Raw genomic sequence first — 57671 nt, forward strand, 5'->3', positions numbered from 1 at the left:
TGGCGCTGCCAAGCCTGTTTAACGGCCAGTGGATCGTCGGCCACAGCGACAGCTTCTCCGCGACGATCACCACCATGCAACTGGTGATCTGGGTGGTGACCTTTATCGCCATGCTGGCCCTGACGCTGTTCATTCGCTACTCGCGGATGGGGCGCGCCTGCCGCGCCTGTGCCGAAGACCTGAAAATGGCGAGCCTGCTCGGGATTAACACCGACCGCGTCATTGCCCTGACTTTTGTCATTGGCGCAGCGATGGCGGCGGTGGCGGGCGTGCTGCTCGGCCAGTTCTACGGCGTGATTAACCCCTACATCGGCTTTATGGCCGGGATGAAGGCCTTCACCGCCGCCGTGCTTGGCGGTATCGGCAGTATCCCTGGCGCAATGATCGGCGGCCTGATCCTGGGTATTGCCGAGGCGCTCTCTTCTGCCTATCTCAGCACCGAATATAAGGACGTTGTTTCCTTCGCGCTGCTGATTCTGGTGCTGTTAGTGATGCCGACCGGCATTCTGGGCCGCCCGGAGGTGGAAAAAGTATGAAACCGATGCAAATTGCAATGGCGCTGCTGTCTGCCGTGATGTTCTTCATTCTGGCGGGCGTCTTTATGGGCGTGCAGCTGGAGCTGGACGGCACCAAGCTGGTAGTCGATACCGCCGCCGATATTCGCTGGCAGTGGATCTTTATCGGCACCGCGGTGGTCTTTTTCTTCCAGCTGCTGCGGCCGCTGTTCCAGAAAGCGGTTAAGAACGTCTCCGGGCCGAAGTTTATTATGCCGGCGATTGACGGCTCAACGGTGAAGCAGAAGCTGTTCCTGATTGCTCTGCTGGTGATCGCCGTGGCCTGGCCGTTTATGGTGTCGCGCGGCACGGTGGATATCGCCACCCTGACGATGATCTATATCATCCTCGGCCTCGGGCTGAACGTGGTGGTCGGCCTTTCCGGCCTGCTGGTGCTGGGCTACGGCGGGTTCTACGCCATCGGCGCGTATACCTTCGCGCTGCTGAACCACTATTACGGTCTCGGCTTCTGGACCTGTCTGCCGCTGGCTGGCCTGGTCTCCGCGGCGGCCGGCTTCCTGCTGGGCTTCCCGGTGCTGCGTCTGCGCGGCGACTATCTGGCGATTGTGACCTTAGGCTTCGGTGAAATTGTGCGTATTCTGCTGCTCAACAATACCGAGATCACCGGCGGGCCGAACGGCATCAGCCAGATCCCGAAACCGACTTTCTTCGGCCTTGAATTTAGCCGTACCGCCCGCGAAGGCGGCTGGGATACCTTCAGCAATTTCTTCGGCGTCAAATACGATCCCTCTGATCGGGTGATTTTCCTCTACCTGGTGGCGCTGCTGCTGGTCGTGCTCAGCCTGTTCGTCATCAACCGCCTGCTGCGAATGCCGCTGGGGCGGGCGTGGGAAGCGCTGCGTGAAGATGAGATCGCCTGTCGTTCGCTGGGCCTGAGCCCGACGCGCATCAAGCTGACCGCCTTTACCATCAGCGCCGCGTTTGCTGGCTTCGCCGGGACGCTGTTCGCTGCGCGCCAGGGCTTTGTCAGCCCGGAGTCCTTCACCTTCGCTGAGTCGGCCTTCGTACTGGCGATCGTGGTGCTGGGCGGGATGGGCTCGCAGTTCGCGGTGATCCTCGCGGCTATTCTGCTGGTGGTCTCGCGCGAGCTGATGCGTGACTTCAACGAATACAGCATGTTAATGCTCGGCGGCCTGATGGTGCTGATGATGATCTGGCGTCCGCAGGGGCTTCTGCCAATGACGCGCGTGCAGTTGAAGCTGAAAAACGGTCAGGCGAAAGGAGAGCAGGCATGAGTCAGCCATTATTATCCGTCAGCGGCCTGATGATGCGTTTCGGCGGCCTGCTGGCCGTCAACAATGTGTCGCTGGAGCTCAGAGAGCGCGAGATTGTCTCGCTGATCGGCCCTAACGGCGCCGGGAAGACCACCGTCTTTAACTGCCTGACCGGTTTCTACAAGCCCACTGGCGGCACCATTATGCTGCGCGACCAGCACCTGGAAGGGCTGCCGGGCCAGCAGATTGCGCGGATGGGGGTGGTGCGAACCTTCCAGCACGTGCGTCTGTTCCGCGAAATGACGGTGATTGAAAACCTGCTGGTGGCGCAACATCAGCAGCTGAAAACCGGGCTCTTCTCCGGCCTGCTGAAAACGCCGGCCTTCCGTCGGGCGCAGAGCGAAGCGCTGGACCGGGCCGCCGCCTGGCTGGAGCGTATCGGCCTGCTGGAGCACGCCAACCGTCAGGCCAGCAACCTGGCTTACGGCGACCAACGCCGGCTGGAGATTGCCCGCTGCATGGTGACCCAGCCGGAAATTCTTATGCTCGATGAACCGGCGGCGGGGCTGAACCCGAAAGAGACCAAAGAGCTGGACGAGCTTATCGCCGAGCTGCGTAACCATCACAACACCACCATCCTGCTTATCGAACACGATATGAAGCTGGTGATGGGCATTTCCGATCGTATCTACGTCGTGAACCAGGGGACACCGCTGGCCAACGGGACGCCGGAAGAGATTCGTAATAACCCGGACGTGATCCGCGCATACCTTGGTGAGGCATAAGATGGAAAACGCGATGTTAACTTTTGACAACGTCAGCGCCCACTACGGCAAGATTCAGGCGCTGCACAACGTCAGCCTGCATATCAAACAGGGTGAAATCGTCACGCTGATCGGCGCCAACGGCGCGGGGAAAACCACCCTGCTCGGCACGCTGTGTGGCGATCCGCGCGCTTCCAGCGGGCGCATTGTCTTTGACGGTAAGGATATTACCGACTGGCAGACGGCGAAAATCATGCGTGAAGCGGTGGCGATCGTCCCGGAAGGGCGGCGCGTCTTTTCGCGTATGACGGTGGAAGAGAACCTGGCGATGGGCGGTTTCTTTGCCGACCGCGATCAGTTCCAGACCCGCATCAAATGGGTGTATGAGCTGTTCCCGCGTCTGCATGAACGCCGTATTCAGCGCGCCGGCACTATGTCCGGCGGCGAGCAGCAGATGCTGGCGATCGGTCGCGCTCTGATGAGCCAGCCGCGCCTGCTGCTGCTTGATGAGCCCTCATTAGGGCTGGCGCCGATTATCATTCAGCAGATTTTCGACACCATCGAGCAGCTGCGCGAGCAGGGGATGACGATCTTCCTGGTTGAGCAGAACGCCAACCAGGCGCTAAAGCTGGCCGACCGCGGCTACGTGCTGGAGAACGGCCACGTGGTGCTGGAGGATACCGGCGACGCGCTGCTGGCCAACGAGGCGGTGCGCAGCGCCTATCTCGGCGGTTAATTCATCGCAACCCGGCGTCGTTCGCTTCGCCGGTTTGTAGCCCGGGCGAGGCGCTTGCGCCGACCCCGGGAGCCGATCGCACAAATACCTTTAAAAGAGCCTGATAGCTCTTTTTTTGTACATGTATGTTGTACAATAAAAGAGTACAGCTTTGGAGGTATTTATGAGAACGGTTAACTATAGCGAAGCCCGACAAAATCTGGCCGATGTGCTGGAAAGCGCAGTGACAGGTATACCTGTGACCATTACCCGTCGTGGGCATAAATCTGCGGTCATCATTAGTGCAGAAGAATTTGAACGCTACCAGGCGGCCAGAATGGATGATGAGTTCGCGGCTATTATGGCGGTTCATGGTGATGAGATCAGGGAGCTTGCGGATAAATGACGCTGCAGATTATCTCAGCGGAAGAGATAATACAGTTTCACGACAGGCTGCTCCGCGTCACGCCTGGCGTTGCCGGTATGCCCGACCCGGGGCGTGCCGAAGCGATAATGTATAGGGTGCTAAACAAAATTGAATATGAAGGTGTGACAGACGTGTGGCGACTCGCTGCGATGCACCTGCTGGCGATTTCTCGCGGCCATATTTTCAATGATGGAAATAAGCGTACGGCACTGTTTATTACCCTGCTTTTTTTAAAGCGAAATGGAATTATATTGCCGGCGAACCCGGACTTCGTCGGCATGACCGTCGAGGCGGCAGCGGGGCAACTTACCCTGGAACAGATTGTCGCGCGTTTGCGCGGATGACGGTTAAATCGTTGCAACCCGGCGGCGCTTCGCTTGGCCGGGCTACCCAAGCCGTTGTAGCCCGGGCGAGGCGCTTGCGCCGACCCCGGGAGCCGATCGCGCAAATATTATCCGTGTCTCAGCTCCCACTTTACTTCCCCCGTCCTTTCATCGGCTTGTCATCTCTCTGACCCGTTACTATCTTTTTTTTGTAATAAAAAAGTTATTTTTCTGTAATTCGAACATGTCATGTTACCCCGCGAGCATAAAACGCGTGAAATCGCGCATCCGGCACAACAAGAGAGATAACCGATGATATCGTTACGACATACAGCTTTAGGACTGGCGCTGAGCCTGGCTTTTGCCGGTCAGGCCCTGGCGGTTACCACCATCCCATTCTGGCACTCAATGGAAGGCGAGCTGGGTAAAGAAGTGGATTCTCTGGCGCAACGCTTTAACGCGGCCAATCCTGATTACAAAATCGTTCCGGTATACAAAGGCAACTATGAACAGAGCCTGAGTGCTGGTATCGCCGCTTTCCGTACCGGCAACGCCCCGGCGATCCTGCAGGTGTATGAAGTCGGCACCGCCACCATGATGGCGTCAAAAGCCATTAAGCCGGTGTACCAGGTGTTTAGCGAGGCGGGCATCAAGTTTGATGAATCGCAGTTCGTGCCGACGGTATCCGGGTATTACACCGATTCGAAAACCGGCCATCTGCTCTCCCAGCCATTTAACAGCTCTACGCCGGTGCTGTACTACAACAAAGACGCCTTCAAAAAAGCCGGCTTAGATCCGGAGCAGCCGCCGAAGACCTGGCAGGATCTGGCGGCCTATACCGCGAAGCTGAAAGCCGCCGGGATGAAGTGCGGGTACGCCAGCGGCTGGCAGGGCTGGATCCAGATTGAAAACTTCAGCGCCTGGCATGGTCTGCCGGTGGCCACGAAAAATAACGGCTTCGACGGTACCGATGCGGTACTGGAGTTCAATAAGCCGGAGCAGGTGAAGCATATCGCCCTGCTCGAAGAGATGAACAAGAAGGGCGATTTCAGCTACTTCGGGCGTAAAGACGAGTCCACCGAGAAGTTCTATAACGGCGACTGCGCGATCACTACCGCGTCATCCGGCTCGCTGGCCGATATTCGTCAGTATGCCAAATTCAACTACGGCGTCGGCATGATGCCATACGATGCCGACGTGAAAGGCGCGCCGCAGAACGCCATCATCGGCGGGGCCAGCCTGTGGGTGATGCAGGGTAAAGACAAAGAGACTTACACCGGCGTGGCGAAGTTCCTCGACTTCCTGACCAAACCGGAAATCGCCGCCGAATGGCACCAGAAAACCGGCTATCTGCCGATCACCACTGCGGCCTACGATCTGACGCGCCAGCAGGGCTTCTATGATAAGAACCCGGGCGCCGATATCGCCACCCGCCAGATGCTGAACAAGCCGCCGTTGCCGTTCACCAAAGGCCTGCGTCTGGGCAACATGCCGCAAATCCGCACCATCGTCGATGAAGAGCTGGAGAGCGTGTGGACCGGCAAGAAAACCCCGCAACAGGCGCTGGATTCCGCTGTTCAGCGTGGGAATCAGCTGCTGCGTCGCTTCGAGCAAGCGACCAAATCGTAATCTGTAACTTGCCCGGTGGCGCTGCGCTTACCGGGCCTACGATGTGCCCTATGTAGGCCGGGTAAGGCGTAGCCGCCTCCCGGCATTGTTCAGGAACCCAATCTCAATGTCATCATCCCGTCCGGTATTCCGCTCACGCTGGCTGCCCTATGTGCTGGTCGCGCCGCAGCTGATTATCACGCTGATTTTCTTTATCTGGCCCGCGGGCGAAGCGCTGTGGTACTCGCTGCAGAGCGTCGATCCGTTTGGTCTCTCCAGCCAGTTTGTCGGCCTGGATAACTTCGTTGCGCTGTTCCACGACCCGTACTATCTGGACTCGTTCTGGACCACTATAAAATTCAGCACCCTGGTGACTGTTAGCGGCCTGCTCGTTTCGCTGTTTTTTGCCGCGCTGGTCGACTATGTGGTGCGCGGCAGCCGCTTTTATCAAACGCTGATGCTGCTGCCGTACGCCGTGGCTCCCGCCGTCGCGGCGGTGCTGTGGATCTTCCTTTTTAACCCCGGGCGCGGGCTGATCACCCATTTCCTCGGCGAGCTGGGCTACGACTGGAACCACGCGCAAAACAGCGGCCAGGCGATGTTCCTGGTGGTCTTCGCCTCGGTATGGAAGCAGATAAGCTACAACTTCCTGTTCTTCTTCGCCGCGCTGCAGTCGATCCCGCGTTCGCTGGTTGAGGCCGCCGCCATTGACGGCGCCGGGCCCATTCGTCGCTTCTTTAAGCTGGCGCTGCCATTGATTGCGCCGGTGAGCTTCTTCCTGCTGGTGGTCAACCTGGTTTACGCCTTCTTCGACACCTTCCCGGTGATCGATGCCGCCACCGCCGGCGGCCCGGTGCAGGCCACCACCACCTTGATCTACAAAATCTATCGCGAAGGTTTTGCCGGACTCGATCTTTCCGCTTCCGCCGCGCAGTCGGTGGTGCTGATGTTCCTCGTCATTATCCTGACGGTGGTGCAGTTCCGTTACGTTGAAAGTAAGGTGCGTTACCAATGATTGAGAACCGTCGCGGGCTGACGATTTTCAGCCACACCATGCTCATTCTGGGTATTGCCGTCATTTTATTCCCGCTGTACGTCGCCTTCGTGGCGGCGACGCTGGATAACCAATCGGTGTTTGAAACGCCGATGACCCTGATCCCCGGCGGCCATCTGCTGGAGAACATGAAGACCATCTGGGTGAACGGCGTCGGCGTCAACAGCGCGCCGTTCTGGCTGATGATGCTCAACAGTTTCATCATGGCATTCGCCATTACGGTCGGCAAAATCGTGGTGTCGATGCTTTCGGCGTTCGCCATCGTCTGGTTCCGCTTTCCGCTGCGTAACCTGTTCTTCTGGATGATCTTTATCACCCTGATGCTGCCCGTTGAGGTGCGGATTTTCCCGACGGTGGAGGTCATCGCTAACCTCAACATGCTCGACAGCTACGCCGGGTTAACGCTGCCGTTGATGGCTTCGGCCACCGCCACCTTCCTGTTCCGCCAGTTCTTTATGACCCTGCCGGACGAGCTGATTGAAGCGGCGCGTATTGATGGCGCTTCGCCGATGCGTTTTTTCCGCGACATCGTGCTGCCGCTGTCGAAAACCAACCTCGCCGCGCTGTTCGTCATCACCTTTATCTACGGCTGGAACCAGTATCTATGGCCGTTGCTGATTATTCAGGATGTGAATCTTGGCACCGCCGTCGCCGGTATTAAAGGCATGATCGCCACCGGTGAAGGTACTACCCAGTGGAATCAGGTGATGGCGGCGATGCTGCTGACCCTGATCCCGCCGGTCGTCATCGTTTTAGCCATGCAGCGCGCGTTTGTGCGCGGCCTGGTCGATAGTGAGAAATAAAATGGCTGGTTTAAAACTACAGGCAGTAAGCAAAAGCTGGGATGGCAAAACCCAGGTGATTCAACCGCTGACGCTGGACGTGGCGGACGGGGAATTTATCGTCATGGTCGGCCCGTCGGGCTGCGGGAAATCAACGCTGCTGCGGATGGTCGCCGGGCTTGAACGAGTGACCAGCGGCGATATCTGGATCGATCGCAAACGGGTGACTGAGATGGAACCGAAAGATCGCGGCATCGCCATGGTGTTCCAGAACTATGCGCTTTATCCGCATATGAGCGTGGAAGAGAACATGGCGTGGGGGCTGAAGATCCGCGGCATGGGTAAGGGATTGATTGCCGAGCGGGTGCAGGAGGCGGCGCGTATTCTGGAGCTGGATGGTCTGCTCAAGCGTCGCCCGCGGGAGCTCTCCGGCGGTCAGCGCCAGCGCGTGGCGATGGGCCGCGCTATCGTGCGTGACCCGGCGGTATTCCTGTTCGACGAACCGTTGTCAAATCTCGACGCCAAGCTGCGCGTGCAGATGCGTCTGGAACTGCAGCAGCTGCATCGCCGCCTGAAAACGACTTCGTTGTATGTCACCCACGATCAGGTCGAAGCGATGACCCTCGCCCAGCGGGTGATGGTGATGAATAAAGGCATTGCCGAGCAGATCGGCACCCCGGTGGAAGTGTATGAGAAGCCCGCCAGCCGCTTTGTGGCAAGCTTTATCGGCAGCCCGGCCATGAACCTGCTGGAAGGGCGGGTGAGCGATGACGGCGGCCGCTTCGAGCTGGCCGGTGGCATGGCGTTGCCGATGAATCACGAGCATCGGCGCTACGCCGGGCGTAAAATGACGCTCGGTATCCGCCCGGAGCACTTTATTTTAAGCTCGCAGGCGCAAGGCGGCATCCCGCTGCTGATGGATACCCTGGAAATTTTAGGTGCCGATAACCTCGCCCACGGGCGCTGGGGCGAGCAGAAGCTGGTGGTCAGACTGCCGCATCAGCAGCGCCCGGCGGGCGGCAGCACGCTATGGCTGCATCTGCCTTTGGAACATCTGCACCTCTTTGATGGTGAAACAGGACAACGCGCATGAGTAACTGGCCTTATCCCCACATCGTCGCCCATCGCGGCGGCGGTAAACTGGCGCCGGAGAACACCCTGGCGGCTATCGACGTCGGCGCCCGCTACGGGCACACCATGATTGAATTTGACGCCAAGCTGTCGAAGGACGGGCAGATCTTTCTGCTGCATGACGATAATCTCGAACGCACCAGCAACGGCTGGGGCGTGGCGGGCGAGCTGGCGTGGGACGATCTGCTGAAGGTCGATGCCGGCAGCTGGTTCAGCCGTGAATTTAAGGGCGAGCCGCTGCCGTTGCTCTCTCAGGTGGCGGAGCGCTGCCGCCGTCACGGTATGATGGCGAATATCGAAATTAAGCCGACCACCGGGCTGGGGCCGCAGACCGGCAACGTGGTGGCCCTGGCTGCGCGCGATCTGTGGCAAGGCATGGCCGCGCCGCTGCTCTCCTCTTTTGAAATCGATGCTCTGGAGGCGGCGCAGGAAGCCGCGCCCGAGCTGCCGCGCGGGCTGCTGCTGGATAAGTGGCGCGATGACTGGCGCGAATTGACCACCCGGCTGGGCTGCGTGTCGATTCACCTCAATCACAAGCTGTTGGATGCGGCGCGGGTGGCGAGCCTGAAACAGGCCGGCCTGCATATTCTGGTGTACACGGTCAATAAACCCCAGCGCGCCGCCGAGCTGCTGCGCTGGGGGGTAGATTGCATCTGCACCGATGCCATTGACGTCATCGGGCCGAATTTCCACCCTTAAGACGGATTTGCGGCGGCTGACCTTTACGGGTTGGTCTGCCGCAGCATTCCACCGTTGTTGTTCGGTAGCACCTGCTGCGGCGGATTGAGATTACCGCCCTGGGCCGCGCGCTGCTGATTCGTCTGCAACTGGTTTTGCAAATGCTGCTGCTGCGAGCGGGTCTGATTGTTCAGATCCTGCTTCAGCATGCTCTGCTGCTGCTGTTGCTGCACCTTCATCTCATTTTGCATGCGCTGCTGGCTGGGCACCACGTAACCCGGCTGGTTAGGGTTGTTATTAATATTGATCGGCTGGGCTAATACGCCAAGCGGCATCAGCGCCGCCAGAAACAGAATCGCTTTCATGGTTTTCTCCTCCCGTGCGTGGGATCACTTAAGTGTACCTCGAATCCGCCATAACAATGATTTTTTAGGAGTTATCAACCAGGCTTAAGCGGGGAATGAAACCTACCTTTCAGGAGTAAGACAATGATAAAAACAACAATATGGCGCCAGGTGGTCATCGCTGCGTTGCTGGCGGGCGGTAGTTTCACCGTCGCCGCCAATCCGCCACCGCCGCCGCCGGTCTCTTATGGCGTAGAAGAAGATGTGTTCCACCCGGTACGCGCCCGGCAGGGGATGGTGGCGTCGGTGGACGCGCTGGCGACCCGCGTCGGCGTGGATATTCTGCGCCAGGGCGGCAACGCTGTCGATGCGGCGGTGGCGGTTGGCTACGCGCTGGCGGTCACGCATCCGCAGGCCGGGAATATCGGCGGCGGCGGTTTTATGCTGCTGCGGACTAAAGACGGCAAGACCACGGCGATCGATTTCCGCGAAATGGCGCCGGAACAGGCCACCCGCGACATGTTCCTTGACGACCAGGGCAACCCGGACAGTAAAAAATCACTGACTTCGCATCTGGCCTCCGGCACGCCAGGCAGCGTCGCCGGTTTCTCTCTCGCCCTGGAAAAATACGGCACCATGCCGCTGAACAAAGTGATCCGCCCGGCGATTAAGCTGGCGGAAGAGGGCTTTATCGTTAACGATGCGCTGGCGGACGATCTGAAGACCTATGGCAGCGAAGTGATCCCGCAGCATGAAAACAGTAAAGCGATCTTCTGGAAGAACGGCGAGCCGCTGAAAAAGGGCGACCGGCTGGTGCAAAAGAATCTCGGTAAGAGCCTGGAGCTGATTGCCGAGCACGGCCCGGAGGCCTTCTATAAAGGGGCCATCGCCGACCAGATCGCTGACGAGATGAAAAAGCACGGCGGGCTAATCACCAAAGCCGATCTTGCCAGCTATAAGGCCGTGGAGCGTACGCCGGTTAGCGGCGAATATCGCGGGTATGAGGTTTATTCCATGCCGCCGCCGTCTTCCGGCGGGATCCACATCGTGCAGATCCTCAATATCCTCGAAAACTTCGATATGCAGAAATATGGCTTTGGCAGTGCCGATGCTATGCAGGTGATGGCGGAGGCGGAGAAACACGCCTATGCCGACCGTTCTGAATATCTCGGCGACCCTGACTTCGTCAAAGTGCCGTGGCAGGCGCTGACCAGCAAAGCTTACGCCAAAGCAATTGCCGCCGAGATTGATGTCAACAAGGCCAAACCTTCCAGTCAGATCCGCCCGGGCAAGCTGGCGCCGTATGAAAGTAACCAGACCACCCACTTCTCGGTGGTCGATAAAGAGGGTAATGCGGTGGCGGTGACCTATACGCTGAATACCACCTTCGGTACCGGCATTGTGGCGGGGGACTCCGGCATTCTGCTGAATAACCAGATGGATGACTTCTCGGCGAAGCCCGGCGTGCCTAACGTTTATGGTCTGGTGGGCGGCGACGCCAATGCGGTGGAGCCGAAAAAACGCCCGCTGTCGTCGATGTCGCCGACCATTGTGGTGAAAGACGGCAAAACCTGGCTGGTGACAGGCAGCCCGGGCGGCAGTCGGATCATCACCACCGTACTGCAGATGGTGGTCAATACCATCGATTTCGGGATGAACGTCGCGGAAGCCACCAATGCGCCGCGTTTCCACCATCAATGGCTGCCGGATGAGCTGCGGGTGGAGAAAGGCTTTAGCCCGGATACCCTGAAGCTGCTCGAGACGAAGGGGCAGAAAGTGGCGCTGAAAGAGGCGATGGGCAGTACCCAAAGCATCATGGTAGGGCCGGACGGCATGCTGTATGGCGCCTCCGATCCGCGTTCGCCGGATGATTTAACGGCGGGGTATTGATGTGTTGCCCGGTGGCGCTGCGCTTACCGGGCCTACAACTGTGCGAACGTAGATACTGTTATCGGTTTTCAACTTTTTGGTCCGGGAAAAATATGTGCTTTGTGTTAATTCAGAGCACATTGCGCTCCCGATATTTCTTCTGCGTTATGACTCTCATGACGCAGGGAGCGCACAGAGGGCTCTGGCCGCCAAAATCGCCACTTCGTGGTACCTTCGACTTATCCCGGCCTGCCGGGAACGTCTCAGCGATTTTGAGGCCACCAACACCGGCAGTTTCAGCCAGCACGGTGAATAAATTAAAGGCAGGCGCACAGACCGTAGGCCGATGTAATGGACACCTCCCACCTTACGGCATCAATGTGCCAGACTGAGGTGTTAACTTCAGTTCCCAGGGGGAGGGTAAGGCGAAGCCGCCACCCGGCAACACGCTACTTCATTCTCGCCATATAATACGCATCCACATACTCACCGTTGCGCAGCGCGTAACGCCTGCCGGTGCCTTCGATCTCAAAGCCGTACTTCTTATACACCGCAATCGCCGGGGCATTATCGGCGAACACCGTCAGCTCAATACGTTCAACCCGCAGCCAGTTGTCGCACATATCAATCATGGTACGCATCAGCGCGCTGGCGACGCCGCGGTTGTGCCAGCGCGAATCCACGCTGACACCAAAATCGGCGACGTGGCTACGGCGGGGACGTTGGACGACGGCAATGCTTAAATGGCCGACGACTTGCTCATCGATACAGGCCACCAGCTGCTTCACGCCGGGCGTATCGGTTAGCCGCTCCCGCCACATATGTTCGGATGGATGAGGGACCTGTAGCGTGTTGTGATACACCTCCGGCTGGGCGTGAATTTGACGAATCGCGTCAATATCTTTCGGTTCAGCATGGCGTATCACGATGTCACTCATTCCTTGTTCCTCATTCAGGTGAAAAGTCCCTTTAAACATCACTGACTACGGCGTTCGAGTCAACACGCATTATTTGCAAAAAAAAGTAGACAAGTGCGAATGAGAATGATTATTATTGTCCTGCATTCAGGGAGACCCTTGCGGAAAGCCTGAAAGCACGACATTGCTCACATTGCTTCCAGTATTACTTTAGCCAGCCGGGTGCTGGCTTTTTTTTTGCCGCTATTTCAGGCGCTCTGCGGCCTGGCGGGCTCCGCGTCGGCTTTGGATGGCGTGTCTGCTACCAGACCGAGAATATGACTTTTGTTCTCCGCTGCGGCCAGCATTTCAGCGCGACCGCTAAAAACCCCGCCTTTCTTGATCGCCAGCGCGCGATAGGCGAGGGTACCATCCAGATGGCCGTGCTCCTCGATGGTGATGCTATCGCCATGACACTGGCCCTGCACCTTGCCGTCAATAATCAGCTCCCGGCAGCTGATGTTGCCCTCCACCTGGCCTTCACGCATTACCTTAATCAGATGCTCTTTGGCCTCAATGTTGCCGGTCAACTGGCCGTGAATATAGACATGGCCGCTGGCGACGATATTGCCGACGAAATGTACCCCGCTGGCGATGATCGTGGTCTCGTGTTTTTTGCTGGCGACCGCTTCGGGTTCTGGGTTTATTGCCGGAAGTGTGGCTGCTTCTGACGCTTGAGGTTCCGTTTTATTTTTCTTAATAAACATCGCGTTAATCTTGTTCCGTTGGCTATGGAGGAGGAAAGCGACATGCGCGCAGGCGGCCGCCAGGCGCGCCAGCGCGATGGCATCGACAGACCAGGCGATCAGTCCAAGAAGCCAGAAAAAAAGGGTGCCGTTTATGGCGAAATACTGTTTGTCCATTAGCAGCGGCTGGCTACTCCGTTAGTCATCAGTAACGTCCTGGTTTGCCCTCCACTTATCCGTAGTTTCGCCGTTAGGATCAAGTTTTTTAGCTGGAAAATGGCGAATTAATTCCTGGTTAATCAATTGGTTATTAATATTTTCGTATAAGTGATGCTTGAACTATTTTGCTGGCGAATCTTCCAGGAAAGCGGACAGAGAGGATGAAGTGATGGCCCGGCTTGCGCTATGGTTGAAGGTAGCTCATCAACTAAGGACAGCGTTATGACTCTGCACTGCGCATTTATTGGCTTTGGTAAAAGCACCACCCGCTACCATCTTCCTTACGTTTTGCACCGCAAAGACCGTTGGCATGTGGCGCATATCTACCGCCGCCGGGCGAAGCCCGAGGAGCAGGCGCCGCAGTATTCCCATATCCATTTCACCAGCGATCTTGATGACGTGTTAAACGACCCACAGGTCAAACTGGTGGTGGTCTGCACCCACGCCGACAGTCATTTCGAATATGCGAAAAAGGCGCTGGAGGCGGGGAAAAACGTGCTGGTGGAAAAGCCGTTCACCCCGACGCTTGAGGAAGCAAAAACCCTGTTTTCCCTGGCAAACAGCAAGGGCCTCACGGTGACGCCCTACCAGAATCGTCGCTTCGACTCCTGCTTCCTGACCACCAAAAAGGTGATTGAGAGCGGGAAACTCGGCGAACTGGTGGAGATCGAAAGCCATTTCGATAACTACCGCCCGGTGGCGGAGACCAACCCCGGCGGCCCGCAAAACGGCGAGTTCTATGGTCTCGGCGTGCATACCCTGGATCAGATCATTTCGCTGTTCGGCCGTCCGGACCATGTCTCTTACGATCTGCGCTCGCTGCGCAATAAAGCCAACCCGGATGACACCTTTGAGGCCCAACTGTTCTACGGCGATCTGAAGGCCATCGTCAAAACCAGCCACCTGGTGCAGATCGACTACCCGAAATTCATCGTTCACGGCCATAAAGGTTCGTTTGTGAAATACGGCATTGACCAGCAGGAGACCAGCCTGAAGGCCAATATCATGCCGGGCGAGCCGGGTTTTGGCGCGGACGACAGCGTCGGCGAGCTGGTGTACGTCAACGAGGCGGGGGAGACGGTGCGTGAAGCGGTGCCGCTGGAGACCGGCGACTACGGTCGGGTGTACGACGCGCTGTATGAAACTCTCGTCAACGGCCAGCCGAATTACGTCAAGGAATCTGACGTTCTCACCAATATGGAGATCCTGGAGCGCGGCTTTGAACAGCCTTCTCCGGCCACCATCACCCTGGCAAAATAAGCAAAACGGGCTCCTCGACGCTTGTTCATATTTTTTGAAAAGAGGAGTCAATTTTCACCCTCTATGATCGACGGCGAAATGGGTCCACACTGACTCCATCGAAAACATACGGGGGTGCAACATGATCTACTTACGCAAAGCGAACGAACGTGGCCACGCTAACCATGGTTGGCTGGATTCCTGGCATACTTTCTCTTTCGCCAACTATTATGACCCGAATTTTATGGGCTTCTCTGCCCTGCGGGTGATTAACGACGACGTCATCGACGCCGGTCAGGGCTTCGGTACCCATCCACACAAAGACATGGAAATCCTGACTTATGTGCTGGAAGGGGCGGTGGAGCACCAGGACAGTATGGGCAACAAAGAGCAGGTGCCGGCAGGCGAGTTCCAGATCATGAGTGCGGGTACCGGGGTGCGCCACTCTGAGTACAACCCGAGCAAAACCGATCGTCTGCGTCTGTATCAGATCTGGATTATTCCGGAAGAAACCGGCATTACCCCGCGCTACGAGCAGCGCCGCTTCGACGCCGCCCAGGGCAAACAGCTGGTGTTGTCGCCAGATGCGCGAGATGGCTCGCTGAAGGTGTACCAGGATATGGAACTCTATCGCTGGGCGCTGCTGAAAGATGAGCAGTCGGTTCACCAGATTGCCGCGGAACGCCGCGTGTGGATCCAGGTGGTCAAAGGCGAAGTGACCATCAACGGTACCAAAGCCACCACCAGCGACGGTTTGGCCATCTGGGACGAGCAGGCGATTTCGGTTCATGCCGACAGCGATAGCGAGATCCTGCTGTTCGATCTGCCGCCGGTTTGATAGTTATCTGAGCCAGGTTAAATAAATTGCGCAACCTTCTCCAACATCGGCGAAGGTTGCGCTTTGTCCGTGATAAACTGAGAAAATGTTTCCCCGTTGATCACAGTCAGGACGATGAAAAAGAAAAGACCCGTACTTCAGGATGTAGCCGATCTTGTCGGCGTGACCAAAATGACGGTCAGTCGCTATTTACGCAACCCGGAGCAGGTCTCCGAAGCGCTGCGTGGCAAGATTGCCGTTGCCCTCGATGAACTGGGTTATATTCCCAATCGCGCCCCTGACATTCTCTCCAACGCGACCAGCCGCGCCATCGGCGTGCTGCTGCCGTCGTTAACTAACCAGGTCTTCTCGGAAGTGCTGCGCGGTATCGAAAGCGTCACCGACGCCTTCGGCTATCAAACCATGCTGGCGCACTACGGCTATAAGCCGGAAATGGAAGAGAAACGCCTCGAATCGATGCTCTCCTGGAACATTGACGGCCTGATCCTCACCGAACGCACTCATACGCCTCGCACCCTGAAGATGATTGAAGTCGCCGGCATTCCGGTGGTGGAGCTGATGGACAGCCGGTCGCCGTGCCTCGATATCGCCGTCGGGTTTGATAACTTTGAAGCCGCCCGGCAGATGACCGCAGCGATTATCGCCCGCGGCCACCGCCACGTCGCCTATCTGGGGGCGCGTCTCGATGAACGAACTATCATCAAACAGAAGGGGTACGAGCAGGCGATGCTCGACGCCGGGATGACGCCCTATAGCGTGATGGTGGAGCAGTCTTCGTCCTACTCGTCGGGTATTGAGCTGATGCGTCAGGCGCGCCGCGAATATCCGCAGCTTGACGGTATCTTCTGTACCAACGATGACCTTGCGGTCGGCGCGGCGTTTGAATGCCAGCGTCTGGGGCTGAAGATCCCCGATGATATGGCGATCGCCGGGTTCCACGGCCATGATATCGGCCAGGTGATGGAGCCGCGTCTCGCCAGCGTCCTGACCCCGCGCGAGCGGATGGGACGCATCGGCGCCGAACGGCTGCTGGCGCGCATTCGTGGTGAAGCGATTACCCCTAAGATGTTAGATTTAGGTTTCACATTGTCACCGGGCGGATCAATTTAAACTGACAAGTTTGAAGTAGATCACACATATTCACATCTGGCACGAATGGATATTGCTTCTCCACAGGTCCGGCATGACAATGTTACCGATAACAGTTACCCGTAACAATTAACCGATACGCCGCCTTCGCGCTGGATGAGTCAGCCATGGCGCGGCGTACCTGTCCGGTGGGAGGATGCTTTGAGCACGACTAATCATGATCACCACGTCTATGTTCTGATGGGCGTTTCCGGCAGCGGGAAATCCGCTGTCGCCAGCGAAGTGGCGCATCAACTGCATGCCGCGTTTCTCGACGGCGACTTTCTGCATCCGCGCAGCAACATCACCAAGATGGCCTCCGGTGAGCCGCTGAACGATGATGACCGCACGCCGTGGCTGCAGGCGCTGAATGACGCCGCGTTTGCTATGCAGCGTACCAACAAGGTGTCGCTGATCGTCTGCTCGGCGCTGAAGAAGAGCTACCGCGACATTCTGCGTAAGGGCAACCCGAACCTCTCCTTCATCTATCTGAAAGGCGATTTCGACGTGATCGAAAACCGTCTGAAGGCACGCAAAGGACACTTCTTCAAAACCCAAATGTTGGTGACGCAGTTTGAAACGCTGCAGGAACCAGGCGCCGACGAGAGCGATGTGCTTATCGTCGATATCGACCAGCCGCTGGAAGGCGTGGTGGCCAGCACCATCGAGGTGATCAACAAAGGCAGTCACTAGTGAGTACTTTAACGCTTGTTTTAACAGCAGTCGGCTCGGTATTGCTGCTGCTGTTTTTAGTCATGAAAGCGCGGATGCACGCCTTCGTGGCTTTGATGGTGGTTTCTATTGGTGCAGGTCTCTTCTCCGGCATGCCGCTGGATAAAATCGCGGCCACGATGGAGAAAGGGATGGGCGGTACGCTGGGCTTCCTGGCGATCGTCGTCGCGCTCGGCGCGATGTTCGGTAAGATCCTGCATGAAACGGGGGCGGTCGATCAGATTGCCGTCAAGATGCTCAAATCCTTCGGCCACAACCGCGCGCACTATGCGATTGGTCTTGCCGGTCTTATCTGCGCGCTGCCGCTGTTCTTCGAAGTGGCCATTGTCCTGCTGATCAGCGTCGCTTTCTCGATGGCGCGCCATACCGGCACTAACCTCGTGAAGCTGGTGATCCCGCTGTTTGCCGGGGTGGCCGCCGCCGCCGCGTTCCTGCTTCCCGGGCCGGCGCCGATGCTGCTGGCGTCGCAAATGCACGCCGACTTTGGCTGGATGATCCTGATTGGCCTGTGCGCCGCGATCCCGGGGATGATTATCGCCGGTCCGTTGTGGGGTAACTTCATTAGCCGCTACGTTGAGCTGCATATTCCTGACGATATCAGCGAACCGCATCTCGGCGAAGGCAAAATGCCCTCCTTCGGCTTTAGCCTGTCGCTGATCCTGCTGCCGCTGGTGCTGGTGGGTCTGAAAACCATCGCCGCGCGCTTTGTGCCGGTGGGTTCCACTGCCTACGAATGGTTCGAGTTTATCGGCCATCCGTTCACCGCGATCCTGGTTGCCTGCCTGGTCGCGATCTACGGCCTGGCGATGCGCCAGGGGATGGCGAAAGACCGCGTGATGGAGATCTGTGGCCACGCGCTGCAGCCGGCGGGGATTATCCTGCTGGTGATCGGCGCCGGCGGCGTCTTCAAGCAGGTGCTGGTTGACTCCGGCGTCGGCCCGGCGCTCGGCGAAGCGCTGACAGGCCTGGGTCTGCCGATTGCGATTACCTGTTTCGTGTTGGCGGCGGCGGTGCGTATCATTCAGGGCTCTGCCACCGTGGCGTGCCTGACGGCGGTCGGCCTGGTGATGCCGGTGATTGAGCAGCTGAACTACAGCGGCGCGCAGATGGCGGCATTGTCTATCTGTATCGCCGGCGGCTCGATTGTGGTGAGCCACGTGAACGATGCCGGCTTCTGGCTGTTCGGTAAATTTACTGGTGCGACGGAAGCCCAGACGCTGAAAACCTGGACCATGATGGAAACCATCCTGGGTACCACCGGGGCGATTGTCGGTATGATCGCTTTCCAGCTGCTGAGCTAAGCCCGCTCACCTCCCGCTCGCGGGGTATAAAAAGCCAGGGTAACGCTGCTTACCCTGGCTTCTTTGTAATAAGCCGCCCTTTTTCCCCCTTTTCCTTGCCTGCTATTCGCCCTTATTAGCGCTACGACGATACTCGTATCCCTCGTCAGCCCTTGCTGTGCCTGGGTTTGATGCGTTTATTTGGCAAGCGGTAAATCACCTGATTTCGCGCTCAATCCATAATCAGGATCAATAAAATAGCAACGGAAAATATTCCATTGCGCAGGGGATTTCCCCGATAATCGTTGCGTTTTTGACGACGACCAGCGACGGTGGACAATGTGCAGGATAAGTTGCTTTTCTGATTGTTCAGCAATCATTGATTAATTTCACTTGCGACTTTAGCTGCATTTTGTAAGGTGAGGGATAATCCAGTTGGAAACTGGCCAGGCACAAACAGCACACACCTCGCAGGAATACGTTATGAAAAATGTTGGTTTTATCGGCTGGCGCGGAATGGTCGGCTCTGTTCTCATGCAACGCATGGTTGAAGAGCGCGATTTCGACGCCATTCGCCCGGTGTTCTTCTCTACCTCCCAGCTGGGACAGCCAGCGCCGTCATTCGGCGGTAGCACCGGTGGCACGCTTCAGGATGCGTTCGATCTGGACGCGCTGAAGGCACTGGACATTATTGTCACGTGCCAGGGCGGCGATTACACCAACGAGATTTACCCGAAGCTGCGCGAAAGCGGCTGGCAGGGTTACTGGATTGACGCCGCCTCTTCGCTGCGCATGAAGGATGATGCGATCATTATCCTCGACCCGGTTAACCAGGACGTGATCACCGCCGGCCTGAATAACGGCATCAAAACCTTTGTCGGCGGCAACTGTACCGTTAGCCTGATGCTGATGTCCCTCGGCGGCCTGTTTGCCCAGGATCTGGTGGAGTGGGTCAGCGTGGCAACGTACCAGGCGGCTTCCGGCGGCGGCGCGCGTCATATGCGCGAGCTGCTGAGCCAGATGGGTCAGCTGCACAACCATGTTGCGGCAGAGCTGGCGAATCCGGCTTCCGCCATTCTGGATATCGAGCGCAAAGTGACGTCGCTGACCCGCAGCGGCGAGCTGCCGGTAGATAACTTCGGCGTACCGCTGGCGGGCAGCCTGATCCCGTGGATCGACAAACAGCTGGATAACGGCCAGAGCCGCGAAGAGTGGAAAGGCCAGGCGGAGACCAACAAGATCCTCGCCACCTCGTCCGTTATCCCGGTAGACGGCCTGTGCGTCCGCGTTGGCGCGCTGCGCTGCCACAGCCAGGCGTTCACCATCAAGCTGAAGAAAGATGTGTCTATCCCGACCGTTGAGGAGCTGCTGGCCGCGCACAACCCGTGGGCCAAAGTGGTCCCGAACGATCGTGATATTACCATGCGCGAGCTGACCCCAGCCGCGGTGACGGGCACCCTGACCACCCCGGTAGGGCGCCTGCGTAAACTGAATATGGGGCCGGAGTATCTGTCGGCCTTTACCGTTGGCGACCAGCTGTTGTGGGGCGCTGCGGAGCCGCTGCGCCGGATGCTTCGCCAGCTGGCGTAAGCGCAGGATGAACATAAAGGGGGTCTTCAAGCCCCCTTTTTTTTTGCGTAATACAAGGAGTAAACGCGGATGTTAGATTTTTCCCCACGGAGGTAACTCAGCCTTGGCTATGCTTTAAGTAAGGAATTCCTTACCTGAAGGTGGGACGGAGCAGGAGGATGCTGAGAGCACTGCGCCGTTCAGGTCAAAAAAAGTCGCCAGTTACAGGAATGAGCGACACTTACAACAGGATGAAAGCATGTCTAATCATATTGATAGAGACGTGATTAATGCGCTAATCGCCGGTCATTTCGCGGATCCCTTTTCCGTGCTCGGCATGCACCGTACTGACGCCGGGCTGGAAGTACGCGCATTATTACCCGATGCCACCGACGTGTGGGTTATTGAACCGAAAACCGGACGCAAAGTCGGCAAGCTCGAATGCCTCGACTCGCGTGGTTTCTTCAGCGGCGTCCTGCCACGTCGCAAAAACGCCTTTCGCTATCAGTTGGCCGTCACCTGGCACGGGCAGCAGAATCTGATTGATGACCCTTATCGCTTTGGTCCGCTGTTGCAGGATCTTGACGTCTGGCTGCTGTCCGAAGGGACCCACCTGCGCCCTTACGAAACGCTGGGCGCGCACGCTGCCACCATGGACGGCGTCACTGGTACCCGTTTCTCGGTGTGGGCGCCGAATGCCCGCCGCGTGTCGGTGGTGGGGCAGTTTAACTACTGGGATGGCAGACGCCACCCGATGCGATTCCGCAAAGAGTCCGGGATCTGGGAGCTGTTCGTTCCCGGCGCGCATAATGGCCAGCTGTATAAATTCGAACTGATTGACGCCCACGGCCATCTGCGGGTCAAAGCCGACCCTTACGCCTTTGAGTCGCAAATGCGTCCGGAAAGCGCCTCGCTTATCTGCGACCTGCCGCCCAAAGTGGAACAGCCGGCGGACCGCAAAGCGGCGAACCAGTTTGATGCCCCGATCTCTATCTATGAAGTGCATCTCGGCTCCTGGCGCCGTCATACCGATAATAATTTCTGGCTGAGCTACCGCGAGCTGGCCGACCAGCTGGTGCCCTACGCGAAATGGATGGGCTTCACCCATCTCGAACTGCTGCCGGTTAACGAGCACCCGTTCGACGGCAGCTGGGGCTATCAACCCACCGGGCTCTATGCGCCGACCCGCCGTTTCGGCACCCGCGACGATTTCCGTTACTTTATCAACGCCGCGCACGCCGCCGGGCTGAACGTCATTCTTGACTGGGTGCCCGGCCACTTCCCGGCGGATGATTTTGCCCTTGCCTCGTTTGACGGTACTTCGCTGTATGAGCACAGCGATCCACGCGAGGGATATCACCAGGACTGGAATACCCTGATCTACAACTATGGTCGCCGCGAAGTCAGCAACTTCCTCGTCGGTAACGCGCTGTACTGGATCGAGCGCTTCGGTATTGATGCCCTGCGGGTCGACGCGGTGGCCTCAATGATCTATCGCGATTACAGCCGCAAGGCAGGTGAGTGGATCCCCAACGAATACGGCGGCCGGGAAAATCTGGAAGCTATTGAGTTTCTGCGCAGCACCAACCGCATCCTCGGCGAACAGACGCCGGGCGCGGTGACGATGGCGGAAGAGTCCACCGATTTTGCCGGGGTGACCCGTCCACCAGCCGGCGGCGGCCTCGGTTTCTGGTTCAAATGGAACCTCGGCTGGATGCACGACACCCTGGATTACATGAAGCTCGATCCGGTGCATCGCCGCTACCATCATGACAAAATGACCTTCGGCATGCTCTACAACTACACCGAAAATTTTGTGCTGCCGCTCTCCCACGATGAAGTGGTGCACGGCAAAAAATCGATTCTCGACCGCATGCCGGGGGATGCCTGGCAGAAGTTTGCCAACCTGCGCGCCTACTACGGCTGGCTGTTCGCCTTCCCGGGTAAAAAACTGCTGTTTATGGGCAATGAGTTCGCTCAAGGCCGCGAGTGGAACCACGACGGCAGCCTCGACTGGCATCTGCTGGAGGGCGGCGACAACTGGCACCATGGCGTCCAGCGACTGGTGCGTGACCTGAACCATACCTACCGTCACCATAAAGCGCTGCACGAGCTGGATTTTGACCCCTACGGTTTCGAATGGCTGGTGGTCGACGACCATGAGCGTTCGGTGTTTGTCTTTGTGCGCCGCGACCGGGCCGGGAATGAGATTATCGTCGCCAGCAACTTCACGCCGGTGCCGCGCCATGACTACCGCTTCGGCATTAACCAGCCGGGACGCTGGCGCGAGGCGTTGAATACCGACTCCATGCACTATCACGGCAGCAACCAGGGTAACGGCGGTGTGGTGGAGAGCGACGCGATCGCCAGCCATGGCCGCGAACATTCGCTATCGTTGACCCTGCCTCCGCTGGCGACGATCTGGCTGGTCCGGGAGGCGCAATGACCTCACTTGCGGCAGGCAAACCTGCGCCGTTGGGCGCCAGCTATGACGGCAAGGGCGTGAATTTCGCCCTCTTCTCCGCCCATGCGGAGCGGGTGGAGCTGTGCGTATTCGACGAGCAGGGTAACGAGCAACGCGTCGATCTCCCGGCGCGCAGCGGCGACATCTGGCACGGCTGGCTGGACGCTGCCGGGCCGGGCCTGCGCTACGGCTATCGGGTGCATGGTCCCTGGGACCCGGCGCAGGGGCACCGCTTTAACCCGGCGAAGCTGCTGCTCGATCCCTGCGCGTATCGGGTCGAGGGCGATCTGCCGGATGACGAACGCCTGCATGGTGGAATGTGGGAGCCGGATCATCGCGACAGCGCCGCAATCGCGCCAAAATCGCAAGTGGTGGATCTGCATTACGACTGGCGGGGCGATAAGCCGCCGCGTACCCCGTGGGGGGAAACGGTGATTTATGAAGCGCACGTGAAAGGACTCACCCTGCTGCACCCGCAGCTGCCGGAAGCCATTCGCGGAACTTATAAGGCGCTGGGCCACCCGGTGATGATCGCTTACTTCAAATCGCTGGGCATCAGCGCCCTCGAGCTGTTGCCGGTAGCGCAGTTCGCCAGCGAGCCGCGACTGCAGCGGATGGGCTTGAGCAACTACTGGGGCTACAACCCGCTGGCATGGTTCGCGCTGGATCCGCGCTATGCCAACGATCCCGCGCGTGCCCTCGATGAGTTTCGTGATGCGGTTAAGGCGCTTCATGCCGCCGGCATCGAGGTGATTCTGGATATCGTGCTCAACCATAGCGCGGAAATTGATCTCGAAGGGCCCACCGTCTCCCTGCGCGGAATCGACAACCGTAGCTATTATTGGGTAAGGGAGGATGGTGATTATCACAACTGGACCGGCTGCGGTAATACGCTCAATCTCAGCCACCCCGGGGTGGTGGAATGGGCGCGCCAGTGTTTGCGCTTCTGGGTGGATGAGTGCCATGTCGACGGCTTTCGCTTCGACCTCGCCTCAGTGATGGGGCGGACGCCGGAATTCCGCCAGGATGCGCCTCTGTTCGAGGCTATCCGCCGCGACAGCGTGCTGTCGCAGGTGAAACTGATTGCGGAACCCTGGGATATCGGCCCGGGCGGCTATCAGGTGGCTAATTTCCCACCGCTGTTCGCCGAATGGAATGACCATTTTCGCGATATTTCCCGTCGTTTCTGGCTGCAGCAAAACGTCTCCCTCGGTGACTTTGCGCAACGCTTCGCGGCCTCCAGCGATCTCTTTGCTCGCGATGGCAAACGGCCATCGGCGACGGTGAACCTGGTGACGGCCCACGATGGCTTCACGCTCCGCGACTGCGTCTGTTTCAATCAGAAACACAATGAGGCAAACGGGGAGGAGAATCGCGATGGGACTAACAATAACTACAGCAACAATCATGGTATAGAGGGATTAGACGCCAATCTTGCGGTGATTGAACGGCGGCGCGCCAGCGTGCATGCGCTATTGACGACGCTGCTGCTGGCTCAGGGGACGCCAATGCTGCTGGCGGGCGATGAGCAGGGCCACAGCCAGCACGGCAACAATAATGCCTACTGCCAGGATAACGCGTTGACCTGGCTGGACTGGCGTCAGGCGAACCCGGGATTAACCGCGTTTACCGCGGCGCTGATCCACCTGCGCCGTCGCATTCCAGCGCTCACCCGCAACCGCTGGTGGCAGGAGGGCGATGGCAATGTCCGCTGGCTTAATCGCAACGCCCAGCCGCTGACTGCCGGGGAGTGGCAGCAGGGCGCAGCGTGTATGCAGATCCAGTTGTCTGATCGCTGGCTGCTCACGCTGAACGCCACCGCAGAGGTGGTCGATATGGTTTTACCTGAGGGGGAATGGCGCGCCGTTCCTCCCTTCGCCGGAGAGGATAATCCGGTCATCATGGCTGTCTGGCATGGGCCCGCGCACGGAGTGTGCGTATTTCAAAGGTCGTAATCCCTGAAGCTTCCGGTTGAACTCGTGGCGGCGGCGCGGCGGGATGAGAAGGAAAGCTGGGGTGTAAAAAGGAGTTAATCATGGTTAGGCTTGAAAAAAACGATCCGCTGATGCTGGCGCGTCAATTACCCATCAAATCCGTGGCGTTGATCCTCGCGGGCGGGCGTGGCACCCGGCTCAAGGATCTCACCATTAAGCGTGCGAAACCTGCCGTTCACTTCGGCGGCAAGTTCCGTATTATCGATTTCGCATTATCTAACTGCATTAACTCAGGGATCCGCCGTATCGGCGTCATCACCCAGTATCAGTCGCACACGCTGGTGCAGCACATCCAGCGCGGCTGGTCGTTCTTCAGCGAAGAGATGAATGAGTTTGTCGATCTGCTGCCAGCCCAGCAGCGCGTGCACGGCGAAAACTGGTATCGCGGCACGGCGGACGCAGTGACGCAGAACCTGGACATCATCCGCCGCTACAAAGCGGAGTACGTGGTGATCCTCGCGGGCGATCATATTTATAAGCAGGATTACTCGCGCATGCTGATTGACCATGTCGAAAAAGGGGCGCGTTGCACCGTGGCCTGCATGCCGGTGCCCATTGAAGAGGCATCCGCCTTCGGCGTCATGGCGGTCGATGAAAACGAAAAAATCATTGAGTTCGTCGAGAAACCCGCTAACCCCCCGGCGATGCCAACCGACCCGACCAAATCACTGGCCAGTATGGGCATTTATATCTTTGACGCCGCCTATCTTTATGAGCTGCTGGAAGAAGACGATCGCAACGAAAACTCCAGCCACGATTTCGGCAAAGATATCATTCCGAAGATCACCGAAGCTGGCATGGCTTATGCACATCCTTTCCCGCTCTCCTGCGTGCAGTCTGACCCGAACGCTGAGCCGTACTGGCGCGATGTGGGAACGCTGGAGGCCTACTGGAAGGCCAACCTCGATCTGGCGTCAGTCACGCCGGAACTGGATATGTACGACCAGAACTGGCCGATCCGCACCCATATGGAATCGCTGCCGCCGGCGAAGTTCGTCCAGGACCGCTCCGGTAGCCACGGCATGACCCTGAACTCGCTGGTTTCCGGCGGCTGCATTATCTCCGGGTCGGTGGTGGTGCAGTCGGTGCTGTTCCCGCGCGTGCGGGTGAACTCATTCTGTAACATTGATTCGGCAGTCTTGTTGCCAGATGTCTGGGTGGGGCGCTCATGCCGCCTGCGTCGCTGCGTGATTGACCGCGCCTGCGTCATCCCGGAAGGTATGGTGATTGGTGAGAACGCGGAAGAGGATGCACGCCGCTTCTATCGCTCAGAGGAAGGTATCGTGCTGGTGACCCGCGACATGCTGCGGAAATTGGGGCACAAACAGGAGCGCTAATGCAGGTCTTACATGTATGTTCTGAGATGTTCCCGCTGTTAAAGACGGGCGGTCTGGCGGACGTCATCGGCGCACTGCCGGCGGCGCAAATTGCGGAGGGTATCGACACCCGCGTGCTGTTGCCGGCGTTTCCCGATATCCGCCGCGGCGTGGTGGATGCCCAGGTGGTAACCCGCCGCGATACCTTCGCCGGGCGGATCACGCTGCTGTACGGCCACTTTAACGGCGTGGGGATCTACCTGATAGACGCCCCGCATCTCTATGACCGGCCGGGGAGCCCATACCACGATACCAACCAGCACGCTTATACCGACAACGTCCTGCGCTTTGCGCTGCTGGGCTGGGTGGGAAGCGAAATGGCCAGCGGACTGGATCCGTTCTGGCGCCCGGATGTGGTGCATGCCCATGACTGGCACGCCGGCCTGACGCCAGCCTACCTGGCGGCGCGCGGACGCCCGGCTAAATCGGTCTTTACCGTGCACAACCTGGCCTACCAGGGGATGTTTTACTCCTGGCATATGAATGATATCGAGCTGCCGTGGTCGTTTTACAACATGCATGGCCTCGAGTTTAACGGTCAGATCTCGTTTCTGAAGGCCGGTCTTTACTACGCCGACCATATTACGGCGGTAAGCCCGACCTACGCGCGCGAGATCACCGAACCGCAATACGCCTACGGCATGGAAGGGCTGCTGCGCCAGCGCCATCATGAAGGACGGCTGTCGGGGATCCTCAACGGCGTTGACGACGGTATCTGGAGTCCGCAAAACGATCTGCTGCTGCCGATGCGCTACGATCGCGACACGCTGGAGGAGAAGGCGGAGAACAAGCGTCAGCTGCAGATTGCGATGGGCCTGAAGGTCGATGACAAAGCGCCGCTGTTTGCCGTGGTCAGCCGCCTGACCAGCCAGAAAGGGCTGGATCTGGTGCTCGAAGCGCTGCCGGGTCTGCTTGAGCAGGGCGGCCAGCTGGCGCTGCTGGGCGCCGGCGATCCGGTGCTGCAGGAAGGTTTCCTCGCCGCCGCCGCCGAACATCCGGGCAAAGTGGGGGTGCAGATTGGCTACCATGAGGCCTTCTCCCATCGCATTATGGGCGGCGCCGACGTCATTCTGGTGCCGAGCCGCTTTGAACCGTGCGGCTTAACTCAGCTGTATGGTCTGAAGTACGGCACGCTGCCGCTGGTGCGCCGCACCGGGGGGCTGGCGGACACGGTCTCTGACAGTTCGCTGGAGAACCTTGCCGATGGTCTGGCGACAGGGTTTGTCTTTGAGGACAGCAATGCGCTGTCATTGCTGCGCGCTATCCGTCGCGCCTTTGTTCTCTGGTCGCGCCCGTCGCTCTGGCGCTATGTGCAGCGTCAGGCGATGAATATGGATTTTAGCTGGCAGGTTGCCGCGAACTCCTATCGCGAACTTTATCAACGCTTGATGTAACCACTGGAGTCATTGTTATGAATGTACCCTTTAGCTATGCATCACCGACGCTGAGCGTTGAGGCGTTAAAGCACTCTATTGCCTATAAGCTGATGTTTATCATCGGTAAAGATCCGGCCATCGCCAACAAGCATGAATGGCTTAACGCCACGCTGTTTGCCGTCCGCGATCGCATGGTGGAGCGCTGGCTGCGCTCCAACCGCGCGCAGCTCTCGCAGGAAGTGCGCCAGGTATACTATCTGTCGATGGAGTTCCTGATTGGCCGTACCCTCTCTAACGCGCTGCTGTCGCTGGGCATTTATGACGATGTGAGCAGCGCACTGGCGGAGATGGGGCTCGATCTGGAAGAGCTGATCGATGAAGAGAATGACCCCGGTCTTGGCAACGGCGGTCTGGGCCGTCTGGCGGCCTGCTTCCTGGATTCCCTGGCGGCGCTGGGTCTGCCGGGACGCGGTTACGGGATCCGCTACGACTACGGGATGTTTAAACAGAATATCGTCGATGGCCGACAAAAAGAGTCCCCTGACTACTGGCTGGAGTACGGTAACCCGTGGGAGTTTGAGCGCCACAACACCCGCTACAAAGTGCGTTTCGGCGGCCGCATTCAGCAGGAAGGAAAGAAAACCCGCTGGATTGAGACGGAAGAGATTATTGCGGAAGCCTACGACCAGATCATCCCCGGCTTTGACACCGACGCCACCAACACGCTGCGTCTGTGGAGCGCGCAGGCCAGTAGCGAAATTAACCTTGGTAAATTCAACCAGGGCGACTACTTCGCTGCGGTAGAGGATAAAAACCACTCCGAAAACGTCTCCCGCGTGCTCTATCCGGATGACTCGACCTACTCCGGACGCGAGCTGCGTCTGCGCCAGGAGTATTTCCTCGTGTCGGCGACGGTACAGGATATTTTGAGCCGCCATTACATGTTGCATAAGACCTTTGACAACCTGGCGGACAAGATTGCCATTCACCTCAATGACACCCACCCGGTGCTGTCAATACCGGAGCTGATGCGCCTGCTTATCGACGAACATAAATTCAGCTGGGACGAGGCGTTCGAGGTGACCTGTCAGGTCTTCTCCTATACCAACCATACGCTGATGAGCGAGGCGCTTGAGACCTGGCCGGTGGATATGCTGGGCAAAATTCTGCCGCGCCATCTGCAGATTATCTTCGAGATTAACGATTACTTCCTCAAGACCCTGCAGGAGCAGTATCCCAATGATACCGCGCTGCTCAGCCGAACCTCGATTATCGACGAGTCCAACGGCCGTCGCGTGCGGATGGCCTGGCTGGCGGTGGTGGTCAGCCACAAGGTCAACGGCGTGTCGGAGCTGCATTCGCGGCTGATGGTGGAGTCGCTGTTTGCCGAATTCGCTAAAATCTTCCCGATGCGCTTTACCAACGTCACCAACGGCGTCACGCCGCGCCGCTGGCTGGCGCTGGCCAACCCGCCGTTGTCGAAAGTGTTGGATGAGCATATCGGCCGCACCTGGCGGACCGATCTGAGCCAGCTTGACGAGCTGAAGCAGCATATCGACTATCCGACGGTCAATCAGGCGGTGCGTCAGGCTAAACTGGAAAACAAACAGCGGCTGGCCAGCTATATTGCGCAGCAGCTTAATGTGGTGGTGAATCCGAAGGCGTTGTTTGATGTGCAGATCAAACGCATCCATGAGTACAAACGCCAGCTGATGAATGTGCTGCACGTTATTACCCGCTATAACCGGATCAAAGCCGATCCGCAGGCGGAGTGGGTGCCGCGAGTGAACATTTTCGCCGGTAAGGCGGCCTCGGCTTACTACATGGCCAAGCATATTATTCACCTGATCAACGATGTGGCCGCGGTGATCAATAACGATCCGCAGATTGGCGACAAGCTGAAGGTGGTCTTTATCCCCAACTACAGCGTCAGCCTGGCGCAGCTGATTATTCCGGCGGCAGACCTGTCGGAACAGATCTCCCTCGCAGGCACTGAAGCTTCCGGCACCAGCAATATGAAGTTTGCCCTTAACGGAGCGCTGACTATCGGCACCCTCGACGGGGCGAACGTGGAGATGCAGGAGCACGTGGGCGAAGAGAATATCTTTATCTTCGGCAACACCGCGGAAGAGGTGGAGGAGCTACGTCGCAGCGGCTATAAACCACGCGAATACTACGAGCAGGATGAAGAGCTTCACCAGGCGCTGACGCAGATCGGTACCGGCGTGTTCAGCCCGGCGGAACCGGGGCGCTACCGCGACCTGCTGGATTCGCTGATTAACTTTGGCGACCACTACCAGGTGCTGGCGGACTATCGCAGCTATGTGGACTGTCAGGATCGCGTCGACGAGCTGTATCAACATCCGGAAGAGTGGGCCTATAAAGCGATGCTGAATATTGCCAACATGGGCTACTTCTCCTCTGACCGGACGATCCAGGAGTACGCGAAATATATCTGGCATATCGACCCGGTAAGGCTGTAAGCCAGTCAATGCAACTCAACGGGGCCATTTGGCCCCGTTTCTGTCTGTGCGGAGAACGTTTTATTCGGAAAAGTGCCGGGGAGGATTCAGGCTATTGCGGGAATATACTATTGACGTGAATTCGCCAGCAGTACGATAAATGCTCAATAAGTTTACGTTCATAGCCTAATGGCTATAATATGGATGATAGCCTTTAGGCTATGAGGGATCGCCTATGTGGGATGTAGAAACGACGGATACGTTTGATGCCTGGTTCGAATTACAAAGTAGAGCTTTAAAAGAGGATATGTTGGCCACGATGCTCATCTTGTCTGAGTTTGGTCCGCAGCTTGGGCGCCCGTATGTTGATACGGTGAAAGATTCAACGTTTCAGAATATGAAAGAACTCCGGGTTCAGCATCATGGGCTCCCCATCCGCGCCTTTTTTGCTTTTGATCCTCTGCGGAAAGCTATCGTTTTATGTGCGGGCAATAAGGATGGCATGAATGAGAAACGTTTTTACAAAGAGATGATTACTCTGGCTGACAGAGAATTCAGCCAACACCTGACTAAGGAGCGATAATGGCCACGCTAAAAGAACTCATGGCGAAACAGAGTCCTGAAAGCCAGCAGCGTATTGCAGCGAAAGCGGCAGAGATACGCCAGTCTGTCGCTTTAAACTTGCTTCGAGAAGAGTTGCAAATGTCGCAAACAGAGATGGCTGCGGCTATGGGGGTAAAGCAGCCAACGATCGCTAAAATGGAACAGGCTGATAACGATCCGCGGCTTTCGACCCTAAAACGCTACATTGCGGCATTGGGGGGAGAACTCAGTATAAATGTCACGTTGCCGACTGGAAAAAAAGTCTCGTTTAATTTGTGAACAGGTATCCGGGCCAAGCGCAAGCCATAGCCCGGGTATTTCTCTCCTGGCGCCACGCGATGTCAGGACGCTAACGACAGTTCAGACTTTCCCGCATGCTGCGCCAGCCATTCGCTGATGCGCGCTTGCTGCTCGCCATTCAGCCACATGCCCTGTTTGGTACGACGCCAGATGGCGTCATCCAGGCTGCGCACCCATTCGTGCTCAACCAGATACTTCAGCTCGGCTTCATAAAACTCATGGCCGAAATCTTCCCCCAGATCGCTCAGGGCGCTGGCTTCCTTCAGGATCCACTCGCTATTGCTCCCGTAGGTGCGGGCATAATGGCGGGCCAGTGATTCGCTGATGAACGGGAAGCGACGGCGTAGTTTTGCTGCATAGTCGTCGCGGTCGCCGCCGATATCGCCGCCGGGGAGCACCGCGGTTTTGGTCCATGCCGGGCCGATTCCTTTGTAATAGGGAGTCAGTTTTTCCAGCGCATGCTCGGCCAGCTTGCGATAGGTGGTCAGCTTCCCGCCGAAGACGGAGAGCAGCGGCGCCTGGCCGTTCTCATCGTGAATATCCAGCGTGTAGTCGCGGGTGATCGCCTGCGGCGAATCCGACTCGTCATCACACAGCGGACGGACGCCGGAGTAGGTCCAGACGATATCGTCCCGGCTGAGAGTCTTTTTAAAGTGCGCGTTATAGACGTTCAGCAGGTAATTAATCTCTTTATCATCAATGGCTACCGCTTTCGGATCGCCCTTATACTCGACGTCCGTCGTGCCGATGATGGAGAACTCATCCATCCACGGGATAACAAACACAATACGTTTATCTTCGTTTTGCAGAATATAGGCCTGCTTCTGAGTATGCACTCGCGGCACCACGATGTGGCTGCCCTTGATCAGGCGGATACCGTAAGGCGAGCGCAGATGCATCCCTTCGTCGAAGAACTGTTTGACCCATGGACCGGTGGCATTGACCAGACCGCGCGCCTTCCAGGTAAACTTCTCGCCGCTATCGATATCTTCCGCTTCCACCACCCACAGGCCATTCTCTCGTTTTGCCGAGATGGCGCGAGTGCGGGTCCGCACTTCGCCGCCTTTGCGGACAACCATCTGCGCGTTGGCCAGCACCAGGCGGGCATCGTCGACCCAGCAGTCGGAATATTCGAAACCGCGCACAATTTCCGGCTTAAGTACCGATTCTGCGCCAAAACGCAAGCCGGTGGAGCCCGGCAGGCTGGTGCGTTTGCCCAGATGATCGTACATAAACAAGCCGATACGGATCATCCATGCCGGACGCAGATGCGGACGATGCGGGAGACGAAAGCGCATCGGGAAGGCGATATGCGGAGCCATTTTTAACAGCACTTCACGCTCGGCCAGCGCTTCGCTGACCAGGCGGAACTCATAGTGTTCGAGGTAGCGTAGCCCGCCGTGGATAAGTTTGGAACTGGCGCTGGAGGTAGCGCAGGCGAGATCGCGCGCTTCCAGCATCAGTACGGATAAACCCCGCCCGGCGGCATCTGCCGCGATACCGGCACCGTTGATGCCTCCGCCTATCACAATCAGATCTTTGGTTTCCACGTTCTTACCCTCTCACACTTTCGTTTAAGCTCACAAATGCTCGATATCGCTCACTATAGCAAACAAACGCGCTTTTGGTAACATCAAAAAAACATTTTGGAGTGATGGGTGTAACATATTGGCGTTTCTTTACCGCCTGACGGTACACTACAGGGTAAAATTGGGCCGGCCATCGCCCGTCATGACGAGAAAGAGAAGAGAATCATGGAACAGTTTGAATGTATCAACGTTGAAGAAGCGCACCAGAAGCTGCATCAGCAGACGGCGGTGCTGGTGGATATCCGCGATCCGCAAAGCTATGCGATGGGCCATACGCCGGGCGCGTTTCATCTGACCAACGATACGCTGGGCGCGTTTATGCGTGACCACGACTTTGACACGGCGGTGATGGTGATGTGCTATCACGGCAACAGCAGCAAGGGCGCCGCGCAGTATCTGCTACAGCAGGGGTTTGATAAGGTCTACAGCGTTGATGGCGGGTTCGACGCCTGGCATCGCCATTTCCCGGCGGAAGTGGCGCACGGGACGTTTTAACGGCTGGCAGGTATACTATCCCCCTTTGTGTGGAATAAGCGATTCGCTGCATGTTAATGATTACCTCTTTTGCCAATCCACGGGTGGCCCAGGCGTTTGTCGATTATATGGCGACGCAGGGGATTATCCTGACCATTCAGCAGCACGCCCAGAGCGACGTCTGGCTGGCTGATGAGAGTCAGGCCGGGCGTGTCAGGGCTGAGCTGGCCCGCTTCCTTGAGAACCCGGCGGACCCGCGTTATCTGGCGGCGAGCTGGCAGTCCGGACAGACCAATAGCGGGTTGCGCTATCAGCGCTTTCCTTTCTTTGCCACGCTGCGGCATAACGCCGGCCCGTTCACCTGGGCGATTCTGCTCATCTGCATCGCGGTGTTTATCCTGCAAAATCTGTTGGGCGATCAGCCGGTGATGATTTGGCTGGCCTGGCCCTACGATCCTTCGCTGCAGTTCGAAGCCTGGCGCTATTTCAGCCATGCTTTCATGCATTTCTCGCTGATGCATATTCTCTTCAACCTGCTATGGTGGTGGTATCTCGGCGGCGCGGTGGAAAAACGCATCGGCAGCGGCAAACTGGTGGTGATCACCGTTATCAGCGCCCTGTTGAGCGGCTTCGTGCAGCATCAGTTTAGCGGCCCGTGGTTTGGCGGCTTATCGGGCGTGGTCTATGCGCTGATGGGCTACGTCTGGCTGCGGGGCGAGCGCGATCCGCAGAGCGGTATTTATCTGCAGCGCGGGTTGATACTCTTTTCTTTAGTGTGGTTAATTGCTGGCTGGTTTGACGTTTTTGGCATGGCGATCGCTAACGGCGCGCATGTGGCTGGTCTGGCGACCGGCCTGGCGATGGCGTTTGTTGATACCTTGCATGGGCGAAAACGCGCATAAAGACTTACCGACAGGGGTCGGGTAGGCGACATTTTTCCAGGGATATTTCATGAAACAAACACAACGTCATGACGCGATTATCGAGCTGGTAAAAAAACAGGGTTACGTCAGCACGGAAGAGCTGGTTGAGCAGTTCGCGGTCAGCCCGCAGACCATCCGCCGCGACCTGAATGATTTAGCCGAACAGAAAATGATCCTCCGTCATCACGGCGGCGCGGCGCTGCCCTCCAGCTCGGTGAACACCTCCTGGCACGATCGCAAAGCGACCCAGACGGCGGAAAAAGAGCGTATCGCCCGGCGGGTAGCCAGCGAGATCCCCGACGGGGCGACGCTGTTTATTGATATCGGCACCACGCCGGAAGCGGTGGCGCACGCCCTGCTCGATCACCACGATTTGCGCATTGTCACCAATAACCTGAACGTGGCCAACACGCTGATGGTGAAAGAGGACTTCCGCATTATTCTCGCCGGTGGTGAACTGCGTAGTCGCGACGGCGGGATCATTGGGGAAGCGACCCTGGATTTTATCTCGCAGTTCCGTCTCGACTTCGGCATTCTTGGCATCAGCGGCGTCGACAGCGATGGCTCGCTGCTGGAGTTTGATTATCATGAAGTGCGCACCAAGCGCGCGATCATTGAGAATTCACGCCACGTGATGCTGGTGGTGGATCATACCAAGTTTGGCCGCAATGCGATGGTCAATATGGGTAGTATCAGTATGGTCGATGCGGTCTATACCGACGTGCTGCCGCCGGCGGGCGTGCTGAAGGTCATCACCGATAACAACCTCCAGCTGGAGCTGTGCTAAACGGCAACGGCGTCGTCAGACGCCGTATCCCATCATCTTGAGTAACTGCTGAGCATGCTGCACCGCGTCTTGCCGGTGGGCGACGCCCAGTTTCTGATACAGGTTGCGAATGTGTGTCTTGATGGTGGTAGCCGCCACGTCAAGCTCGCCGGCAATCTGCTCGTTGCTGTAACCGGAATAGATTAAGCCAAGCACCTGCCATTCGCGCTGGGTCAGCGGGCTGGTGCGGATAAGCTCCGGCACCTCCGGGTGATTCAGCAGCCGCTCGACGAACCCTTCGTCAAAGTGGGCGAATTTGTGGCGATGATGCTGGTTGATGTCGCGCAGAATACGCTGGGCGCGGTGTTGCTCCAGCTCCGGCAGAGTGTTCAGCTGGATCAGCTGGCGCAGCTGCTGAGCCATCGCCTCGCCTTCAATCACAAAGTGGTTGATAAAGCCGGTGCGGTTGGCGAGCGTCAGGGCTTCGAGCAAGGCTTTCTGCGCTTCGCTCTTGCGTCCTGCCTGCCAGTACAGTTGGTTGAGCAGCAGCAGGTTGCGGTTGAGATCGCTCATCAAACGCAGCGAACGCGCATTTTCGTTCAGCTCTTCCAGCACCATTTCCGCCGGTTCGAAATCGCCCAGCAGGATCTGCGCCCGGGCAATGTTGCGCCACTGGCTCTGCAGGAAGTGGTTGTTGGCGAATTCCGGCTTCGGCGTCTGTCGCAGCCAGTTGGCCGCCGCGGTTTTATCGCCGGTCATCTGCCAGTAGATCACCCGCACCTTATCGGCGTTGGAGACCCAGTCGCTGTGATAGTGACCGTTACCGAGCAGGTTTTCCAGCCGGTTCAGGTGGCTACGGGCATTATCGAGATCGCCGCGCGCCAGCGAGCACTGGACCATCAGCGCCAGACACTGCAGCTGCTGCTGCGGCTGATAAGTTGAGAGAACGTCCATTCCCTGGCGGGCGCAGGCTTCAGCTTCGTCGAGGCGCGCCCATGCCCACAGCAGCTGAGAACGGATGCGCAGCAGGAACTCATGCATCGGCAACTGCTCAAGGTGCTGTTCACGCACCAGCTGGAAGGCTTTCTCCTGGCTCTCCCAGGCAGCCTGCAGGAAGCCCTGGGCAAAGAGAATTTCACTTTGCTGAATAATGCTCCACAGCGCGTAATGCCACACGTCGTGACGGCGGGCCATCTGTTCGGTCTGCTGCATCACGGCGAGGGATTTGGTCAGTTTCCCCTTGCAATGGAGGACTTCGCCATGCACCGAGGTGGCGACGATGCGGCTGTAATAGTTGGCCAGCGGCAACTCTTCCAGGGCCACCATCGACAGACGTTCCGCTTCGTCCTGGTCGCCGTCGTTAATCGCTACCTGTGCGCGCAGCGCGTTGAAATCGCCATGCATCGCGGTGTCCATTTCCACACTCATCTCCTGCTCGGCGCGCGCCAGCAGGGTGTTGACTTCGCTGTAACGATGCTGGCTCTGCATCAGCCAGGCCTGCAGCAGGATCAGGCGCGGATTTTCCAGCAGATTTGACCAGGGCAGCGCCGACAGCGACTGCTCCAGCAGCCCTAGTTCGCTATGGTTAAACATGCCCCAGGCGTGGTTGAGTAAGATATCGCGCAGCATTTTGGCATCGCCAGCGGCCAGCGCATGATGAATGGCCTCGCTGGGGAACCCTTGCGCCATCCAGCTTTCCGCCGCAGCGCGGTGGATCTCCGGCAGTTCAACCGCCAGCTCCCACTGACAACGCTGGCGCAGGAAGCTGCCAAACAGCGGGTGATAGCGGAACCATTCACCGGAATCATCCATCCGCTGCAGGAATAGCCCCTGGCGTTCGATCTCCTCCAGCTGCATCTGGCCATTCTCTTCACCGGTGACGCGCACGATTAACGCGTCGTTCATCGAGCGTAGCAGAGAACTCTTCAGCAAAAAGTTACGCGTGCGGGCGTCGACGTTATCCAGTACTTCATCCACCAGATAATCCGACAGATGGCTGGCGTTAATCCCGGCGAGGCGGCGGGCGGAGTGTTGGGCGGAAGAGTTATTCTGGCGGGCGGAGAGGGCGATGAGCTGCAGCGCGGTGGCCCACCCGGCGACATCGTCGCACAGCCGGCTGCTGTCGTCGGCTTCGATTGGCGACGTCAGACGGCAGTCGAAAAATTGTTTCGCTTCCTGGTGGGTAAAGGCCAGCTGCTGGCTGCCAATCTCCAGAAGCTGATCGCGGACGCGCAGGTTGGCAATGCCCAACTGCGGCAGGTTACGCGACAGCACCACCAGGGTCATATTCTCCGGCTGATGGCGCAGGAAAAAGCGCATCGCGTCATGGATCACCGGATTATTGATCAGGTGATAATCATCAATGACGAGGTACAGCGGGCGCTGCCAGTCGGCGAGTTCAATAAACAGCTGCGCAAAAAGAGAGGAGAGGCTGGCGTACTGGCGCTTTTGCACCATCGCTTCACTGGCCGCGCAGTGGTTGCCGGTAGCCTGCTGGATCGCCGCGATCAGATAGCTGGCAAAACGCTCCTGCTGATTGTCGCCTTCGTCCAGCGAAAACCACCCGAGATCGTTTTTACCCGCGGCCCACTGAGAAATGAGCGTTGTTTTACCGTACCCGGCAGGGCTGGTGATCAGCACGAGACGATAATTGTTCGCGCCGGAAAGTTTCGCCAGTAAACGCTCACGAACCACAGTGTGTTCAAGGCGGACCGGACGACTTAATTTGGACGGAATCAACATAGTTCTACATTTCGCTGTGCAAGAGAGAGGTTGCGATTTTTTTTGCGCTTCGTAATTAATATCTAATAAGGTCGGTGATTATGAAATTTATTGCAAGTTATGTCCGAACTTTATGCTCTTGAATTTGCTCTATGTCACAAATTTTGACATTGGTTGAGAATGGGGAAAAATCGCAGGCAGAACTCGCCGCCAGCGGTTTTCAGGCGGCGGCTGGCGGAGCGGGGAGAGATTTATTTTATGTGAAGAGTAGTTGTTTGTTTTTATTAAATTATTGTCAGAGATTTCTTAGAAGTAATCTTTTTTGCGGATCAATGTGATGAAATGTGCTTATTTCTCCAGAGCTCTCTATTTATTTTTTTAATAACCTGGCGAGAGGCGGAAAGATTTTTAGCGCGTATTGGCCTGTAACAAATTTTTTCCCTGCGGACGTAACCTCTCGATTGTCATATCGCGGTGATTTTTACAGCATATTTTTGCCTTCTCACCCACACTATAGTGTCCAGGATCACACTTTTCGCTCATCCCCGCCACTCCTCCCTGTCTAATCCCCGTCGGGATGAGGACGATGAATCGGGAGGTCGGCACACTAGCGCCATCGTTTTAGTAAAGGACCCGGATCTCATTATGTCACAGACTTCATTTAACAAAGCTCAGTTTCAGGCTGCACTGACGCGTCAGTGGCAGCATTTTGGTTTACAGTCCGCTTCCGAGATGACACAGCGTCAATGGTGGCGCGCGGTCAGCGGAGCGCTGGCGGAACTTCTGGCGGCGCAGCCGGTAGCGAAACCGGCGCAAGGACAGCGTCACGTTAACTACATCTCGATGGAGTTTCTGATTGGTCGCCTGACCGGCAACAACCTGCTCAACCTGGGCTGGTACGAGGGCGTCAGCGACGCACTGAAAGGCTACGACGTCAACCTCACCGATCTGCTGGAAGAAGAGACAGACCCGGCGCTGGGTAACGGCGGCCTGGGACGTCTGGCAGCCTGCTTCCTCGACTCCATGGCGACGGTGGGGCAGTCGGCGACCGGTTACGGCCTCAACTATCAGTATGGTCTGTTCCGCCAGTCCTTTGACGATGGCCAGCAGATGGAAGCCCCGGACGACTGGGGGCGTAACAGCTACCCGTGGTTCCGCCATAACGAGGCGCTGGATGTCCAGGTCGGCATCGGCGGGAAAGTCAGCAAAAACGGCGAATGGCAGCCGGCGTTCGTCATTACCGGCGAAGCCTGGGACCTGCCGGTGCTTGGCTATCGCAACAACGTCGCCCAGCCGCTGCGTCTGTGGCAGGCCAAACACGCTCATCCGTTCAACCTGACCAAATTCAACGATGGCGATTTCCTGCGCGCCGAGCAGCAGGGCATCGACGCGGAAAAACTGACCAAGGTGCTGTACCCGAACGACAACCATCAGGCCGGTAAAAAACTGCGCCTGATGCAGCAGTACTTCCAGTGCGCCTGCTCAGTGGCCGATATCCTGCGTCGTCATCATCTGGCAGGCCGCAAGCTGGCCGAGCTGGCGGATTACGAAGTGATCCAGCTGAACGATACGCACCCGACCATCGCCATTCCGGAGCTGCTGCGCGTGCTGATCGACGAGCACCAGCTGAGCTGGGACGACGCCTGGGCGATCACCAGTAAAACCTTTGCTTACACCAACCACACCCTGATGCCGGAAGCGCTGGAGTGCTGGGATGAGAAGCTGGTGAAAGCGCTGCTGCCGCGCCATATGCAGATCATTAAAGAAATCAACGACCGCTTTAAACAGCTGGTGGACAAAACCTGGCCGGGCGATAAGCAGGTCTGGGCGAAGCTGGCGGTGGTGCATGACAAGCAGGTTCGGATGGCCAACATGTGCGTGGTGGGCGGCTTTGCTGTCAACGGCGTGGCGGCGTTGCACTCGGACCTGGTGGTAAAAGATTTGTTCCCGGAATATAACCAGCTGTGGCCGAACAAATTCCATAACGTGACCAACGGCATCACGCCGCGCCGCTGGATCAAGCAGTGCAACCCGGCGCTGGCCTCGCTGCTGGATGAGACGCTGAAAAAAGAGTGGGCCAATGACCTCGACCAGCTGATCAATCTGGAAAAATACGCTGACGATGCGGCATTCCGTCAGACCTATCGCGATATCAAGCAGGCCAACAAAGTTCATCTGGCCGAGTTTGTGAAGCAGCGTACCGGGATTGAGATCAACCCGCAGGCGATTTTCGATATTCAGATCAAACGCCTGCACGAGTACAAGCGTCAGCACCTTAACCTGCTGCATATTCTTGCGCTGTACAAAGAGATCCGCGAAAACCCGCAGGCGGACCGCGTGCCGCGCGTCTTCCTGTTCGGCGCGAAAGCGGCGCCGGGCTACTATCTGGCGAAAAACATTATTTTTGCCATCAATAAGGTAGCGGAAGCGATCAACAATGACCCGAAAGTCGGCGATAAGCTGAAGGTGGTCTTCCTGCCGGACTATTGTGTATCGGCAGCGGAAAAACTGATCCCGGCGGCGGATATCTCCGAGCAGATCTCCACCGCGGGTAAAGAAGCCTCTGGCACCGGCAACATGAAGCTGGCGCTGAACGGCGCGCTGACCGTCGGGACGCTGGATGGCGCTAACGTGGAAATCGCTGAGCAGGTGGGCGAGGAAAACATCTTTATCTTCGGCCACACGGTTGAAGAGGTGAAAGCCCTGAAAGCGAAAGGCTACGATCCGCTGAAATGGCGTAAAAAAGACAAGCTGCTCGATGCGGTGCTTAAGGAGCTGGAGAACGGCACCTATAGCAACGGCGACAAGCATGCCTTCGATCAGATGCTGCACAGCCTGCTGCAGGGCGGCGATCCGTACCTGGTGCTGGCCGATTTCGAAGCCTACGTAGCGGCGCAAAAACGGGTAGATGAGCTGTATCGCGACCAGGAGGCCTGGACCCGCGCGGCTATCCTCAACACCGCGCGCTGCGGCATGTTCAGCTCCGACCGCTCGATCCGCGATTATCAGCAACGTATCTGGCAGGCGAAACGCTAAAGGAAGGCCTATGGAGAGTAAACGCCTCGATAATGCCGCGCTGGCGGCGGGCATCAGCCCCAGCTATATCAATGCGCACGGTAAGCCGCAGTCTATCGCGGCTGTCACCAAACAGCGCCTGCTGGATGCGATGCATCGCTCTACCGCCGCCACGAAAGTGGCGGTTAACCCGCTGCCGAACGTGAAAATTTTCACCCACGGCAAAAAAATGTCGCTGCCGGTGGCAGGACGCGGTGAGTATCAGTGGATCCTGACCACTGAGGACGGTAAGCAGTATCAAGGGAAAACCCGCGGCGGCGAGACGCTGCCGCTGCCGGCTAAACTGCCGGAGGGGTACCACTCCCTGACGCTCACCCAGGAGGGAGAGCGTTGGCACTGCCGGACCATTGTCGCGCCGGCGCGCTGCTATGAACCGCAGCCGCTGAAAGAGGGGAAAAAGCTGTGGGGCACCTGCGTGCAGCTTTATACCCTGCGCTCGGAGAAAAACTGGGGGATCGGCGATTTTGGCGATCTGCGGGCCATGTTGCCGGAAATCGCCCGCCGCGGCGGGTCGTTTATTGGCCTTAACCCGATACATGCTCTCTATCCGGCGAACCCGGAGAGCGCCAGTCCGTATAGCCCGTCTTCACGTCGCTGGCTGAACGTCATCTACATCGACGTTAATGCGGTTGAAGATTTCCAGCGTAGCGAAGAGGCGCAGGCGTGGTGGCAGTCCGCAGCGACCCAGCAGGCCTTGCAGGCGGCGCGGCAAACGGATGATGTCGACTATACCGCGGTCACCACGCTGAAAATGACCGCGCTGCGTATGGCGTGGAAACGATTCTCTCGTCGTGAAGATGAGCAGATGACGGCGTTCCGCGAGTTTGTTCTGCGCGAAGGGGAAAGCCTCTACTGGCAGGCCGCTTTCGATGCGCTGCACGCCTGGCAGGTACAACAGGACCCGCTGCGCTGGGGCTGGCCGGCCTGGCCGAAGGCCTTTCAGGATATCGACAGCCCGGAGGTGAAAGCCTTCTGCATTGAGCATGAGGACGACGTCAGTTTCTATCTCTGGCTGCAGTGGCTGGCCTGGAGCCAGTTCGCCGCCTGCTGGGAAACCAGCCAGCGCGACGGGATGCCGATTGGCCTCTACCGCGATCTGGCGGTGGGCGTCGCCGAAGGCGGGTCGGAGACCTGGTGCGACCGTGAGCTGTACTGCCTGAAAGCGTCCGTGGGCGCGCCGCCGGATATTCTGGGCCCGCTGGGCCAGAACTGGGGCCTGCCGCCGATGGATCCGCATATTATTGCCGCTCGCGCCTATGAGCCGTTTATTGATCTGCTGCGCGCCAATATGCAGAACTGCGGCGCGCTGCGCATCGATCACGTGATGTCGGTGCTGCGTTTGTGGTGGATCCCCTATGGTGAAACCGCCGACCATGGCGCTTACGTTCAGTATCCCGTCGACGATCTGCTGTCGCTTCTGGCGCTGGAAAGCCAGCGTCATCGCTGCATGGTGATCGGCGAAGACCTGGGCACGGTACCGGTGGAGATTGTCAGCAAGTTACGCAACAGCGGCGTCTATTCTTATAAGGTGCTCTATTTTGAGAGTGATGCAGAGAAAACGTTCCGCGCGCCGGCGCTGTACCCGGAGCAATCAATGGCTGTGGCGACGACGCACGACCTGCCCACCCTCCGCGGCTACTGGGAAAGCGGCGATCTGACGCTAGGTAAAGCGCTGGGGCTCTATCCTGATGAGGTGGTGCTGCGCGGGCTGTACCAGGACCGCGAGCTGGCGAAGCAAGGGCTGCTGGATGCGTTGCATAAGTACGGCTGTCTGCCCAAACGTGCCGGGCATAAGGCCTCTCTGATGAGCATGACCGGGATCCTCAACCGGGGGATGCAGCGTTACATTGCCGACAGTAACAGTGCGCTACTGGGCCTGCAGCCGGAAGACTGGCTGGAGATGGCGTCGCCGGTTAACATTCCGGGCACCAGCACTGAGTACCCGAACTGGCGCCGGAAGCTGTCCGTCACCCTGGAGCAGATGTTTGCCGATGAACAGGTCAATAAGCTGATTAAGGATCTGGATAAACGGCGCAAGGCGGCGAGCAAGAAAGCCGCCGCCAGATGACTTCCCGCCGCGTCGTTTGCTGCGCGGCGATGAGCATGTCCGATAAAAAAGGCCGGTCCGCATTATGCGGACCGGCCTTTTTCTGTGCGGGAGTCTCCTTACACCACCATCCCCAGCAGCAGACAGCCTACCAGGCCGCATACTGAGATAATGGTTTCCAGCACCGACCAGGACCTGATGGTCTCGCCGATGGTCAGGTTAAAGTACTCTTTGAACAGCCAGAAACCCGGATCGTTGACGTGAGAGAAGATAACGCTGCCGGAGCCAACGGCGATAACCATCAGTTCCGGGCTGACGCCGGTGGTGGCGATCAGCGGCGCTGCAATCCCGCCTGCGGTGATGGCGGCAACGGTCGCCGAACCCAGCGCGATACGCAGCACTGCGGCGATTGACCACGCCATAAACAGCGGAGACATGTTCGATTCGTGCATGATAGAGGCGATGTATTTATCCATGCCGCTATCCACCAGCACCTGTTTGAAGGCGCCGCCGCCGCCGATGATCAACAGCATCATCGCGATGATTTTAATAGAAGAAGTCAGGGTATCGTTGATCTGCTCCATGGAGCGGCCGCGGTTCAAACCGAAGGTGAACAGGGCGATCAGTACCGCAATCAGGGTGGCCATCACCGGGTCGCCGAAGAACTCAGCAATCGGCAGGAAGGCGTGGCCCTTCGGCAGGATCATCTCGGCCACGGCGCGCATCGCCATCAGGATCACCGGTACCAGCGAGGTCCAGACGCTGACGCCAAAGCCAGGCATCTCTTCTTCAGTGAATACTTTCGGGTTATGCAGGCCTTCCGGGATCGGCTTATCAATGCCTTTCAGGAAGCGCGCAAACACCGGCCCTGCCAGGATAACCGTCGGGATAGCCAGAATGGTGCCGTAGAGCAGCGTTTTGCCCATATCGGCATGGAAGATGGTGGCAATCGCGGTCGGACCCGGATGCGGCGGCAGGAAGCCGTGGGTGACAGAGAGCGCGGCGGCCATCGGGACACCGACGTACAGCAGCGGGATGCGGGCCGAGGCGGCGATGGTAAACACCAGCGGCAGCATCAGCACGAAGCCCACTTCATAGAACAGCGCGAAGCCGACGGTGAAGCCGGTCAGCACAACCGCCCACTGAATATGCTTCTTACCGAACTTATTGATAAGGGTGGTGGCGATACGCTGGGCGCCGCCGCAGTCTGCCAGCAGTTTACCGAGCATAGCCCCGAAGCCCATGATCAGCGCGAGGCTGCCGAGGGTGCCGCCAACGCCGTTCTTGATGGAGACGATCACTTTATCCAGCGGCATACCCTGCATTAATCCGACGGCGAGCGCCACCAGAACCAGCGCAATGAAGCCGTTCATTTTGAAACGGATCATTAACAGCAATAACAGGGCAACCCCGATAGCAACGATGATTAATGGCATGATTTACCTGGCCTTAATTTGTTATGGGTAACGTCAAAGATTCAACCTGTAAGACATCTGCCCCATGTGGGAGCAAAATAGTCTGGCACCGTAAATACTTGCATTATCCTTACCCAGAGAAAGGATAGCTGGCTATTTTTTTGCCGGTGGTGCCTGAAGTGGATGATACGGGTAACATGTGAGGGTTGAGAATCACCTGACGGGGGAAAATGTTAAATATGAGACTTAAGTCATACTCTTTCCCCGGTTTTTGCCGGTCATTTAGCGGGAGATGTTGCGCGGTAACACAGAAAGGGCCAGGGAGGACCGGCGGCAGGGTGCCGCCGGAGGAAGGGCTTAGTAGTAGGAGTGCTCGCCGCGCTGATGCTCGGTCAGATCGCGAACCCCTTTCAGCTCCGGAAACTCGTTCAGCAGCTGCTTTTCAATGCCTTCTTTCAGGGTCACGTCAACCATCGAACAGCCGTTGCATCCGCCGCCGAACTGCAGAATAGCCAGACCGTCGTCGGTGATCTCCATCAGCGACACGCGGCCGCCGTGGCCCGCCAGCTGCGGGTTAATCTGCGACTGCAGCAGGTACTCGACGCGCTCCATCAGCGGGGCATCGTCAGAGACTTTGCGCATCTTGGCGTTCGGCGCTTTCAGCGTCAGCTGCGAGCCAAGCTGGTCGGTGACGAAATCAATTTCAGCGTCTTCCAGATAGGGCGCGCTGAGCTCATCGACATAGGCGGTCAGCTGTTCAAATTTCAGCGCCGTGTCGGTGTCTTCCACCGCATCCGGTGGGCAGTAAGATACGCCGCACTCAGCGTTTGGGGTGCCGGGATTAATCACAAATACGCGAATTTGCGTCCCTTCTTCCTGATTTGCCAGCAGTTTGGCAAAGTGCGCTTGTGCAGCATCGGAAATACGGATCATAGCGTTGGCCTAATAGTTGACTATTTTACTGGGTTATAATACGCCCATCAGCGGGGGTCTACAAGGTACGGCACAAACACCATACCTGAACCGTCGCGGCGCCGTTTCGCAAAAGCAGGCGGGATATCTCGGCGACGGTGCTGCCGGTCGTGACGACATCATCCACGATAGCGATATGGAGTCCCTCCACGGCAAATTCAAGCTGAAAGGCATTTTTCAGGTTCTGCCTGCGCTGGCGGGCATTGAGCGAATGTTGGACGGCGCCGGCTCGCTGGCGAGTCAGGCCTTCCCGATGCCAGACGCAACCTCGCCAGCGGGCTAACGGTCGGCACAGTTCGTCACACTGATTATAACCCCGGCGCCAGCGGCGGCGATGCCACAGCGGTACGCCGACCATACCGTCCACCGGCGGCAAATCGTCACACTGCAGAAGACGCAGCAGCAGCAGGCGCGCGAGGGCGGGCCCCAGCTCCGGACGATGGTGAAACTTCAACTGCTGGACCAGACCGCTCAGCGGTGGGCGATAGTCGTTGACCGCCACCAGCCGATGCCAGGGAGGCGGCTTTTGCAGGCAGCGGCCGCAGGGGTGATGGGATGTCGCCGCCGGCAGGCCACACTGCGGGCAGAGCGGGGGGCAGGCGAGCAGGGCGCGGCTGCAACGAGAGCAGAACCCCCAGTGGGCGAGCGCCAGCGGCATTTGGCATAGCCAGCATAAGCTGTGTGCTGTTAGCATATTTGGCCTTCTGTCCAGTAAAAAGAGAACGGTAACGGATGAACGACATCTGGTGGCAAACAATCGGCGAAGGTGATTGTCATCTTGTGCTGCTGCACGGCTGGGGGCTGAACGCTCAGGTATGGGATTGCATCACGCCGCAGCTGGCTTCGCATTTTACCCTCCACCTGGTGGACCTGCCGGGCTATGGCCGCAGCGGCGGATATGGGGCGATGTCGCTGGAGGCGATGGCGCAGCGGGTGCTGGAGCAGGCTCCTCCTCAGGCGGTATGGCTGGGCTGGAGTCTGGGTGGGCTGGTCGCCAGCCAGGTGGCGATGATGCACCCGGAACGCGTGCAGGCGCTGGTGACGGTGGCCTCTTCCCCCTGTTTCGCGGCTTGTGACGACTGGCCCGGCATCAAGCCCGAGGTGCTGGCCGGGTTTCAGCAGCAGCTGAGCGACGATTTCCAGCGCACCGTCGAGCGATTCCTCGCTCTGCAAACCATGGGCACAGAGAGCGCGCGTCAGGATGCGCGGGCGTTAAAGCAGGCCGTGCTCTCGCTGCCGATGCCTTCCGCCGAGGCGCTGAACGGCGGACTGGAGATCCTCAGAACCGTCGATCTGCGCCAGGCGCTGGTTGGGTTGCCGATACCGCTTCTGCGGCTGTATGGCCGGCTGGACGGACTGGTGCCGCGCAAGATTGTCCCGCTGCTGGATGAGCTGTGGCCGGAAAGCGAGTCAATCCTCTTCGATAAGGCGGCGCATGCGCCGTTTGTTTCCCATCCCGCGGCCTTCTGCGAGCCGCTGCTGGCGTTGAAAACGCGGCTGGGGTAATTTTTTTTGCCGCGCCATGGTAAAAGGGCCATTCCTAGCAATACTTAGGTTGTTACGGTGGTTGATTATTTCATTCCGCCACCGTGACCTACAATAACAACCTTATGGAGAGTAGAGGCTATGAAACTTGTTACAGGAATGGTTGCATCTCTGGTGATTGGCACCCTGTCTTTTGGCGCATTTGCCGCGAAAGAGATCCAAAAAGAAGACGTGGCGAAGATGAATTTGACCAAGGTCGGCAGCATCACGACCTCCAGGACGACGTCACCGATGGACGCCCGACGCGATCTGTCTAAAAAAGCCGATGAGCTGGGTGGGAAATACTTTGTGGTGATTGCCGGGCAGAAAAACGAAAAAACCGTACACGCTAACGCTGACGTTTATAAATAATCCAGTCATAAAAAACGGGCCTGTTGGCCCGTTTTTCACTGCTTTCTTACTCGTTTTACCCGTTGCACGACCAGGCCTGACTCCTTTCATCGCAGCGCCCACCACTCCTGCTGGCACGCCGCTTTCCCTTCAGGACAGCTTTTACAGCTGCCTGAGAGACAGCCCTCGCTCGTTTCGCTGATCCGTACCACCTTACCCATGGCTTCCATCCGTTCCAGCATCGCGTCAATCAGCGGCTGAGGCGTCCGCAGGCGGGCGCTGAGCTGTTTCGCCTCCATACGACCCTGCAGGGCCAACATATCGCGGACTTCCATTAACGACGCCACAGACCCTCCTTAGTGGCAATCGCCAGCCGGGCTGGAACAGCAGGAGGCCGGCGTTTTTCGGGTGGCCAGCAGCGAGACGTCCACCCGGCTGCGCGCCCGGCGCAGCAGGCCGAAGAGCACCACGTTGAACAACACCACTGCCAGGATACACACCAGGCTGTAGCGCGGATGGTCGCTAAAGCTCACGGTCTGGTAATAGAGCGTCGAGAGCGAATAGGCGATATTCAGCCCCCACAGGATGGAGAAGGTCATCCAGCCGCGGCTCGATTCGCGGGCGATGGCGCCCATCACCGAGATGCAGGGAATATAGAGCAGAACGAAGATCAGGTAGCTGTATGCCGCCGCCGCGCTGCCAAATTTACTGCCCATCACGCCCATGGCGCCGGTGGCCATCTCGCCATCGCCTTTGCTGGCTTCGATGGGGTTGGCCAGGACGCTGAGGCTGAAGGTGTCTTTCAGTCCCTGCCATGTCTCGTCGACAGCAGCCAGCAGTTCTTCGCCGAGGCTGAAGGTCTGCGGATTGAATTCCTCATTCTGGATATCTTCGGCGGTATAGAGGGTGTTCAGCGTACCGACCACCACCTCCTTCGCCATCGCGCCGGTAAACAGGCCGACGGTGGCCTGCCAGTTATCTTCATGCACGCCGATTGGTTTAAACACCGGCGTAATGACCCGGCTCACCGAGGCCAGCGCGGAGTCGTTGATGTTGTCGACGACCTTACCGCTCAGCGAGAAGCTGTTCAGCGCGCTGAGGAAGATGCTGACAATGACGATCACCTTCCCGGCGCGCAGCACAAAGCCTTTCAGGCGCTGCCAGGTCTGGATAATCAGGCTCTTGATGTGCGGGACGTGGTACACCGGCAGCTCCATCACGAATGGCGAGGCTTCGCCACGCATAATGGTGTGCTTCAGCATCAGGCCGGTGAGAATGGCCATCACAATGCCCAGTACGTAGAGCGAGAAGACCGCCAGCGCACCGTTCTGACCAAAGAACGCGGCTGCGAAGACGGCGAAGATCGCCAGCCGCGCGCCGCAGGACATAAACGGCGCCATCATAATGGTCATCAGACGCTCGCGCGGCGCGTCAAGGGTACGGGCGCCCATCACCGACGGCACGTTGCAGCCGAAACCGACAATCAACGGGACAAAGGATTTCCCCGGCAGGCCGAGGGCTTGCATCAGGCGGTCCATGACAAAGGCGGCGCGCGCCATGTAGCCGGAGTCCTCAAGGAAGGAGAGGAACAGATACATCATGCCGATCTGCGGCACCAGCGGCAGCACGGTGTTGATACCGCCGCCGATCCCCTGGGCGAGGAACACGGTCAGCCAGTCCGGGAAGTGCAGGGTGTAGCCCAGCCATTGAATACCGTGAATAAAGACCGCGACCGAACCGGCATCAAAAATCGGCTGCAGCGCGCCGCCGATGTTTATCGCCAGCAGGAACATCAGGTACATGACAAAGAGAAAAATCGGCAACCCGAGGAAGCGGTTGAGGATCACTTTGTCCATCGCCGCGGTGAAGCGGCTCGGCTCGGCGGTCAGGGTGTTGCTGACGGCGTCGCAAATGGCGGCGATGGTCTGATAGCGTGCGTCTGCGATATGCAACGCCGGGTCGTCGATCACGTCGCTGAGATTCGCCAGAGCAATATCCAGTTTATCGGCGGCGTCGCCGGCATAGGCCCGGCTGTAGATATCGCCCTCCAGCATCTGCAGACCCAGCCAGCGCCGCTGCCGGGTCGGGATCTGCGCTGACATTTGCTGCGCCAGCAGGTCAGCTTCGCGCAGCAGCGGCTGCGGATAGTGAACCAGCTCAATATCGCTGTTCGCCTGATGACGGTCGAGGGCAATCTTCAGCGCTTCGATTCCGCGTCCGCGGGTTGAGACCAGCGGAATGACCGGGCAGCCGAGACGGGCGGCGAGGGCGTCGATATCGATACGCACCTGCTGCTTTTCGGCGATATCCAGCATGTTCAGCGCGACGACGCAGGGGATCCCCAGCTCGAGCAGCTGCAGCGTCAGATAAAGGTTTCGCTCAAGGTTGGAGGCATCAACCACGTTAATCAGCATGTCGGCGTCGCCGCTCAGGATGTAGTGGCAGGCAATCTGCTCGTCCAGCGAGGTCTGCGAAGAGATGGTGGTCAGGGAGTAGGTCCCCGGGAGGTCGACCAGCGTGACCTGATGGTCAGTGGTGGCGAAAACGCCCTCTTTACGCTCAACGGTGACCCCGGCCCAGTTGCCTACGCGCTGGCGGGCACCGGTCAGCTGATTAAATAAGGTGGTCTTGCCAGAATTAGGATTACCAATTAAACCAACGGTTAATTTTTTCATATTTCAGACTCTTGTGCCGGGCCAGCCGTTATTGTGCAACCGCTTCCAGTTCGATTAAGGCGAGATCTTTTTTGCGTAATACCAGACTGACGCGTCGGGTTTCAATATGAACAGGATCGCCGAGTGGCGCTACGCGAACCACATGAAATGAGGAACCGGGCAGCATGCCGAGGGAGAGTAATTTCTGACGGTATGCTGGGCTAATATCGCGGGAGAATCCGGTAATTTTCCACGCACTATCAGGTGTGAATTGCATAGGGCCTACTTGTCTATCGCTAACCGAAGAAGAATTTTCCGGACGCCTGGAGGCAGCTGCGCCGGGGACCGTAGCCAACGAAAAAGGAAAAAACGTTCTGAAAGTGATGATAATGAGAATGGTTTTTATCATCAATACATATGATGCGCTTCGCGCTATTTTTATAGCGAAAATCACCTTTTTATTGATATGCCGCAAAATCCAGTCGGTGATCAAATAGCGCAAAATATTATTTCGGCGATCTAATGTTTAATTAAGGTTTCTTAAGTTAACGAAATGAAAATAATAATTTCGCGACCTTTCCTTAACGGAATTAATGCAGATTATCAGAAATGACTGAACCCGTTTTGCGCGTAATGGCGGCCGTATCGCCAGGGGATAAAAAATGAAAACTGCCCCTGAAAAGGGGCAGGGAGAGATTAGCGTTTTTTACCCATCGCCGCAGCGAGGGCATCCATCATTGCGCTGTTACCGGCAGGCTGTGCCTCGCGACCGCGGGGTTTGGCGGCTTTCGCGGCCGGGCGGTTGCCCTGGGGGCGATCCTGACCGCCGCCGCGGCGGGCGTTGCTGTCGCCTGGCTGCTCGTCGAGACGCATGGTCAGAGCGATACGTTTACGCGGCAGATCGACTTCCATGACTTTGACCTTCACGATGTCGCCCGCTTTCACCACGGTGTGCGGATCTTCAACAAACCGGTCAGAAAGCGACGAAATGTGTACCAGTCCATCCTGATGGACGCCGATATCGACAAACGCGCCGAAATTGGTGACGTTGGTGACGGCGCCTTCCAGGATCATCCCCGGCAGCAGATCGTTCATGGTCTCTACGCCGTCGGCGAACTTCGCCGTCTTAAACTCCGGACGCGGATCGCGGCCCGGTTTTTCCAGCTCTTTGATAATGTCGGTGACGGTCGGAACGCCGAACTTCTCATCGGTGAAATCCACGGCCTTCAGATGACGCAGTTCGCTGCTGTTGCCCATCAGATCTTTCAGCGCCTGTTGGGTGGCGGCCAGAATGCGCTCGACCACCGGATAGGCTTCCGGGTGCACGGTGGAGGCATCCAGCGGGTTATCGCCATGGTTGATACGCAGGAAGCCGGCGCACTGTTCAAAGGCTTTCGGCCCCAGACGGCTGACCTTCAGCAACTGCTGGCGATTCTGGAACTGGCCGTTCTCGTCGCGCCAGGCAACGATGTTCTGCGCCATCATGCGGGTCAGGCCGGCGACGCGGGTCAGCAGCGGAACGGAGGCGGTGTTCAGGTCAACGCCGACGGCGTTCACGCAGTCTTCCACCACTGCGTCCAGCTTACGCGCCAGTTGGGTCTGGCTGACATCGTGCTGATACTGGCCGACGCCAATCGATTTCGGGTCGATTTTCACCAGCTCGGCCAGGGGATCCTGCAGACGGCGGGCGATGGAGACCGCGCCGCGCAGCGACACGTCGAGGTCCGGGAACTCCTGGGCCGCCAGCTCGGAGGCGGAGTAAACGGAAGCCCCGGCTTCGCTGACGATCACCTTCTGGGCGGTGACTTTCGGGAACTGCTTCTGCACGTCGAGGAAGAAACGCTCGGTTTCACGCGAGGCGGTACCATTGCCGATGGCCACCAGCTCAACATTGTACTTTTCACACAGCGCGGCGACGACGACGGCCGCTTTGGCGGCCTGGCCGGTATGGGGATAGATGGTATCGGTGGCGACCAGTTTACCGGTGGCGTCGACGACGGCCACTTTCACCCCGGTGCGCAGGCCCGGATCGAGTCCCATGGTGGCGCGCAGCCCGGCGGGCGCGGCCATCAGGAGGTCGTGCAGGTTACGGGCGAAGACGTTGATGGCTTCGTCCTCCGCGCGCTCGCGCACGGTGCCCATCAGCTCGGTTTCGAGGTGCATCAGCACTTTGATACGCCAGGTCCAGCTGACGACACCTTTACGCCAGCTGTCCGCCGGGGCGTTATTCAGGCGCAGGCCAAGGTGGTCGATAATAATTTGCTCGCCGTGGCTCTCTTTCGGCGGCTCGTCAAACTGCGGATCGGCGTTTAAAGAGAGCTGCAGCACGCCTTCGTTGCGACCGCGGAACATCGCCAGCGCGCGATGCGACGGCACGGTGGCGATCGGTTCATGGTGATCGAAGTAGTCGCGGAATTTGGCGCCTTCCTCTTCTTTGCCGCTGACGACGGTGGAGACCAGGTGGGCGTTTTTCCACAGATAGTCACGGACCTTCGCCAGCAGCGCGGCGTCTTCGGCAAACCGCTCCATCAGAATATAGCGCGCGCCGTCCAGGGCCGCTTTGCTGTCGGCGATGCCGTTGTCAGCGTTAATATATTTTGCGGCTTCCGCTTCCGGATCGTGGGCCGGTTCGTTCCACAGCAGGTCAGCCAGCGGCTCCAGCCCGGCTTCGATGGCGATCTGCCCGCGGGTACGGCGCTTCGGCTTGTACGGCAGGTAGAGGTCTTCCAGTTCGGTTTTGCTCAGCGTGGAGGTGATGGCTTTTTCCAGCGCGTCGGTCAATTTACCCTGTTCAGCGATGGATTTGAGGATCGCCTGACGACGGTCTTCCAGTTCGCGCAGATAGCCAAGGCGGGTTTCCAGATTACGCAGCTGCGTGTCATCCAGACCGCCGGTGACTTCTTTACGATAACGTGCAATAAACGGCACGGTGTTCCCTTCATCAAGCAGGCGAACGGCAGCTTCTACCTGTTCGGCTCTGGCCTGAAGTTCACCCGCAATAATGCGGCAGAGCGAATCATTCATCATGGCTTTTAATTCATCTTTAGGGTCAAAAATCAGGGACTAGTTATACGGACTGACGGCTGAAAATGCCAGTCGCGCCCGGTGTCTCTCGGAAAGTTCTTGTCTATTTTACGTATTCGATCTCGTTGACATACCAGCTGGCTTCGCCCGCCGGCGTGTTAACGATAGCCAGATCGCCGACCTCTTTTTTCAATAAGGCGCGCGCCATCGGTGAGTCGATGGAGATGTAGTCTTTGCGGCCAAAAATCTCATCGTAGCCGACGATGCGAAAGCGTTTGGTATCGCCCTCGTCGTTTTCGATCTCTACCCAGGCGCCAAAGAAGACTTTGCCTTCCTGCTGCGGGGAATAATCGACGATCTTTAACTGTTCCAGACATTTGGTCAGATAGCGGACCCGGCGATCGATCTCCCGCAGGCGCTTTTTGTTGTACTGGTAGTCCGCGTTCTCGCTGCGGTCGCCAAGGCTGGCGGCCCAGGTGACCTTTTTGGTCACTTCCGGGCGCTCCTGGCGCCACAGGTAGTCCATTTCCTGCTTCAGTTTTTCATATCCCTCGCGGGTGATCAGCGGCGTTTTCATCGTGAGTTCAACCTTCTGACAGTCTGTCGTTGCGCACAATTTGTAGCGCGTAATAATACCGACAGGATAAATACTGTGTCTTATGATTAAATGTATACTTAACCTGCTGTTAAATATGCTTTGTAACAATTTAGCCTGGAATATATACCAGATTTAGCTGGTGAGCGCGCCGGGCTTTTTTGAGAATACGCACTGACTATTGCAGTGAACCTTTGGGAGTACAAACAATGCAAGAGAATTATAAGATTCTGGTTGTGGATGACGACATGCGCCTGCGTGCGCTGCTCGAACGTTATCTGACCGAGCAGGGCTTCCAGGTTCGTAGCGTGGCGAACGCCGAACAGATGGATCGTCTGTTAACCCGTGAATCCTTCCACCTGATGGTGCTGGATCTGATGCTGCCTGGGGAAGATGGTCTCTCGATTTGCCGTCGTCTGCGCAGTCAGAGCAACCCGATGCCGATCATTATGGTGACGGCGAAAGGTGAAGAGGTTGACCGGATCGTTGGCCTGGAAATCGGGGCTGACGACTACATTCCGAAGCCGTTTAACCCGCGTGAACTGCTGGCCCGTATTCGGGCGGTGCTGCGTCGTCAGGCGAATGAACTGCCGGGCGCGCCATCGCAGGAAGAGGCGGTTATCGCCTTTGGTAAATTCAAACTGAACCTGGGCACCCGCGAGATGTTCCGTGAAGACGAGCCGATGCCGTTGACCAGCGGCGAATTTGCGGTCCTGAAGGCGCTGGTGAGTCATCCTCGCGAACCGCTGTCGCGCGATAAGCTGATGAACCTCGCCCGCGGGCGCGAATATTCTGCGATGGAGCGCTCCATCGACGTTCAGATCTCCCGCCTGCGCCGCATGGTGGAAGAGGACCCGGCGCATCCGCGCTATATCCAGACCGTCTGGGGTCTGGGCTACGTCTTCGTCCCGGACGGCTCTAAGGCATGAAACGCGTGCGCTTTTCGCCGCGCAGCTCCTTTGCTCGCACGCTGCTCCTGATCGTCACCTTGCTGTTCGTCAGCCTGGTGACGACCTATCTGGTGGTACTGAATTTCGCGATCCTGCCGAGTCTCCAGCAGTTTAATAAAGTATTGGCCTACGAAGTCCGTATGCTGATGACCGACAAACTGCAACTGGAGGATGGCACCCAGCTGGTGGTGCCCCCGGCGTTTCGTCGTGAAATTTATCGTGAGCTGGGGATTTCGCTCTATTCCAATGAAGCGGCGGAAGACGCAGGGCTGCGCTGGGCGCAGCATTATGAATTCTTAAGCCAGCAGATGGCGCATCAGCTCGGCGGCCCCACTGAGGTGCGGGTGGAGGTCAATAAAAGCTCCCCCGTGGTGTGGCTGAAGACCTGGCTGTCGCCCAATATCTGGGTGCGGGTACCGCTGACCGAGATCCATCAGGGCGACTTCTCGCCGCTGTTCCGCTATACCCTGGCGATCATGCTGTTGGCGATAGGCGGCGCCTGGCTGTTTATCCGTATTCAGAACCGTCCGCTGGTAGATCTCGAACACGCGGCGCTGCAGGTCGGGCGCGGTATTATCCCGCCGCCGCTGCGAGAGTATGGCGCCTCTGAGGTGCGCTCTGTGACCCGCGCCTTTAACCATATGGCCGCGGGCGTGAAGCAGCTGGCTGACGACCGTACGTTGCTGATGGCCGGGGTCAGCCACGATTTACGTACTCCGCTGACGCGCATTCGTCTGGCCACCGAGATGATGGGCGAGCAGGACGGGTATCTCGCGGAGTCGATTAACAAAGATATCGAAGAGTGCAACGCCATCATCGAGCAGTTTATCGATTATCTGCGCACCGGGCAGGAGATGCCGATGGAGCTGGCGGACCTCAATGCGGTGCTGGGGGAAGTGATCGCCGCAGAGAGCGGCTATGAACGTGAGATCGCCACTGCCCTGCAGGCTGGTGAAATCCCGGTACGCATGCATCCCCTGTCTATCAAGCGTGCGCTGGCGAATATGGTGGTGAATGCGGCCCGCTACGGCAATGGCTGGATCAAGGTCAGCAGCGGCAGCGAAGCGAGTCGGGCCTGGTTCCAGGTGGAAGATGACGGGCCGGGGATCAAACCTGAGCAGCGCGAACATCTGTTCCAGCCGTTTGTACGCGGCGATAGTGCCCGCAGTACCAGCGGCACCGGGCTGGGGCTGGCGATTGTTCAGCGTATTATCGACAATCACAACGGCCGGCTGGAGATTGGCTCCAGCGAACGCGGCGGATTACTGATCCGCGCCTGGCTGCCGGTGCACCGGATGCTGGCGCCGATGAAACCCGCCAAAGAGAGCTGAGTGCGGCCGAGGTTGGCCAATCAGGACGTTGCACAACAAAAAGCCGGGCAAGCCCGGCTTTTTCACCTCTGCGCCCGTTAGCGCTGCGGCCCTGCCGCCACCAGCGCGGCGCCCGCTGGCGTATCGGTATACTTCTCAAAGTTCTCGATAAACAGCTTCGCCAGCTGATCGGCTTTTTCCTGCCACTGCTCCGGGGAACCATAGGTGCTGCGCGGATCGAGGATCTGGGTATCCACACCCGGGAGCGCCGTTGGGATCTGCAGGTTAAACATCGGCAGGGTAAAGGTCTCCGCGTTGTCCAGCGAGCCATTGAGGATGGCGTCGATGATGGCGCGGGTATCTTTAATCGAGATACGCTTGCCGGTGCCGTTCCAGCCGGTATTGACCAGATAAGCCTGAGCGCCAGCCGCCTGCATACGTTTAACCAGCACTTCGGCGTACTGTGTCGGATGCAGCGAAAGGAACGCGGCGCCAAAGCAGGCGGAGAAGGTTGGCGTGGGTTCAGTCACGCCGCGTTCGGTGCCGGCCAGTTTGGCGGTGAACCCGGACAGGAAATGGTACTGCGTCTGATCGGCGGTCAGGCGGGAGACCGGCGGCAGGACGCCGAACGCATCGGCCGTCAGGAAGATCACTTTGGTGGCGTGACCCGCTTTGGAAACCGGTTTAACAATGTTGTCGATATGGTCGATGGGGTAGGAGACGCGGGTGTTTTCAGTCTTCGAACCGTCATCGAAATCGATCGTGCCATCGGCGCGCACCACCACGTTTTCCAGCAGAGCATTGCGGCGAATGGCGTGATAGATATCCGGCTCGGCCGCTTCAGAGAGCTTGATGGTCTTGGCGTAGCAGCCCCCTTCGAAGTTAAACACGCCGTCGTCATCCCAGCCATGTTCATCATCGCCAATCAGGCGGCGTTTTGGATCGGTGGAGAGGGTGGTTTTGCCGGTGCCTGAGAGGCCGAAGAAAATAGCGACATCGCCTTTTTCGCCGACGTTGGCTGAGCAGTGCATGGAGGCGATGCCCTTCAGCGGCAGCAGGTAGTTCATGATCGAGAACATCCCTTTCTTCATTTCGCCACCATACCAGGTGCCGCCGATCAGCTGGATGCGTTCGGTGAGGTTGAAGGCGATGAAGTTTTCTGAGTTCAGACCTTGCTCTTTCCACTGCGGATTGGTGCACTTCGCGCCGTTCATCACGATGAAGTCGGGCTCGAAGTCCGCCAGCTCTTCATCGCTCGGGCGGATGAACATGTTTTTAACGAAGTGCGCCTGCCAGGCCACTTCGGTAATAAAGCGCACGCTGAGACGGGTATCGGCGTTGGCGCCGCAGAAGGCGTCGACGATAAACAGCCGTTTACCGGACAACTGCTGGGTCACCAGCCCTTTCAGATGCTGCCAGGTTTCCTGTGAAAGCGGCTTGTTGTCGTTTTTACCTTTGCCTTTATCGGACCACCAGACGGTATCGCGGGTGGTGTCGTCGCGAACGAGATACTTATCTTTCGGAGAACGGCCGGTAAAAATGCCCGTGTCGACGGCGATAGCACCCAGACTGGTTAATACGCCACGTTCGTAACCTTCCAGGCTGGGGTCGAGCTCTTCCTGAAACAACATATCGTAGCTGGGGTTGTGGACGATATCCTGAACGTCATTGATACCATAAGCCTTGAGATCCTGCGGGGTTAAACCATGATTAACGCGCATGTCACTGCTCCTTAGCCAAGATGTACTGCTGTAAATTGTAGGGTTTCTTACCGGGTATTGACCGCGACCAGGCTCATAGATTTACGTATCTCGACATTCCTCAGAATGACGAAAAAAACGGTGACTCCTGTCACGAAGTGAAGTGGATTATCTCAGGAAATGGGCGGATGTTGGGGGTAGATGTTTATTAATGGTTAAAAAGTAATTAAAAAAACTACTGAATTGTGAATGTAATCGCTTTCCTGGAATAAAATTACGTAACTCTTTCAGGGAAAATCGATTCAACTCGTGAATAAATAAAAGTCAGGCACAAGGCGACGAACAACATCGCCACCCTGTACCTGTGGAAGACGCGGGGATTAATGGACCTGTGGGTCGGCCGGAGAGGCGTTATTACGGATCTCGGCAATATCCATGGCATTGAAGATATAGTGGTTACCGCAGTAGTCGCAGTGCATATCAATCTCGCCTTCATCGGCGAGGATGCTATCTATCTCTTCATCCGGCAGGGTCTTCAGCGCGCCAGCGCAGCGTTCACGAGAACACGTACATTTGAACTCGACGCTCTGCGGCTCGTAGACCGTGACCTCTTCCTCATGGTACAGGCGCCACAGCACATCGTTCGCCGGCAGGGTGAACAGCTCTTCCGCCTTGATGGTCTCGGTGAGCGTCGCCAGGTGCTCGAAGTCGGTCGTCTGGGTATCCTGCGCCGGCATCACCTGCAGCAGCATCCCACCGGCCATCGGCTGACCTTCATGTTCCCCGGTGCGAATGATGAGGCGCGTCGGCAGCTGCTCTGAACGCTGGAAGTAATCTTCCAGGCAGGCGGCCAGCGTATCGCCTTCCAGACCGAC

49 protein-coding genes and 1 pseudogene (2 of these 50 only partly in view) are annotated in these 57671 nt (G+C 57.8%); 34 read left to right on the forward strand and 16 right to left on the reverse strand.

Annotated elements, in window-relative coordinates; translation table 11 throughout:
* The 11 genes from livH to ugpQ form a co-directional block, all read left to right on the forward strand.
* Window positions 1-536 carry the 3' portion of a high-affinity branched-chain amino acid ABC transporter permease LivH gene (gene livH, locus CW267_RS01765; RefSeq protein WP_012540389.1) on the forward strand. 391 nt of this gene lie to the left of the window's left edge, so 536 of the gene's 927 nt are visible here — the last part of the coding sequence; the start codon falls outside the window, past its left edge; its stop codon occupies window positions 534-536.
* On the forward strand, window positions 533-1810 hold the full coding sequence (livM, locus tag CW267_RS01770; protein ID WP_008806971.1) for a branched chain amino acid ABC transporter permease LivM: 1278 nt from the start codon (window positions 533-535) through the stop codon (window positions 1808-1810). Before livH ends, livM begins: the two co-directional genes overlap by 4 nt.
* Window positions 1807-2574: a high-affinity branched-chain amino acid ABC transporter ATP-binding protein LivG gene (gene livG / locus CW267_RS01775; RefSeq protein WP_032736502.1), complete on the forward strand. Its 768-nt coding sequence runs from the start codon at window positions 1807-1809 to the stop codon at window positions 2572-2574. The genes livM and livG overlap by 4 nt, the downstream gene beginning before the upstream one ends.
* Window position 2575: 1 nt before the next feature.
* Window positions 2576-3289, forward strand: a complete 714-nt coding sequence (livF, locus tag CW267_RS01780) for a high-affinity branched-chain amino acid ABC transporter ATP-binding protein LivF (RefSeq protein WP_004145133.1) — start codon at window positions 2576-2578, stop codon at window positions 3287-3289.
* A 163-nt stretch (window positions 3290-3452) separates the two neighbouring features.
* Window positions 3453-3674, forward strand: coding sequence for a type II toxin-antitoxin system Phd/YefM family antitoxin (locus CW267_RS01785; protein ID WP_032731361.1), 222 nt, complete (start codon window positions 3453-3455; stop codon window positions 3672-3674).
* A complete protein-coding gene (locus CW267_RS01790; RefSeq protein ID WP_002920800.1) occupies window positions 3671-4039 on the forward strand; it encodes a type II toxin-antitoxin system death-on-curing family toxin in 369 nt (122 codons plus the stop codon). The genes CW267_RS01785 and CW267_RS01790 overlap by 4 nt, the downstream gene beginning before the upstream one ends.
* Window positions 4040-4330: 291 nt before the next feature.
* Entirely contained in the window at window positions 4331-5647 is a 1317-nt protein-coding gene (ugpB, locus tag CW267_RS01795) for a sn-glycerol-3-phosphate ABC transporter substrate-binding protein UgpB (RefSeq protein ID WP_008806974.1), read from the forward strand.
* Between the two features lie 106 nt (window positions 5648-5753).
* Window positions 5754-6641, forward strand: coding sequence for a sn-glycerol-3-phosphate ABC transporter permease UgpA (gene ugpA / locus CW267_RS01800; RefSeq protein WP_012967120.1), 888 nt, complete (start codon window positions 5754-5756; stop codon window positions 6639-6641).
* Window positions 6638-7483, forward strand: coding sequence for a sn-glycerol-3-phosphate ABC transporter permease UgpE (gene ugpE / locus CW267_RS01805; protein WP_008806976.1), 846 nt, complete (start codon window positions 6638-6640; stop codon window positions 7481-7483). Before ugpA ends, ugpE begins: the two co-directional genes overlap by 4 nt.
* A gap of 1 nt (window position 7484) precedes the next feature.
* The gene (locus CW267_RS01810; protein ID WP_044649551.1) at window positions 7485-8555 is read left to right on the forward strand and encodes a sn-glycerol-3-phosphate import ATP-binding protein UgpC; all 1071 of its coding nucleotides are present in this window, start codon (window positions 7485-7487) and stop codon (window positions 8553-8555) included.
* Window positions 8552-9292 carry a glycerophosphodiester phosphodiesterase gene (ugpQ, locus tag CW267_RS01815; protein WP_039102611.1) on the forward strand — a complete coding sequence of 247 codons (741 nt, stop codon included), beginning with the start codon at window positions 8552-8554 and terminating at the stop codon, window positions 9290-9292. The genes CW267_RS01810 and ugpQ overlap by 4 nt, the downstream gene beginning before the upstream one ends.
* Window positions 9293-9315: 23 nt before the next feature.
* On the opposite strand, the gene CW267_RS01820 is transcribed toward ugpQ, so the two are convergent.
* Window positions 9316-9636: a DUF2756 family protein gene (locus CW267_RS01820; RefSeq protein ID WP_008806979.1), complete on the reverse strand. Its 321-nt coding sequence runs from the start codon at window positions 9634-9636 to the stop codon at window positions 9316-9318.
* 123 nt (window positions 9637-9759) lie between these two features.
* Here CW267_RS01820 and ggt point away from each other — a divergent pair, with 123 nt between their 5' ends.
* On the forward strand, window positions 9760-11505 hold the full coding sequence (gene ggt, locus CW267_RS01825) for a gamma-glutamyltransferase (protein WP_064166803.1): 1746 nt from the start codon (window positions 9760-9762) through the stop codon (window positions 11503-11505).
* 428 nt (window positions 11506-11933) lie between these two features.
* Here ggt and yhhY read toward each other — a convergent pair whose 3' ends face one another.
* Complete coding sequence (gene yhhY / locus CW267_RS01830) at window positions 11934-12422, reverse strand: N-acetyltransferase (RefSeq protein WP_004181470.1); 489 nt, start codon at window positions 12420-12422, stop codon at window positions 11934-11936.
* Window positions 12423-12649: 227 nt separating this feature from the next.
* Window positions 12650-13303 carry a bactofilin family protein gene (locus tag CW267_RS01835; protein WP_100781141.1) on the reverse strand — a complete coding sequence of 218 codons (654 nt, stop codon included), beginning with the start codon at window positions 13301-13303 and terminating at the stop codon, window positions 12650-12652.
* A 264-nt stretch (window positions 13304-13567) separates the two neighbouring features.
* Between CW267_RS01835 and CW267_RS01840 the strand changes: the two genes are divergently transcribed.
* From CW267_RS01840 to gntU, 5 genes are all read left to right on the forward strand, one after another.
* A complete protein-coding gene (locus CW267_RS01840) occupies window positions 13568-14605 on the forward strand; it encodes an oxidoreductase (RefSeq protein WP_023298300.1) in 1038 nt (345 codons plus the stop codon).
* 121 nt (window positions 14606-14726) lie between these two features.
* Complete coding sequence (locus tag CW267_RS01845) at window positions 14727-15422, forward strand: pirin family protein (RefSeq protein WP_002920779.1); 696 nt, start codon at window positions 14727-14729, stop codon at window positions 15420-15422.
* 114 nt (window positions 15423-15536) lie between these two features.
* The gene (gntR, locus tag CW267_RS01850) at window positions 15537-16532 is read left to right on the forward strand and encodes a gluconate operon transcriptional repressor GntR (protein WP_002920777.1); all 996 of its coding nucleotides are present in this window, start codon (window positions 15537-15539) and stop codon (window positions 16530-16532) included.
* Window positions 16533-16712: 180 nt separating this feature from the next.
* Entirely contained in the window at window positions 16713-17243 is a 531-nt protein-coding gene (gntK, locus tag CW267_RS01855; protein WP_012540395.1) for a gluconokinase, read from the forward strand.
* Window positions 17243-18583: a gluconate transporter gene (gene gntU / locus CW267_RS01860; RefSeq protein WP_008806984.1), complete on the forward strand. Its 1341-nt coding sequence runs from the start codon at window positions 17243-17245 to the stop codon at window positions 18581-18583. The genes gntK and gntU overlap by 1 nt, the downstream gene beginning before the upstream one ends.
* Here the strand turns inward: gntU and CW267_RS31185 are convergent.
* Window positions 18580-18942: pseudogene (locus CW267_RS31185) on the reverse strand (hypothetical protein). The gene gntU and the pseudogene CW267_RS31185 overlap by 4 nt on opposite strands.
* A 103-nt stretch (window positions 18943-19045) precedes the next feature.
* Here CW267_RS31185 and asd point away from each other — a divergent pair.
* From asd to CW267_RS01905, 8 genes are all read left to right on the forward strand, one after another.
* Window positions 19046-20152: an aspartate-semialdehyde dehydrogenase gene (asd, locus tag CW267_RS01870; RefSeq protein WP_022066277.1), complete on the forward strand. Its 1107-nt coding sequence runs from the start codon at window positions 19046-19048 to the stop codon at window positions 20150-20152.
* Window positions 20153-20390: 238 nt separating this feature from the next.
* On the forward strand, window positions 20391-22577 hold the full coding sequence (gene glgB, locus CW267_RS01875; protein WP_008806987.1) for a 1,4-alpha-glucan branching enzyme: 2187 nt from the start codon (window positions 20391-20393) through the stop codon (window positions 22575-22577).
* Window positions 22574-24550, forward strand: coding sequence for a glycogen debranching protein GlgX (gene glgX, locus CW267_RS01880; protein ID WP_012967127.1), 1977 nt, complete (start codon window positions 22574-22576; stop codon window positions 24548-24550). The genes glgB and glgX overlap by 4 nt, the downstream gene beginning before the upstream one ends.
* 80 nt (window positions 24551-24630) lie before the next feature.
* A complete protein-coding gene (gene glgC / locus CW267_RS01885) occupies window positions 24631-25926 on the forward strand; it encodes a glucose-1-phosphate adenylyltransferase (RefSeq protein WP_008806989.1) in 1296 nt (431 codons plus the stop codon).
* The gene (gene glgA / locus CW267_RS01890) at window positions 25926-27359 is read left to right on the forward strand and encodes a glycogen synthase GlgA (protein ID WP_004202133.1); all 1434 of its coding nucleotides are present in this window, start codon (window positions 25926-25928) and stop codon (window positions 27357-27359) included. Before glgC ends, glgA begins: the two co-directional genes overlap by 1 nt.
* 17 nt (window positions 27360-27376) lie before the next feature.
* Complete coding sequence (gene glgP, locus CW267_RS01895) at window positions 27377-29824, forward strand: glycogen phosphorylase (protein ID WP_008806990.1); 2448 nt, start codon at window positions 27377-27379, stop codon at window positions 29822-29824.
* A 214-nt stretch (window positions 29825-30038) separates the two neighbouring features.
* Window positions 30039-30386 (forward strand): type II toxin-antitoxin system RelE/ParE family toxin, encoded by a 348-nt coding sequence (locus tag CW267_RS01900; RefSeq protein ID WP_008806991.1) that lies wholly within the window; start codon window positions 30039-30041, stop codon window positions 30384-30386.
* Window positions 30386-30685, forward strand: a complete 300-nt coding sequence (locus CW267_RS01905) for a helix-turn-helix domain-containing protein (RefSeq protein ID WP_008806992.1) — start codon at window positions 30386-30388, stop codon at window positions 30683-30685. Before CW267_RS01900 ends, CW267_RS01905 begins: the two co-directional genes overlap by 1 nt.
* Before the next feature lie 62 nt (window positions 30686-30747).
* On the opposite strand, the gene glpD is transcribed toward CW267_RS01905, so the two are convergent.
* Window positions 30748-32256, reverse strand: a complete 1509-nt coding sequence (glpD, locus tag CW267_RS01910) for a glycerol-3-phosphate dehydrogenase (RefSeq protein WP_004202136.1) — start codon at window positions 32254-32256, stop codon at window positions 30748-30750.
* A 204-nt stretch (window positions 32257-32460) separates the two neighbouring features.
* On the opposite strand from glpD, the gene glpE reads away from it, so the two are divergent.
* Genes glpE through CW267_RS01925 form a run of 3 tightly spaced genes read left to right on the forward strand, consistent with a single transcriptional unit; the run spans window position 32461 to window position 34479 of the window.
* Window positions 32461-32790 carry a thiosulfate sulfurtransferase GlpE gene (glpE, locus tag CW267_RS01915; protein ID WP_004202138.1) on the forward strand — a complete coding sequence of 110 codons (330 nt, stop codon included), beginning with the start codon at window positions 32461-32463 and terminating at the stop codon, window positions 32788-32790.
* A gap of 50 nt (window positions 32791-32840) precedes the next feature.
* On the forward strand, window positions 32841-33671 hold the full coding sequence (gene glpG / locus CW267_RS01920; RefSeq protein WP_008806994.1) for a rhomboid family intramembrane serine protease GlpG: 831 nt from the start codon (window positions 32841-32843) through the stop codon (window positions 33669-33671).
* 49 nt (window positions 33672-33720) lie between these two features.
* Window positions 33721-34479: a DeoR/GlpR family transcriptional regulator gene (locus tag CW267_RS01925; protein ID WP_008806995.1), complete on the forward strand. Its 759-nt coding sequence runs from the start codon at window positions 33721-33723 to the stop codon at window positions 34477-34479.
* A gap of 15 nt (window positions 34480-34494) precedes the next feature.
* Here the strand turns inward: CW267_RS01925 and malT are convergent, their stop codons facing one another.
* Window positions 34495-37200, reverse strand: coding sequence for an HTH-type transcriptional regulator MalT (gene malT, locus CW267_RS01930; RefSeq protein WP_008806996.1), 2706 nt, complete (start codon window positions 37198-37200; stop codon window positions 34495-34497).
* A 624-nt stretch (window positions 37201-37824) separates the two neighbouring features.
* Here malT and malP point away from each other — a divergent pair.
* Complete coding sequence (gene malP / locus CW267_RS01940) at window positions 37825-40215, forward strand: maltodextrin phosphorylase (RefSeq protein ID WP_012540401.1); 2391 nt, start codon at window positions 37825-37827, stop codon at window positions 40213-40215.
* 10 nt (window positions 40216-40225) lie between these two features.
* Window positions 40226-42322, forward strand: coding sequence for a 4-alpha-glucanotransferase (gene malQ, locus CW267_RS01945; RefSeq protein WP_008806998.1), 2097 nt, complete (start codon window positions 40226-40228; stop codon window positions 42320-42322).
* Between the two features lie 98 nt (window positions 42323-42420).
* Here the strand turns inward: malQ and gntT are convergent, their stop codons facing one another.
* From gntT to gntX, 3 genes are all read right to left on the reverse strand, one after another.
* A complete protein-coding gene (gene gntT, locus CW267_RS01950) occupies window positions 42421-43737 on the reverse strand; it encodes a gluconate transporter (RefSeq protein ID WP_008806999.1) in 1317 nt (438 codons plus the stop codon).
* 336 nt (window positions 43738-44073) lie between these two features.
* Window positions 44074-44649 (reverse strand): Fe-S biogenesis protein NfuA, encoded by a 576-nt coding sequence (nfuA, locus tag CW267_RS01955; RefSeq protein ID WP_002920540.1) that lies wholly within the window; start codon window positions 44647-44649, stop codon window positions 44074-44076.
* A 58-nt stretch (window positions 44650-44707) separates the two neighbouring features.
* A complete protein-coding gene (gene gntX / locus CW267_RS01960) occupies window positions 44708-45382 on the reverse strand; it encodes a DNA utilization protein GntX (RefSeq protein ID WP_100781140.1) in 675 nt (224 codons plus the stop codon).
* Window positions 45383-45420: 38 nt separating this feature from the next.
* On the opposite strand from gntX, the gene bioH reads away from it, so the two are divergent.
* Window positions 45421-46194, forward strand: coding sequence for a pimeloyl-ACP methyl ester esterase BioH (gene bioH / locus CW267_RS01965; RefSeq protein ID WP_049162505.1), 774 nt, complete (start codon window positions 45421-45423; stop codon window positions 46192-46194).
* A 120-nt stretch (window positions 46195-46314) separates the two neighbouring features.
* The gene (locus CW267_RS01970; protein WP_002920510.1) at window positions 46315-46584 is read left to right on the forward strand and encodes a YdgH/BhsA/McbA-like domain containing protein; all 270 of its coding nucleotides are present in this window, start codon (window positions 46315-46317) and stop codon (window positions 46582-46584) included.
* Between the two features lie 86 nt (window positions 46585-46670).
* Here CW267_RS01970 and feoC read toward each other — a convergent pair whose 3' ends face one another.
* From feoC to greB, 5 genes are all read right to left on the reverse strand, one after another.
* The gene (gene feoC, locus CW267_RS01975; RefSeq protein ID WP_004202151.1) at window positions 46671-46910 is read right to left on the reverse strand and encodes a [Fe-S]-dependent transcriptional repressor FeoC; all 240 of its coding nucleotides are present in this window, start codon (window positions 46908-46910) and stop codon (window positions 46671-46673) included.
* A gap of 9 nt (window positions 46911-46919) precedes the next feature.
* A complete protein-coding gene (feoB, locus tag CW267_RS01980) occupies window positions 46920-49238 on the reverse strand; it encodes a Fe(2+) transporter permease subunit FeoB (RefSeq protein ID WP_039102598.1) in 2319 nt (772 codons plus the stop codon).
* A 28-nt stretch (window positions 49239-49266) separates the two neighbouring features.
* Entirely contained in the window at window positions 49267-49494 is a 228-nt protein-coding gene (gene feoA, locus CW267_RS01985) for a ferrous iron transporter A (RefSeq protein WP_002920506.1), read from the reverse strand.
* A 419-nt stretch (window positions 49495-49913) separates the two neighbouring features.
* On the reverse strand, window positions 49914-52244 hold the full coding sequence (locus CW267_RS01990; RefSeq protein ID WP_012967135.1) for a Tex family protein: 2331 nt from the start codon (window positions 52242-52244) through the stop codon (window positions 49914-49916).
* 100 nt (window positions 52245-52344) lie between these two features.
* On the reverse strand, window positions 52345-52818 hold the full coding sequence (greB, locus tag CW267_RS01995; protein ID WP_008807004.1) for a transcription elongation factor GreB: 474 nt from the start codon (window positions 52816-52818) through the stop codon (window positions 52345-52347).
* Window positions 52819-53045: 227 nt separating this feature from the next.
* Here greB and ompR point away from each other — a divergent pair, with 227 nt between their 5' ends.
* Together ompR and envZ are read left to right on the forward strand one after the other, a co-directional pair.
* Window positions 53046-53765: a two-component system response regulator OmpR gene (ompR, locus tag CW267_RS02000; protein ID WP_001157751.1), complete on the forward strand. Its 720-nt coding sequence runs from the start codon at window positions 53046-53048 to the stop codon at window positions 53763-53765.
* Complete coding sequence (envZ, locus tag CW267_RS02005; protein ID WP_012540408.1) at window positions 53762-55117, forward strand: two-component system sensor histidine kinase EnvZ; 1356 nt, start codon at window positions 53762-53764, stop codon at window positions 55115-55117. Before ompR ends, envZ begins: the two co-directional genes overlap by 4 nt.
* Window positions 55118-55194: 77 nt before the next feature.
* Here envZ and pckA read toward each other — a convergent pair whose 3' ends face one another.
* Together pckA and hslO are read right to left on the reverse strand one after the other, a co-directional pair.
* Window positions 55195-56817 (reverse strand): phosphoenolpyruvate carboxykinase (ATP), encoded by a 1623-nt coding sequence (gene pckA / locus CW267_RS02010; RefSeq protein ID WP_016161903.1) that lies wholly within the window; start codon window positions 56815-56817, stop codon window positions 55195-55197.
* Between the two features lie 359 nt (window positions 56818-57176).
* Window positions 57177-57671: the 3' portion of an Hsp33 family molecular chaperone HslO gene (hslO, locus tag CW267_RS02015; RefSeq protein WP_008807007.1), read on the reverse strand. 390 nt of this gene lie beyond the right edge of the window; only the last 495 of its 885 coding nucleotides appear in the window; the start codon falls outside the window, past its right edge; the stop codon is at window positions 57177-57179.

Source organism: Klebsiella sp. X1-16S-Nf21 (assembly GCF_002837615.1).
In the GTDB taxonomy this organism is placed as follows: Bacteria; Pseudomonadota; Gammaproteobacteria; order Enterobacterales; family Enterobacteriaceae; genus Klebsiella; species Klebsiella variicola.

Bases quoted from the DNA above. Each gene is read 5' to 3' on its own strand.
- envZ (WP_012540408.1), top strand. From the start codon at position 53,762: ATGAAACGCGTGCGCTTTTCGCCGCGCAGCTCCTTTGCTCGCACGCTG.
- CW267_RS01810 (WP_044649551.1), top strand. From the start codon at position 7,485: ATGGCTGGTTTAAAACTACAGGCAGTAAGCAAAAGCTGGGATGGCAAA.
- glgB (WP_008806987.1), top strand. From the start codon at position 20,391: ATGTCTAATCATATTGATAGAGACGTGATTAATGCGCTAATCGCCGGT.
- CW267_RS01840 (WP_023298300.1), top strand. From the start codon at position 13,568: ATGACTCTGCACTGCGCATTTATTGGCTTTGGTAAAAGCACCACCCGC.
- glgP (WP_008806990.1), top strand. From the start codon at position 27,377: ATGAATGTACCCTTTAGCTATGCATCACCGACGCTGAGCGTTGAGGCG.
- CW267_RS01905 (WP_008806992.1), top strand. From the start codon at position 30,386: ATGGCCACGCTAAAAGAACTCATGGCGAAACAGAGTCCTGAAAGCCAG.
- livG (WP_032736502.1), top strand. From the start codon at position 1,807: ATGAGTCAGCCATTATTATCCGTCAGCGGCCTGATGATGCGTTTCGGC.
- ggt (WP_064166803.1), top strand. From the start codon at position 9,760: ATGATAAAAACAACAATATGGCGCCAGGTGGTCATCGCTGCGTTGCTG.
- ugpB (WP_008806974.1), top strand. From the start codon at position 4,331: ATGATATCGTTACGACATACAGCTTTAGGACTGGCGCTGAGCCTGGCT.
- CW267_RS01970 (WP_002920510.1), top strand. From the start codon at position 46,315: ATGAAACTTGTTACAGGAATGGTTGCATCTCTGGTGATTGGCACCCTG.
- malQ (WP_008806998.1), top strand. From the start codon at position 40,226: ATGGAGAGTAAACGCCTCGATAATGCCGCGCTGGCGGCGGGCATCAGC.
- pckA (WP_016161903.1), bottom strand. From the start codon at position 56,817: ATGCGCGTTAATCATGGTTTAACCCCGCAGGATCTCAAGGCTTATGGT.
- malP (WP_012540401.1), top strand. From the start codon at position 37,825: ATGTCACAGACTTCATTTAACAAAGCTCAGTTTCAGGCTGCACTGACG.
- CW267_RS01845 (WP_002920779.1), top strand. From the start codon at position 14,727: ATGATCTACTTACGCAAAGCGAACGAACGTGGCCACGCTAACCATGGT.
- asd (WP_022066277.1), top strand. From the start codon at position 19,046: ATGAAAAATGTTGGTTTTATCGGCTGGCGCGGAATGGTCGGCTCTGTT.
- ugpQ (WP_039102611.1), top strand. From the start codon at position 8,552: ATGAGTAACTGGCCTTATCCCCACATCGTCGCCCATCGCGGCGGCGGT.
- CW267_RS01900 (WP_008806991.1), top strand. From the start codon at position 30,039: ATGTGGGATGTAGAAACGACGGATACGTTTGATGCCTGGTTCGAATTA.
- yhhY (WP_004181470.1), bottom strand. From the start codon at position 12,422: ATGAGTGACATCGTGATACGCCATGCTGAACCGAAAGATATTGACGCG.
- ompR (WP_001157751.1), top strand. From the start codon at position 53,046: ATGCAAGAGAATTATAAGATTCTGGTTGTGGATGACGACATGCGCCTG.
- malT (WP_008806996.1), bottom strand. From the start codon at position 37,200: ATGTTGATTCCGTCCAAATTAAGTCGTCCGGTCCGCCTTGAACACACT.
- gntT (WP_008806999.1), bottom strand. From the start codon at position 43,737: ATGCCATTAATCATCGTTGCTATCGGGGTTGCCCTGTTATTGCTGTTA.
- glgA (WP_004202133.1), top strand. From the start codon at position 25,926: ATGCAGGTCTTACATGTATGTTCTGAGATGTTCCCGCTGTTAAAGACG.
- ugpE (WP_008806976.1), top strand. From the start codon at position 6,638: ATGATTGAGAACCGTCGCGGGCTGACGATTTTCAGCCACACCATGCTC.
- livM (WP_008806971.1), top strand. From the start codon at position 533: ATGAAACCGATGCAAATTGCAATGGCGCTGCTGTCTGCCGTGATGTTC.
- feoB (WP_039102598.1), bottom strand. From the start codon at position 49,238: ATGAAAAAATTAACCGTTGGTTTAATTGGTAATCCTAATTCTGGCAAG.
- glgX (WP_012967127.1), top strand. From the start codon at position 22,574: ATGACCTCACTTGCGGCAGGCAAACCTGCGCCGTTGGGCGCCAGCTAT.
- ugpA (WP_012967120.1), top strand. From the start codon at position 5,754: ATGTCATCATCCCGTCCGGTATTCCGCTCACGCTGGCTGCCCTATGTG.
- glgC (WP_008806989.1), top strand. From the start codon at position 24,631: ATGGTTAGGCTTGAAAAAAACGATCCGCTGATGCTGGCGCGTCAATTA.
- nfuA (WP_002920540.1), bottom strand. From the start codon at position 44,649: ATGATCCGTATTTCCGATGCTGCACAAGCGCACTTTGCCAAACTGCTG.
- CW267_RS01785 (WP_032731361.1), top strand. From the start codon at position 3,453: ATGAGAACGGTTAACTATAGCGAAGCCCGACAAAATCTGGCCGATGTG.
- gntX (WP_100781140.1), bottom strand. From the start codon at position 45,382: ATGCTAACAGCACACAGCTTATGCTGGCTATGCCAAATGCCGCTGGCG.
- feoA (WP_002920506.1), bottom strand. From the start codon at position 49,494: ATGCAATTCACACCTGATAGTGCGTGGAAAATTACCGGATTCTCCCGC.
- CW267_RS01790 (WP_002920800.1), top strand. From the start codon at position 3,671: ATGACGCTGCAGATTATCTCAGCGGAAGAGATAATACAGTTTCACGAC.
- gntR (WP_002920777.1), top strand. From the start codon at position 15,537: ATGAAAAAGAAAAGACCCGTACTTCAGGATGTAGCCGATCTTGTCGGC.
- CW267_RS01925 (WP_008806995.1), top strand. From the start codon at position 33,721: ATGAAACAAACACAACGTCATGACGCGATTATCGAGCTGGTAAAAAAA.
- greB (WP_008807004.1), bottom strand. From the start codon at position 52,818: ATGAAAACGCCGCTGATCACCCGCGAGGGATATGAAAAACTGAAGCAG.
- glpG (WP_008806994.1), top strand. From the start codon at position 32,841: ATGTTAATGATTACCTCTTTTGCCAATCCACGGGTGGCCCAGGCGTTT.
- CW267_RS01990 (WP_012967135.1), bottom strand. From the start codon at position 52,244: ATGATGAATGATTCGCTCTGCCGCATTATTGCGGGTGAACTTCAGGCC.
- CW267_RS01835 (WP_100781141.1), bottom strand. From the start codon at position 13,303: ATGGACAAACAGTATTTCGCCATAAACGGCACCCTTTTTTTCTGGCTT.
- livF (WP_004145133.1), top strand. From the start codon at position 2,576: ATGGAAAACGCGATGTTAACTTTTGACAACGTCAGCGCCCACTACGGC.
- glpE (WP_004202138.1), top strand. From the start codon at position 32,461: ATGGAACAGTTTGAATGTATCAACGTTGAAGAAGCGCACCAGAAGCTG.
- CW267_RS01820 (WP_008806979.1), bottom strand. From the start codon at position 9,636: ATGAAAGCGATTCTGTTTCTGGCGGCGCTGATGCCGCTTGGCGTATTA.
- bioH (WP_049162505.1), top strand. From the start codon at position 45,421: ATGAACGACATCTGGTGGCAAACAATCGGCGAAGGTGATTGTCATCTT.